The organism is Allobosea sp. OK403 (assembly GCF_900113835.1).
Lineage (GTDB): Bacteria > Pseudomonadota > Alphaproteobacteria > Rhizobiales > Beijerinckiaceae > Allobosea.
In genome coordinates, this window is sequence record NZ_FOQV01000017.1 from 1 (window position 1) to 56,279 (window position 56,279).

General features: G+C 64.3%; 56 protein-coding genes and 1 tRNA gene (1 of these 57 running past the window's edge). 29 read left to right on the top strand and 28 right to left on the bottom strand.

Annotated features, from left to right (window positions below; genetic code table 11):
* Positions 1-588: 588 nt before the first annotated feature.
* On the bottom strand, positions 589-1,962 hold the full coding sequence (locus BMZ97_RS28980) for a sensor histidine kinase (protein ID WP_244546661.1): 1,374 nt from the start codon (positions 1,960-1,962) through the stop codon (positions 589-591).
* On the bottom strand, positions 1,955-2,620 hold the full coding sequence (locus tag BMZ97_RS28985) for a response regulator transcription factor (protein WP_092178027.1): 666 nt from the start codon (positions 2,618-2,620) through the stop codon (positions 1,955-1,957). The genes BMZ97_RS28980 and BMZ97_RS28985 overlap by 8 nt, the downstream gene beginning before the upstream one ends.
* Before the next feature lie 135 nt (positions 2,621-2,755).
* Between BMZ97_RS28985 and BMZ97_RS28990 the strand changes: the two genes are divergently transcribed.
* From BMZ97_RS28990 to BMZ97_RS29005, 4 genes are all read left to right on the top strand, one after another.
* Positions 2,756-3,523, top strand: coding sequence for an ABC transporter ATP-binding protein (locus BMZ97_RS28990; RefSeq protein WP_092178029.1), 768 nt, complete (start codon positions 2,756-2,758; stop codon positions 3,521-3,523).
* Positions 3,524-3,530: 7 nt separating this feature from the next.
* Positions 3,531-4,406: an ABC transporter permease gene (locus tag BMZ97_RS28995; RefSeq protein WP_092178215.1), complete on the top strand. Its 876-nt coding sequence runs from the start codon at positions 3,531-3,533 to the stop codon at positions 4,404-4,406.
* Positions 4,407-4,474: 68 nt separating this feature from the next.
* Complete coding sequence (locus BMZ97_RS29000; RefSeq protein ID WP_092178031.1) at positions 4,475-5,509, top strand: ABC transporter substrate-binding protein; 1,035 nt, start codon at positions 4,475-4,477, stop codon at positions 5,507-5,509.
* Positions 5,510-5,926: 417 nt separating this feature from the next.
* Entirely contained in the window at positions 5,927-6,241 is a 315-nt protein-coding gene (locus tag BMZ97_RS29005) for a hypothetical protein (protein ID WP_139221383.1), read from the top strand.
* A 259-nt stretch (positions 6,242-6,500) separates the two neighbouring features.
* On the opposite strand, the gene BMZ97_RS29010 is transcribed toward BMZ97_RS29005, so the two are convergent.
* Both BMZ97_RS29010 and BMZ97_RS29015 read right to left on the bottom strand, forming a co-directional pair.
* Positions 6,501-7,283 carry an SDR family NAD(P)-dependent oxidoreductase gene (locus tag BMZ97_RS29010; RefSeq protein ID WP_092178035.1) on the bottom strand — a complete coding sequence of 261 codons (783 nt, stop codon included), beginning with the start codon at positions 7,281-7,283 and terminating at the stop codon, positions 6,501-6,503.
* Complete coding sequence (locus tag BMZ97_RS29015; RefSeq protein ID WP_092178217.1) at positions 7,283-7,981, bottom strand: hypothetical protein; 699 nt, start codon at positions 7,979-7,981, stop codon at positions 7,283-7,285. Before BMZ97_RS29015 ends, BMZ97_RS29010 begins: the two co-directional genes overlap by 1 nt.
* A 119-nt stretch (positions 7,982-8,100) precedes the next feature.
* Here BMZ97_RS29015 and BMZ97_RS29020 point away from each other — a divergent pair, with 119 nt between their 5' ends.
* The 6 genes from BMZ97_RS29020 (at position 8,101) to BMZ97_RS29045 (ending at position 14,795) form a co-directional block, all read left to right on the top strand.
* Positions 8,101-8,952: an IclR family transcriptional regulator gene (locus tag BMZ97_RS29020; protein ID WP_092178037.1), complete on the top strand. Its 852-nt coding sequence runs from the start codon at positions 8,101-8,103 to the stop codon at positions 8,950-8,952.
* Positions 8,949-9,770, top strand: coding sequence for an ABC transporter permease (locus BMZ97_RS29025; RefSeq protein WP_092178039.1), 822 nt, complete (start codon positions 8,949-8,951; stop codon positions 9,768-9,770). Before BMZ97_RS29020 ends, BMZ97_RS29025 begins: the two co-directional genes overlap by 4 nt.
* A 104-nt stretch (positions 9,771-9,874) precedes the next feature.
* A complete protein-coding gene (locus BMZ97_RS29030; protein WP_092178041.1) occupies positions 9,875-10,867 on the top strand; it encodes an ABC transporter substrate-binding protein in 993 nt (330 codons plus the stop codon).
* Between the two features lie 7 nt (positions 10,868-10,874).
* Complete coding sequence (locus BMZ97_RS29035; RefSeq protein ID WP_244546662.1) at positions 10,875-11,666, top strand: ABC transporter ATP-binding protein; 792 nt, start codon at positions 10,875-10,877, stop codon at positions 11,664-11,666.
* Between the two features lie 227 nt (positions 11,667-11,893).
* Positions 11,894-13,117, top strand: coding sequence for an ROK family transcriptional regulator (locus tag BMZ97_RS29040; RefSeq protein ID WP_092178044.1), 1,224 nt, complete (start codon positions 11,894-11,896; stop codon positions 13,115-13,117).
* 121 nt (positions 13,118-13,238) lie between these two features.
* Positions 13,239-14,795, top strand: coding sequence for an ABC transporter substrate-binding protein (locus BMZ97_RS29045; RefSeq protein WP_092178046.1), 1,557 nt, complete (start codon positions 13,239-13,241; stop codon positions 14,793-14,795).
* A 400-nt stretch (positions 14,796-15,195) separates the two neighbouring features.
* Here the strand turns inward: BMZ97_RS29045 and BMZ97_RS29050 are convergent, their stop codons facing one another.
* Both BMZ97_RS29050 and BMZ97_RS29055 read right to left on the bottom strand, forming a co-directional pair.
* Positions 15,196-15,729 carry a hypothetical protein gene (locus BMZ97_RS29050; RefSeq protein ID WP_092178048.1) on the bottom strand — a complete coding sequence of 178 codons (534 nt, stop codon included), beginning with the start codon at positions 15,727-15,729 and terminating at the stop codon, positions 15,196-15,198.
* A 99-nt stretch (positions 15,730-15,828) separates the two neighbouring features.
* The gene (locus BMZ97_RS29055; protein ID WP_244546663.1) at positions 15,829-16,809 is read right to left on the bottom strand and encodes a LysR family transcriptional regulator; all 981 of its coding nucleotides are present in this window, start codon (positions 16,807-16,809) and stop codon (positions 15,829-15,831) included.
* A gap of 235 nt (positions 16,810-17,044) precedes the next feature.
* On the opposite strand from BMZ97_RS29055, the gene BMZ97_RS29060 reads away from it, so the two are divergent.
* From BMZ97_RS29060 to BMZ97_RS29080, 5 genes are all read left to right on the top strand, one after another.
* Positions 17,045-18,355 carry an MFS transporter gene (locus tag BMZ97_RS29060; RefSeq protein WP_092178221.1) on the top strand — a complete coding sequence of 437 codons (1,311 nt, stop codon included), beginning with the start codon at positions 17,045-17,047 and terminating at the stop codon, positions 18,353-18,355.
* Between the two features lie 115 nt (positions 18,356-18,470).
* Entirely contained in the window at positions 18,471-19,385 is a 915-nt protein-coding gene (locus BMZ97_RS29065) for an amidohydrolase family protein (RefSeq protein WP_092178050.1), read from the top strand.
* Between the two features lie 207 nt (positions 19,386-19,592).
* Positions 19,593-19,997, top strand: coding sequence for a baeRF12 domain-containing protein (locus tag BMZ97_RS29070; RefSeq protein WP_092178223.1), 405 nt, complete (start codon positions 19,593-19,595; stop codon positions 19,995-19,997).
* A gap of 193 nt (positions 19,998-20,190) precedes the next feature.
* Entirely contained in the window at positions 20,191-20,640 is a 450-nt protein-coding gene (locus BMZ97_RS29075) for a c-type cytochrome (protein ID WP_139221384.1), read from the top strand.
* A gap of 75 nt (positions 20,641-20,715) precedes the next feature.
* Positions 20,716-21,045, top strand: a complete 330-nt coding sequence (locus tag BMZ97_RS29080; protein WP_244546664.1) for a c-type cytochrome — start codon at positions 20,716-20,718, stop codon at positions 21,043-21,045.
* A gap of 88 nt (positions 21,046-21,133) precedes the next feature.
* On the opposite strand, the gene BMZ97_RS29085 is transcribed toward BMZ97_RS29080, so the two are convergent.
* Positions 21,134-22,522, bottom strand: coding sequence for an RtcB family protein (locus BMZ97_RS29085; RefSeq protein ID WP_175525791.1), 1,389 nt, complete (start codon positions 22,520-22,522; stop codon positions 21,134-21,136).
* Between the two features lie 409 nt (positions 22,523-22,931).
* Between BMZ97_RS29085 and rtcR the strand changes: the two genes are divergently transcribed.
* Entirely contained in the window at positions 22,932-24,569 is a 1,638-nt protein-coding gene (gene rtcR, locus BMZ97_RS29090; protein ID WP_092178054.1) for an RNA repair transcriptional activator RtcR, read from the top strand.
* A 383-nt stretch (positions 24,570-24,952) separates the two neighbouring features.
* Complete coding sequence (locus BMZ97_RS31055; protein WP_139221385.1) at positions 24,953-25,234, top strand: hypothetical protein; 282 nt, start codon at positions 24,953-24,955, stop codon at positions 25,232-25,234.
* Between the two features lie 257 nt (positions 25,235-25,491).
* On the opposite strand, the gene BMZ97_RS29100 is transcribed toward BMZ97_RS31055, so the two are convergent.
* Positions 25,492-25,686, bottom strand: a complete 195-nt coding sequence (locus BMZ97_RS29100; RefSeq protein ID WP_092178058.1) for a YgaP family membrane protein — start codon at positions 25,684-25,686, stop codon at positions 25,492-25,494.
* A 259-nt stretch (positions 25,687-25,945) separates the two neighbouring features.
* On the opposite strand from BMZ97_RS29100, the gene BMZ97_RS29105 reads away from it, so the two are divergent.
* From BMZ97_RS29105 to BMZ97_RS29135, 7 genes are all read left to right on the top strand, one after another.
* On the top strand, positions 25,946-26,335 hold the full coding sequence (locus tag BMZ97_RS29105; RefSeq protein WP_092178060.1) for a c-type cytochrome: 390 nt from the start codon (positions 25,946-25,948) through the stop codon (positions 26,333-26,335).
* 438 nt (positions 26,336-26,773) lie between these two features.
* Positions 26,774-27,625 carry a cytochrome c oxidase subunit II gene (locus BMZ97_RS29110; protein WP_092178062.1) on the top strand — a complete coding sequence of 284 codons (852 nt, stop codon included), beginning with the start codon at positions 26,774-26,776 and terminating at the stop codon, positions 27,623-27,625.
* Between the two features lie 47 nt (positions 27,626-27,672).
* A complete protein-coding gene (locus BMZ97_RS29115) occupies positions 27,673-29,433 on the top strand; it encodes a cbb3-type cytochrome c oxidase subunit I (RefSeq protein ID WP_092178064.1) in 1,761 nt (586 codons plus the stop codon).
* A 12-nt stretch (positions 29,434-29,445) separates the two neighbouring features.
* Complete coding sequence (locus tag BMZ97_RS29120) at positions 29,446-30,168, top strand: cytochrome c oxidase subunit 3 (protein ID WP_092178066.1); 723 nt, start codon at positions 29,446-29,448, stop codon at positions 30,166-30,168.
* A 124-nt stretch (positions 30,169-30,292) separates the two neighbouring features.
* A complete protein-coding gene (locus BMZ97_RS29125; RefSeq protein WP_092178068.1) occupies positions 30,293-31,015 on the top strand; it encodes a heme-copper oxidase subunit III family protein in 723 nt (240 codons plus the stop codon).
* 11 nt (positions 31,016-31,026) lie between these two features.
* Positions 31,027-31,386, top strand: a complete 360-nt coding sequence (locus BMZ97_RS29130; protein ID WP_092178070.1) for a cytochrome C oxidase subunit IV family protein — start codon at positions 31,027-31,029, stop codon at positions 31,384-31,386.
* Between the two features lie 124 nt (positions 31,387-31,510).
* The gene (locus BMZ97_RS29135) at positions 31,511-31,915 is read left to right on the top strand and encodes a host attachment protein (RefSeq protein WP_092178072.1); all 405 of its coding nucleotides are present in this window, start codon (positions 31,511-31,513) and stop codon (positions 31,913-31,915) included.
* Positions 31,916-32,133: 218 nt separating this feature from the next.
* Here the strand turns inward: BMZ97_RS29135 and BMZ97_RS29140 are convergent, their stop codons facing one another.
* The 3 genes from BMZ97_RS29140 to BMZ97_RS29150 form a co-directional block, all read right to left on the bottom strand.
* Positions 32,134-32,355: a YgaP family membrane protein gene (locus BMZ97_RS29140; protein ID WP_092178074.1), complete on the bottom strand. Its 222-nt coding sequence runs from the start codon at positions 32,353-32,355 to the stop codon at positions 32,134-32,136.
* Positions 32,356-32,601: 246 nt separating this feature from the next.
* Positions 32,602-32,844 carry a hypothetical protein gene (locus BMZ97_RS29145; RefSeq protein WP_092178076.1) on the bottom strand — a complete coding sequence of 81 codons (243 nt, stop codon included), beginning with the start codon at positions 32,842-32,844 and terminating at the stop codon, positions 32,602-32,604.
* 642 nt (positions 32,845-33,486) lie between these two features.
* Complete coding sequence (locus BMZ97_RS29150) at positions 33,487-33,948, bottom strand: cupin domain-containing protein (RefSeq protein ID WP_092178229.1); 462 nt, start codon at positions 33,946-33,948, stop codon at positions 33,487-33,489.
* 124 nt (positions 33,949-34,072) lie between these two features.
* Between BMZ97_RS29150 and BMZ97_RS29155 the strand changes: the two genes are divergently transcribed.
* Entirely contained in the window at positions 34,073-35,626 is a 1,554-nt protein-coding gene (locus BMZ97_RS29155) for a winged helix-turn-helix domain-containing tetratricopeptide repeat protein (protein WP_092178078.1), read from the top strand.
* Between the two features lie 234 nt (positions 35,627-35,860).
* Positions 35,861-35,937 (top strand) — tRNA-Arg (locus BMZ97_RS29160).
* A gap of 265 nt (positions 35,938-36,202) precedes the next feature.
* Here the strand turns inward: BMZ97_RS29160 and BMZ97_RS29165 are convergent.
* The 16 genes from BMZ97_RS29165 to BMZ97_RS29240 form a co-directional block, all read right to left on the bottom strand.
* Positions 36,203-37,270 (bottom strand): ABC transporter ATP-binding protein, encoded by a 1,068-nt coding sequence (locus tag BMZ97_RS29165; protein WP_092178080.1) that lies wholly within the window; start codon positions 37,268-37,270, stop codon positions 36,203-36,205.
* A 17-nt stretch (positions 37,271-37,287) separates the two neighbouring features.
* Positions 37,288-38,073 (bottom strand): ABC transporter permease, encoded by a 786-nt coding sequence (locus tag BMZ97_RS29170; RefSeq protein ID WP_092178082.1) that lies wholly within the window; start codon positions 38,071-38,073, stop codon positions 37,288-37,290.
* A 1-nt stretch (position 38,074) separates the two neighbouring features.
* Positions 38,075-38,950: an ABC transporter permease gene (locus tag BMZ97_RS29175; RefSeq protein ID WP_244546665.1), complete on the bottom strand. Its 876-nt coding sequence runs from the start codon at positions 38,948-38,950 to the stop codon at positions 38,075-38,077.
* Positions 38,947-40,008 (bottom strand): ABC transporter substrate-binding protein, encoded by a 1,062-nt coding sequence (locus BMZ97_RS29180; protein WP_092178086.1) that lies wholly within the window; start codon positions 40,006-40,008, stop codon positions 38,947-38,949. Before BMZ97_RS29180 ends, BMZ97_RS29175 begins: the two co-directional genes overlap by 4 nt.
* 12 nt (positions 40,009-40,020) lie before the next feature.
* Positions 40,021-40,986, bottom strand: coding sequence for a dipeptidase (locus BMZ97_RS29185; protein ID WP_092178088.1), 966 nt, complete (start codon positions 40,984-40,986; stop codon positions 40,021-40,023).
* Between the two features lie 12 nt (positions 40,987-40,998).
* A complete protein-coding gene (locus BMZ97_RS29190) occupies positions 40,999-41,709 on the bottom strand; it encodes a hypothetical protein (protein WP_092178090.1) in 711 nt (236 codons plus the stop codon).
* Complete coding sequence (locus BMZ97_RS29195; protein WP_092178092.1) at positions 41,706-43,442, bottom strand: hypothetical protein; 1,737 nt, start codon at positions 43,440-43,442, stop codon at positions 41,706-41,708. The genes BMZ97_RS29190 and BMZ97_RS29195 overlap by 4 nt, the downstream gene beginning before the upstream one ends.
* Before the next feature lies 1 nt (position 43,443).
* Positions 43,444-44,160, bottom strand: coding sequence for an IclR family transcriptional regulator (locus BMZ97_RS29200; RefSeq protein WP_092178094.1), 717 nt, complete (start codon positions 44,158-44,160; stop codon positions 43,444-43,446).
* A 763-nt stretch (positions 44,161-44,923) separates the two neighbouring features.
* Positions 44,924-45,580: an amino acid ABC transporter permease gene (locus BMZ97_RS29205; RefSeq protein WP_092178231.1), complete on the bottom strand. Its 657-nt coding sequence runs from the start codon at positions 45,578-45,580 to the stop codon at positions 44,924-44,926.
* On the bottom strand, positions 45,577-46,245 hold the full coding sequence (locus BMZ97_RS29210) for an amino acid ABC transporter permease (RefSeq protein ID WP_092178096.1): 669 nt from the start codon (positions 46,243-46,245) through the stop codon (positions 45,577-45,579). The genes BMZ97_RS29205 and BMZ97_RS29210 overlap by 4 nt, the downstream gene beginning before the upstream one ends.
* Before the next feature lie 3 nt (positions 46,246-46,248).
* Entirely contained in the window at positions 46,249-47,046 is a 798-nt protein-coding gene (locus tag BMZ97_RS29215; protein WP_175525792.1) for a transporter substrate-binding domain-containing protein, read from the bottom strand.
* A 24-nt stretch (positions 47,047-47,070) separates the two neighbouring features.
* Positions 47,071-48,174, bottom strand: a complete 1,104-nt coding sequence (locus BMZ97_RS29220; RefSeq protein ID WP_092178100.1) for an ABC transporter ATP-binding protein — start codon at positions 48,172-48,174, stop codon at positions 47,071-47,073.
* Positions 48,175-48,185: 11 nt separating this feature from the next.
* Positions 48,186-49,019, bottom strand: a complete 834-nt coding sequence (locus BMZ97_RS29225; RefSeq protein WP_092178102.1) for an ABC transporter permease — start codon at positions 49,017-49,019, stop codon at positions 48,186-48,188.
* A complete protein-coding gene (locus tag BMZ97_RS29230; protein ID WP_092178104.1) occupies positions 49,016-49,915 on the bottom strand; it encodes an ABC transporter permease in 900 nt (299 codons plus the stop codon). The genes BMZ97_RS29225 and BMZ97_RS29230 overlap by 4 nt, the downstream gene beginning before the upstream one ends.
* Positions 49,912-50,979, bottom strand: a complete 1,068-nt coding sequence (locus BMZ97_RS29235) for an ABC transporter substrate-binding protein (RefSeq protein ID WP_092178106.1) — start codon at positions 50,977-50,979, stop codon at positions 49,912-49,914. The genes BMZ97_RS29230 and BMZ97_RS29235 overlap by 4 nt, the downstream gene beginning before the upstream one ends.
* 169 nt (positions 50,980-51,148) lie before the next feature.
* A complete protein-coding gene (locus tag BMZ97_RS29240) occupies positions 51,149-52,006 on the bottom strand; it encodes a LysR substrate-binding domain-containing protein (protein WP_092178108.1) in 858 nt (285 codons plus the stop codon).
* 316 nt (positions 52,007-52,322) lie between these two features.
* Between BMZ97_RS29240 and BMZ97_RS29245 the strand changes: the two genes are divergently transcribed.
* Positions 52,323-53,381, top strand: coding sequence for an agmatinase (locus BMZ97_RS29245; RefSeq protein WP_210188359.1), 1,059 nt, complete (start codon positions 52,323-52,325; stop codon positions 53,379-53,381).
* A 14-nt stretch (positions 53,382-53,395) separates the two neighbouring features.
* Here BMZ97_RS29245 and BMZ97_RS29250 read toward each other — a convergent pair whose 3' ends face one another.
* Entirely contained in the window at positions 53,396-54,103 is a 708-nt protein-coding gene (locus BMZ97_RS29250; RefSeq protein ID WP_092178110.1) for a GntR family transcriptional regulator, read from the bottom strand.
* Between the two features lie 257 nt (positions 54,104-54,360).
* Here BMZ97_RS29250 and BMZ97_RS29255 point away from each other — a divergent pair, with 257 nt between their 5' ends.
* Together BMZ97_RS29255 and BMZ97_RS29260 are read left to right on the top strand one after the other, a co-directional pair.
* A complete protein-coding gene (locus BMZ97_RS29255) occupies positions 54,361-55,407 on the top strand; it encodes an ABC transporter substrate-binding protein (protein WP_092178112.1) in 1,047 nt (348 codons plus the stop codon).
* 16 nt (positions 55,408-55,423) lie between these two features.
* On the top strand, positions 55,424-56,279 hold the 5' portion of the coding sequence (locus BMZ97_RS29260) for an ABC transporter ATP-binding protein (RefSeq protein WP_210188360.1). Its footprint extends 221 nt past the window's final position; the window shows 856 of its 1,077 coding nt (coding positions 1-856); the start codon lies at positions 55,424-55,426; the stop codon falls past the right edge of the window.

The following is a 56,279-nucleotide window of genomic DNA, read 5'->3' on the forward strand; positions in this document are numbered from 1 at the left end:
GATCAAACTCTCAGATTGTATACTGAGTTTGTTCCGGCAATCGCTGCGTATTGACGGAGTCATTGCTTGACGACCCAGGCTTTCACCCAAATCATCAGCGATGGCTCTTGTAAAACGCAGCACACCGAAGTCTCGTTCGACTTAGCCTAAGCTAAGTCCGCAAGAACTCCGCCGTCCACGTTTCTCTTTCTGTCTTCAGTTTTCAAACAGCGGCACTACTCAAAAGACAGGGCTGCGTACCGATTGCTCGGCTACAAAGCCCAAAGGTCTCAATGAAGCGCGGGAGGCGGCGGCGCCAGCGGCGTTGCCGTCTCGATGGCCGCTGTATAGGCCCCACCTCCCAACCCTGTCAACACAGATCGTGAAACTTTTTAGACAGCGCATGAGTTTTTCGAAAACGGGGCCGTTGGGCCGCCATTTTGGGGCTGAATCGGCCCCTTGCTGCCTCCCCTCACCGGGAGCTTCGCTTCATTTTTCGGAAGCGGCGCGATTTTTTTCTGAAAATGCCGATCGAGCCTCGTCCCTGCGATCAGAAGGAGACCCTGGGCCTGGTCCGAAGCTCTTCCGCTCGGCGCCACCGCGGACATCTCACGGCGAAGCGAGCGGAAGCACCAGCATGACGGCAAAGCCATCGGCCCTCATAGCGAAGCGGATCGCGCCGCCATGGCTGCGGATCACGTCGGAGGCGATGGCGAGGCCGAGCCCCGATCCGCCCTTCCCAGTGGAGCCGGATGTGAACGGCGCAATGATCGAAGCCCATTCGGAGGGCGAGATGCCGGGACCATCGTCGAAGACCTCGACCATCGCCTGCGGCCCATCTTGCGAAACCGTCACCGTCAGGGCCGTCACGGCGCCATGGGTCAGGGCGTTGTGAATGACGTTGGACAGGGCCTCCCTCAGGCTGACAGCATCGGCAGCGATCATGATCGCGTGCTCGGGAGCCTGGAAGGCGATGCGCACCTCGCGATGAAACGACAGCGGAACCGCATCAGCCAGCACCGCCCGCGCGAGAGCGATCAGATCGAGCTGCGCCATCGCGACCGCATCCGAGCGATGGATCACCATGGCGTGGCTGAGGAGCTGGTTCGTCAGGCGCCGGAGTTCGGTGCTGCGATGTTGGATGCGCTCGATCTGCGCCTGGCGCTGAGCGGAGTTCCGCGTCGTCGACAACAGCTCGACCTGGGCGTCGAGCGCTGCCAGCGGCGTCCTGATCTGGTGGGCGGCATCGCCGATGAAGCGTTGCATGATCCGGATGCGGCCGCTCAGGCGTTCCATGAACATGCTGATCGCGCTGACCAGCGTGTGGATCTCGGTCGGCGTCTCGATGCTCAGCGGGCGCAGATCATTGGGATCGCGCGCGGCGAGCTCCTGCTCGATGCGGGCGAGCGGCGCCAGGGCGTAGCGGATGGCCAACCCGCCGGCGAGCAATGTCAGGAGGCTCATCGCCGCGATGATCAGCACGGCTCTCAGCGTCAGATCGCGCGCGAGCGCGAGGCGCGCCTCGCGCGTCTGCGCCAGAACGACATAGGCCCAGCCGGTGACGGACGGCGTCGACAGATATCGGCCGATGGCGGCGATCCGGACGGGCGATCCCTGATAGGTGCCATCCGACAGGATCGCCCCCTTCTGCGCGGCGGTAACGCTCCCGGGGAAAGCCAGGTCCGGATAGCCCGCGACCACGATGCTGCGCGTATCGGTGACGCTATAAAAGACCAGGTCATAGGCGGAGAGCGAGGCAAGGGCCGCAGCCGGCGGGTCCAACGCGATGACGCCGCCCTGGACGAAGATGTTCTCCGCGAGCTGGATCACCCCGCCGACGAGGAGCCGGTCATAGGCTTCATCGGCCGCGACACGGGCATAGGAATAGGCGGCGACGCTCAACGCGACCGCGCCCACTGAGACGCCCGCGACGATGAAGAGCAGGCTGCGCGCGTAGAGCGAGGAGCGAAGGCGCTCACGCAACGACAATTTGATACCCCAGCCCGCGCATCGTCCTGATCTCGACGCCGGAGCCGGCAAGCTTCCGGCGCAAGCGGGTCACATATTGCTCGACGGCATTGGGGCTGGGCTCCTGCTCGAAGCCGAAGAGCTGGTCGATCAGCTCTTCCTTGGAGAAGATGCGCTGCGGCCGCCCGGCCAGGATTTCGAGCACGGTGAGCTCCCGGCGCGTGAGATCGAGCGAACGGCCGTCGACGGAGGCGATCCGCGCGCTGCGGTCGACCGTGACCCGGCCGCATTGGATGATGTTCGTCGCCTCTCCACCGCCCCGTCTCAGCAGCGCGCGGGCACGCGCCTCCAGCTCGCGATAGTCGAATGGCTTGATCAAATAGTCGTCGGCGCCGAGATCCAGCGCGCTGACCCTGTCGTCGACCGCCGAACGTGCGGTGAGGATGAGCACGGGGGTCGCGTTCCGCTTCATGCGCAGATCCTTGAGGATCGCAAAGCCGTCCCGCCCTGGCAGCATCACATCGAGGACGATGAGGTCATAGGCCTGGACCTCGGCCAGATCGCCGGCCACGGCGCCGTTCTGTTCCCAGTCCACGGCGTGGCCCATCCGCTCGAAGCGCGCGACGATGGCCTCCCCGATATCGACCATGTCCTCGACGACGAGAATGCGCATTCACCGTTTTCCTGCACCGTTCCCTTGCGCCGCCAGGTGAGGCAGGCGCCAGTCAGTTTCGTGTCAGTTCGGCCCTGTAGGGTCCAGCCAAGCATCCCGAAACGTGGATGCAAGGCAACGACTTTCGGAGGAAACATGACGCTTCCCGCGCAATCTGCGCCGCTGCTCGATGTCGACGGCGTCACGCTGCAATACAAGACGCGCGATGCACTGGTCACGGCGACCTATCGGGTCAGCTTCGAAGTGCATCAATCCGACCGCTTCATCCTGCTCGGGCCGTCGGGCTGCGGAAAATCGACCCTGCTCAAGGCGATCGGCGGCTATCTGACCCCGGTCGAAGGCGCGATCCGCCTTAAGGGCCGCGAGGTCAAGGCTCCCGGGCCTGACCGGATGATGGTGTTCCAGGAGTTCGACCAGCTCCTGCCCTGGAAGAGCGTGATCGAGAACGTCGTCTTCGCCCTTGAAGCCAGCGGTCGCTCCAGCGGCCGCGAGGCGATGGACAAGGCGCGCCACTATGTCGACATGGTCGGCCTGTCGAAATTCGCCGACAGCTATCCCCATACCTTGTCGGGCGGCATGAAGCAGCGCGTCGCGATCGCCCGCGGCATGGCGATGGAGCCCGACGTGCTTTTGATGGACGAGCCCTTCGCCGCGCTCGACGCCCTGACGCGGCGCAAGATGCAGGACGAGTTGCTGCAGCTCTGGGAGGACACGAAGTTCACCGTGCTGTTCGTGACGCACTCCATCGAGGAGGCGATCCGCTGCGGCACGCGCATCCTGCTGCTGTCGCCGCATCCCGGCCAGGTCCGCGCCGAGCTGAACAGCCTGACCGCGGAAGAGGTCGGCACGGCCTCGCAGGTCGCGCTCGAGGCCCGCATCAACGACATGCTCTTTGCGCATTGAGGTCGACATGAACGCATCCACCTCTCCGCTTCATATCCGCCCCGAGATCATCCGCGACCAGCAAGCGACGGATGTGCCCGCCGTCGAGAAGGCGCTGACGCCGTTCGAGCGGATCTACCGCATCGGATTTGTCCGCAAGGCCGCCCTGCTGATCGCGCTGGCCGTGATCTGGGAGATCTATGGTCGTTGGCTCGGCAACCCGCTGCTGTTCCCGACCTTCACCGCGACAATCGAGGCGTTCTGGGAGAACCTCGCCAATGGTGTCATCCCGGCGCGCGCCTTGTCGTCGATCCAGACGCTCTTGATCGGCTACGGCATCGGCATCGCGCTTGCCTCGATCCTGACGACGGTCGCCATCGGCTCGCAGATCGGCACCGACCTGCTGGAAACCCTGACATCGATGTTCAACCCGCTGCCGGCGATCGCCCTGCTGCCGCTGGCGCTGATCTGGTTCGGCCTGGGGGAAGGCAGCGTCATCTTCGTGTTGGTGCATTCCGTGCTGTGGGCAATCGCGCTCAACACGCATTCCGGCTTCCGCTCGGTGTCGAACACGCTGCGCATGGTCGGCATGAACTATAATCTGCGCGGCCTGCGCCTGGTCGGGAAGATCCTGATTCCGGCCGCCTTCCCGAGCATCCTGACCGGGCTGAAGGTCGGCTGGGCTTTTGCCTGGCGCACGCTGATCGCAGCCGAACTCGTCTTCGGCGTCTCGTCGGGGTCGGGTGGTCTCGGCTGGTTCATCTTCGAGAACCGCAACCAGCTCGAAACCGCCAATGTCTTCGCCGGGCTGTTCACGGTCATCATGATCGGCCTGTTCGTCGAGAACGTCATCTTCGCCGCGATCGAGCGCAACACGGTCCAGCGCTGGGGCATGCAAAGCTGAGGCGGCGACATCTCCACAAGACCATAAGGCCGGGCCAATCCGGCATCATCATCCGGGAGGACAACACGATGAACATCACCAGACGGTACATCACAAAGCGCCTGGCCGCCCTTCTGACAGGCTCGGCCCTCACGCTCGCGATCAGCGCCCCCGGCGCCATGGCCGAGGTGAAGGAGGTCCGGATCTCCAAGGGCTACGGTATTCTCTATTTGCCCCTGATCGTGATGCAGGACCAGAAGCTGCTGGAGAAGCAGGCCGCCAAGGCCGGTCTCGGCGATATCGCGACCAAATGGCTGGTTCTCGACGGCGGCAACGTCATCAACGACGCGATGATGGCCGGCACGCTGGATTTCGCCGGGACCGGCGCGCCCGGCTTCGTCACGCTCTGGTCGAAGGCCAAGGGCATTCCCAATGTCGAGGTCATCGGCATCGGCGGCATGAGCGCGACCTCGCTTTCGCTCAACTCGATCAACCCGAATGTGAAGTCGCTGAAGGATTTCACCGCGAAGGACAAGATCGCGCTTCCCGGGATCAAGACCTCGCTCTCGGCCGTCGTGCTCCAGATGATGGTGGCCAAGGAATTCGGCCGCGAGAACTTCGCCAAGCTCGATCCGATGACCGTCAGCCTGCCCCATCCCGAGGCGCTAGCAGCCTTGACCTCCGGCAAGACCGAGATCACCGCGCATTTCACCTCGCCGCCCTTCTCCTTCATTGAGCTCAACGACCCCAAGGTGCATCTCGTCGCCGATTCCATCAACGTGATCGGCAACATCACGCTCGACGTCGTCTTCGCGCCGAAGAAGTTCGTCGACGCCAATCCGAAGATGACCGACGCCTTCCTCGCCGCCCTCGACGAGGCCTGCGACTTCATCGCCCAGAACAAGGACGCCGCGGCCGAGATCTTCGTGCGGGGTTCGCCGGTCAAGGTCTCGAAGGACGAGGTCCTGACCATGCTCAACGACAAGGGCGCCAAATTCTCGGCCACCCCCGACAAGGTGATGGATTTCGCCGAGTTCATGGGCCTTGCCGGCACGATCAAGGTGAAGCCGGCCAAATGGACCGACATGTTCATTCCGCAGATTCACGGCCGCAAGGGCAGCTGACGCAATCCAAAATACCGGCCCCGGCGGGCCCAGACATGGCGGCCTCACCGGGAGCTATGAGGCCGCCCTCGCCTCCTTGCCTGTTGATCCAGAAGGCCTCGCCTTCCGGATCCGGGTCATCGCGCCGTCATCTGCGGCTCGCATGAGGCGACGATACTCGCTAGATTTCCGCAATGCGCCCGACACAGATTCGCAGCTGTGACCTTTCACCCCTACGGAACTCGCCGCGTCGCGAGCCCCGCCATGCCGAGCGCTCCGGCAATGGGGCCGTTACGCTCGCGGCGGCCAATAGGGTGGAAACCGAAACCGTGGTTGCGCGTTCCGGTCGCATCACGGAGACGAAACGATGATCTTTGAGCTTATGTCAGCCATGGCGGGATATGACGCCAACCATAATCACTCTGAGGGGCTTCAGTCATGAGAGGTATTATTGCGGCCGCCGGCATGCTGAGCCTGGCCCTTCTGGCAACCGGCTGCGTCCAGCAGAGCCGCGAACGCGTGATCGTGGCAAGCCCCGAGCCCGGTCGCGGTGCCGCAATCACGAAGCGGATTACGCCCGATGGCGTCGGCGGCCTGTTTCTTCCAGACGGATCGCGTGTCGAGGTGGATCGCGCCGGGGGCTTCACGCTGCCCAATGGCGACTATGTCCGCCGAGACGCATCCGGTGCACTGAACTTGCCCAATGGTTCGCGCTGCCTGCCCGACGGGCAAGGCGGGTATGGCTGCCCGTAGCGCATCGGCCCGAAAAGTGGGGACCGGTTTTCGGGAGAAGCCGATGCGAGACAAAAGCCTGCAGCATTCGACGGGCCATGGCTTCGCAGGTGATCCGAGTTTGCTTCACTAGAGCCGTTTCCGCTCCAATTGGATCGTTCAACGGCTCTAGCTCTTCGTTTCAACGCGTTTTCTTCACGCGAACCGGTCTCCACTTCGCTCGAAAACGCTCTAGCTCGGGCCACCTGCATGCCGGACGACGATCAATAGGTCGGATATCTCAATAGGTCGCCCGGCCGCCTGACAGGTCGAAAATGCCTCCGGTCGAGAAGGAGCATTCGTCGCTGGAGAGCCAGAGCACCATGCGGGCGACCTCCTCGATCTCAACGAAACGCCCCATCGGGATGCGGCCGAGGATGTCGGCGCGGCGCTCAGCCGAGATCTCCCTGGCCATGGCCGTCTCGGCAGCGGCCGGCGTGACCGCGGTGACGATGATGCCATCCAGCGCCGTCTCCTTGGCGACGCTCTTGGTCAAGGCGAGCAGCCCGGCTTTTGAGGCCGAATAGGCCGCGGCCTTGGCCATGCCCTCCTTGCCCTGGATCGAGGCGATGTTGACGACATGGCCGCGCAGGGGATGCGGCGTGATCGCGGAGGTGCGCGCCGGCTGTCCGCGCATCAGCCCGACAACGGCGCGGGTGACGAGATAGGAGCCGAACAGATTGACCTGCAGCACGCGCTGGAAATTCTCCGGCGTCGTCTCCCAGACCGGCTTCACCTCGCCGAGCACGCCCGCATTGTTGACCAGGATATCGATGCGACCATGGCCTTTGAAGACGGCCTGCGCTGCGGCCTCGACCGCGGCAGCGTCGGTGATGTCGAGCTGGCGCGCGCTGGCGCCTTCGCCCAGCTCTGCCTCGGCCTCGGCAAGGGCTGCGCTATTGGCGTCCCAGAGCTCGACGATCGCCCCGGCCTCGGTCAGGGCACGTGCGATGCCGCGCCCGAGCCCGCCGGCGCCGCCGGTGACGATGGCGATGCGGCCACCAAGATCATAGCGCGCATTCATCAGCCGGCGCTCCAGGCCGTCTTGGTGCGGGTGATCTGATGGCGGTACAGGCCCAGTGAATAGGGTCCGCTCCCGCCGATCGCATCGAGCTTCTCGCCGGCCAGCTCCGCCTTGGCGAGCCCGACGAAGGCCGCCTCGTCGCCCCAGCCTTCGAGCAGCAGCACCCAGCGCGGCACGGCATTGGCGACGCCGCGCGCCTTCTGCTCGGCGGTCGCGACGCCACTCGCCTCGGCGTCAGCCGTCAGCAGGTGCACGCCGGCGACCCCGGGCCTTGCGAGCAAGTCGGGAATGGTCTGGCGCAGCAGCGCAGCCTTGTGTGCAGCGGCCTCCGCATCCGCCACGTCGTAGCGCAGCGTCGCGATCAGGCCGCCCTGGGCCGGGCCGGTGCTATGGGCGACGCGGCAGATCGAGCGCGCGACGGAGCGGAAATGCTTCACCGCCGCGAGCGTCCAGGGCGTCGGTGCGTTGACGCGGGCGGTGTAGTCCTGGCTCTTGAGGGTTTCGACGCTCAACGCCTCATAAAGATTGAAGAATTCAAGGTCGGCATCGATCGCGGCATAGCGCCGCCCGCGCGTGAAACCGGGGATGCCGAGTCGTTCCGGCATATGCTCCTGGCCATGCCAGGCATAGAAGATCTCGCGGCCTTCCGGCGCGATGTCATGCCAGATCGCGACCGCGCCTTCTCCAGATAAGCTCACTGACATCCTCCCGGTCGGGTCTCGTTAGGGCGCGTTGACTCCGCCTCTTGCCGTTCGTATATGAAATTCAATTCTGAATTGGAAATCAATTCCAAAATAAAAATCGCAAGGGATGAAACGTGACGATCGCAGCGGTGGAGCGGGCGTTGAAGGTGCTGGAGGCGTTGTCGGGCGAGCCCGATGGCGTCGATCTCAGCCTGCTCGCGGAACGCCTCGATCTGCCGGCCAGCGCGACGCACCGGCTTCTGGCGACGCTCACCGAGCGCGGTTTCGTCGCACAGGACCCATCCAGCGGCGCCTATGGGCTGACGCTGAAGCTCTCCCAGCTTGCCTTCCGCAATCTCGATCTGCGCGGCCTGCCCGATGCGGGACAGATCGTGCTCGACGGGCTTGCCATCGCGACCCGCGAATATTGCCGCCTCGCCGTGGTCGAGGGCGAGAGCCTGGTCTGGGTCGCGCGGGCTCAAGGAGCGACAGCTGGGCTGCGCTACGAGCCGCCGATGGGCACCGAGATTGTGCTGCACGCCACCGCGACGGGAAAGGCCTGGCTCGCCTCCTTGCCGGAGGCCGAGGCGCTGCGCATCGTCTGCGCGCGCGGTTTCCGGGCTGACGGCCGCACCGGACCCAATGCCTTGCAGGATGTCGATGCGCTGCGTGCCCATCTCGACGAAACCCGCCATCGCGGCGTCGCGCTCGCTGTTGAGGAAGGCGAGATCGGCACCGTCGCGATGGCGACGACCTTCCGCGCCGGCCCAGACAGCGATGCTCCCGTCGCAGGCACGCTGAGCGTCGCGGGCCCGGCGGCGCGCATGAGCGAGAGCCGGCATGGCGAGATCAGCGACGCCTTGCGCCAGGCCGCGCGGGCCATGGCGGAGATCTGGCCACTGCGGCGCCGGCAGATCCAGAGCCTCGTCCCCGCCGTCGCAGGCGGCGAGCCGCGCCACAGTCTTTCCGCGGGGATAAACGCATGACCGACGAGGTCGCAACCCGGCCGACGCAGCAGCCCACTGAAGCCTCCCAGGCGCAGAGCCGGGCCGGCGCATGGATGTCTGCGATTGCCTGGCCGCTGGCGAGCTTTGCCGTGCTGCTGCTGGCCTGGCAGTGGCTGGTGCCGCTGGCGGGCATCCCCGAATACATCCTGCCCGTGCCGAGCGCCTTCTTCGAGCGGCTCTGGACCGACCGGGCCCTGATCTTCCAGCACACGCTGGTGACGGGCAACGAGATCGTGCTCGGCTTCCTGATGGCGGCGGTGATCTCGATCCCGCTCGGCTACATCATCGTTTCCGTCAAAATCCTGGAGAAGGCGATCTATCCGGTGATCGTCTTCTTCCAGCTCGTGCCGAAGATCGCGATCGCCCCGCTCTTCGTCGTCTGGTTCGGCTTCGGCCTGTTCCCAAAAGTGCTGCTCACCTTCCTGCTCTGCTTCTTTCCGACGCTGGTCGCCAGCATGACGGGGTTCCGGGCGCTGGACGAGCGCGTGCTCTATCTGACCCGCTCGATGGGCGCCTCCGCCTGGCAGACTTTCCGTTATGTCCGGGTTCCAGCCGCGCTGACCTACATCTTCTCCGGCCTCAAGGTCTCGGCGGTGTTTGCCGCGACGGGCGCGATCGTCGGCGAGTTCGTCGGCGCCAATGCGGGGCTCGGCTATCTCCTGCTGCGCGGCACGAGCTTCCTCGACATGCCGCTGATCTTCGCCTGCCTCGTCGCGCTCAGCCTGGTCGGGATCCTGTTCAGCTATCTCGTCGACGGGCTCGAGGTCCTGCTGATGCCCTGGCAGCGCAAAGGCTGACGAGCGCAAGAGCTGACGAGCACAAGGGCTGACGCACCGACCCACTCTGTTCACGAACTAACCATCAACCCGGACCAACCGGGGCATACGGGAGGACCAAGACCATGAACCGACGCATGTTGATCACGACTGTCGCCATGCTCGCACTCAGCGCAGGCACTGCCTTCGCGCAGGGCGCCGGCAAGCCGATGAAGATCACGCTGAACTTCCTCGCGGCCGCGCCCAATGCCGGCTTCATGATGGCCAAGCAACTCGGCCTCTACGAGAAGGCCGGCATCAACCTGACGATCGAGGAGGGCAAGGGCTCGGGCACCACGGCGCAGATGGTCGCTACCGGCCAGACCGATATCGGTTTCGCCGACGCACCGGCCGCCATGCAACTGCGCACCAAGGGCGCGCCGGTCAAGATCATCGCCCCCGTGCTCCAGACCAACGGCTTCGCGATCATCGCGCTGGAAGACAGCCAGATCGAAGCGCCGAAGGATCTCGTCGGCAAGAAGCTCGCGGTCCAGCCGGGAACGGCGCAGACGACGCTGCTGGAGGCCATCCTCGCCAGCAACGGGATCGACAAGAGCAAGGTCGATGTCATCGCGATCGATCCCGGCGCCTTCGTCGGTGCGCTGCTCGAGAAGAAGGTCGATGCCATCCTGGGTGGCGCCGATTTCCACTCGATCCAGATCCGCGAGCGCGGCTTCAAGGTCCGCGACATCTTCTACCGCGATGTCGGCGTGCCGACGGTGGGCTTGTCGATCATCGCCCGCGACGACCGGATCAAGGCCGATGCGGAGCTGTTCAAGAAATTCGTCGAGGCGAGCCTCCTGGGCTGGGACGCGGCGCGCAAGAATCCCGAAGCGGCGGCGGACGCCGTCGTGGCGCAGTTCCCGGCGGTGAAGAAGGCGCAAGTGCTGGCGCAGTTCGACGTCGTCAACAAGCTGCTCTGCGCGCCGGGAGCAACCGCGCTCGGCAAGGTGCCGGAGACAAACTGGACCGTCAGCTACGACCTGCTGACGCAGTATCTCGGCCTGCCCAAGGACAAGCCGATCACGGACTACTACACGACCGAGCTGCTGCCAGCCTCGGCGCCGGCCTGCCCGTGAGGCGATGATGCATCCCAGCTCCGCGCAGCCCGGCACCGGCGCCGCCTCCATTTCCGGACGCGGCGTGATCAAGAGCTTCGGCGGCTTCACCGCCGTCGATGGTCTCACCCTCGATATCAGGAGCGGCGAGTTCGTCAGCCTGATCGGCCCTTCCGGCTGCGGCAAGAGCACCTTCATGCTGATGGCCGCAGGGTTGATTCCGATCAGCTCAGGCGAGCTCCTGGTCAATGGCAAGCCGCTGACCTCGCCTTTGACCGATATCGGCATCGTCTTCCAGGACCATCTCCTGCTGGAGTTCCGGACAGCGCTGGAGAACGTCATGCTCCAGGCCGAAATCCGCGGCCTGCCGCTCGCGCCTGCGAAAGAACGCGCGCTGGAGCTCTTCGCCAAGCTCGGCATCAGCCACGCCGTCGACCGCTACCCCAAGCAGCTTTCTGGCGGCATGCGCCAGCGCGTCTCGATCGCGCGCGCGCTGATCCACGATCCGTCCGTCCTGATGATGGACGAGCCTTTTGGGGCGCTCGACGCGATCACGCGCACGCAGATCCGCCACGATCTCGAAATGCTCTGGCTGGAGACGGGCAAGACCGTCGTCTTCATCACACACTCGATCGACGAGGCGATCGGCCTGTCGGACCGCGTGCTGGTAATGTCGCCGACGCCCGGCCGCGTGGTCGATGAGATCGCGATCGAATTGCCCCGCCCGCGCCCCGCCCATCTCGGTGACTATCCGAGCTTCAACGCCTATGCCGACCGCATCCACGACGCGTTCCGGCGCTTTGGCGTGATCAAGTACTAGGCGAAGCGCGACGTCAGTGGGACGGGGCACGCGCCCTTGCCGTCATTGCGAGCGCAGCGAAGCAATCCAGGGGACGTGGAGCGAGCCCTCCTGGATTGCTTCGCTGCGCTCGCAATGACGATGGAGCGGTGCTGAGATCGCAGCCTCCCGATGCGGAGCATTTGACAACGCTCGGATCATCTCTCACTTTCATTCTTACATAAAACAAAAATGAACAGGGTGGAGATGTGAAGGGGGCATGGAGCCGGCAGGAGACGCGCGCCGCGGTTCTCCGCTATCTCTGGCGCTCCGGCGGGTCGTTCCGGCCGGATGTGATCGCTCATATCGGCCTGACCGATGCGAGCATCTCCCGCATCGTGGCCGATCTCAAAGCGGAAGGGCTCGTTGACGAGACCCGCAAACGCGCACCTTATCGCGGCGGCCCCAGCACTTTTCTGACGCTGAGCGAGAGCCAGTTCGTCGCAACGATCGAACTCTCCAACAACCGCGCGCATGTCGGCGTCGGAAACCTCAGGGGCGAGGCGTTGTTCTCGGAGCAACACGAGCTGCCCGACGGCACGGCTGCCATGGCCGCGGAAAACACCACGGCCGCAGCGATCACGAGCATGGCCGATTGGTGCCTGCGCCACGACATCGTCCTGCGCCAGATCGCCGTCTCGATACCTGGCTACCATCCTGGCGGGGCGAGCAACCCGATCGTTGCGCTGCGACCGGATTTCATCACCCGGACACTGGAAGCCGCGCTTCCGGACGTGCCCACGACTTTCGCCAACTCGATCGTGACGCGGGCGCTCGCCCATCGGCTCCAGATCGGCGTCACGCGGGATGAAAGACCCTATTTCTATGTGTTCCTCGGGCATGGGGTCGGCGGCGCATTCGTCGATGAAAGCGCCGGGAGCGACGATGTGCTCCCCTGCGAAATCGGGCACATGATCATGGACCCGCAGGGCGCTCGGTGCCGCTGCGGCCATTCCGGCTGTCTCGAAGCCAATGTCTCGACAGGGGCCATGGCGCCGCTCTTCGGCAAAGCCGAGCAGCAGATGCTCGCACCCCGCGATAGCTGGCGCGAGGGCGTTCGGCTGTCTGGTCACGCCGAGGCCGAAATCGGGAACCGCCTCGCCCAGCTCGGCACGGCGATCGGCAATGCTCTGAACCTCAATCGCGTCAGGCGGGTCGTCATCGCAGGCTGGCCAAGCGCGCTGCAAGACAAGGCTCGCCCGGCCTTATTGGCCGGTATCGACCAGAGCCTGTTCGGCGGCGCGGCCGGCGTCGAGCTGTCCTTCTCCGCAATCGAGCTTGGCCGAGAGCCCGCATCAGGCATCGCGCTCGCCACCTTCGCCCTCATCAATCGGGGCGGGCACGTGATCCCGGCACCCGACCCCAAGCGAGCACAACGCCTAGAGCCGGATGATTTCAGACGGAGTTACAAAGTGTCTCCGTCTGAAATCTGAATCCGTCTCTACATCAAGGGGTTAGAGCAGGATCAATGCGAAAAACCGGTTCCCACTTTTTCGCATCCCGCTCTAGCGCCGGAAGCGTCATGACAAACGACACAAAAATCGGGAGGACATCGTGAAAACGCATTGGGTCATCGGCGCCGTTCTGCTCGCCTTATCAGCCGGCTCGGCCGCAGCACAGAGCGTCCTGAAAGTCAGGCCATCCGGTGACGTCAAGATCCTCGACCCGATGCTGGGCTCGGATTCGATGGCCCGCAACTTCGGCTACATGGTCTACGACACGCTGTTCGCGGTCGACGACACTCTGGCGGTGAAACCCCAGATGGTGGCGGCATGGAGCACTTCGGCCGACGGCAAGACCTGGGATTTCACGCTGCGCGACGGCCTGGCTTTCAGCGATGGCCAGCCCGTCACCGCCGACGATGTCATCGCCTCACTGAAGCGCTGGAGCGGCAATGACAGCATGGGCCAGCAGCTCAATGCGCGCGGCGCGGCCTGGAGCGCGACCGACGCCAAGAGCTTCAGGCTGACTTTGTCCCAGCCCTGGGGCTTCGTGCTGGATGCGCTCGGCAAGCCCGGAGCCCCTGTGCCCTTCATCATGCCGGCGCGGATCGCCACGGCGACGCCGGCCAATCAGGGCGTGACCGACCAGACCGGCTCGGGCCCCTTCATCTTCAAGAAGGAGGAATGGCTCTCGGGCTCGAAACTGGTCTTCGTCAGGAACCCGACTTATGCGCCGCGCTCGGAGGCGCCGAGCGGCTTTGCCGGTGGCAAGATCGCGCGGGTGGACCGCGTCGAATGGCAGATCATCCCCGATCAGCAGACCGCCATGAACGCTGTGCTGAAGGGCGAGATCGACATCAGCGAAGACCTCTCCGCCGACCTGATCGGGCTCGCCAAGCCGGCAAAGGACGTCGTCATCGCCCGTCAGGATGATCTCGGCGTGGCGCAGCAGATCCGCATCAACTCGCTACAGCCGCCATTCGACAATCCCAGGATCAGGCAGGCTCTGCTCCATGCCGTCAACGGCTCCGAGTTCCTCGACGCCGTGATCGAGGATCCGAGCCTCGGCAAGACCTGCCGCTCCTTCTATATCTGTTCCTCGCCCTATTTCACGGAGGAAGGCTTTCCCAAGCCCGATCTCGACAAGGCCAAGGCGCTGGTCAAGGAGAGCGGCTATGACGGCACGCCGGTCGTGCTGCTCGACGCCACCGAGAACACCAATATCCACGCCTTCACCATGGTCGCGGATCAATTGCTGCGCAGCATCGGCCTCAAGACGGACGTCCAGGCGATGGATTGGGCCACGGTCGTGAGCCGCCGCGCGAGCAAGGAGCCGGTCGGCAAGGGCGGCTGGTCCATCTTCATTTCGGGACCTGGAGGGCTCGACATGATGGAGCCCCTCAGCCATCTCGGCCTGCGCTCGAACTGCGACAAGGCCTGGTTCGGCTGGCCCTGTGACGCCGAAATCGAGGCTATGCGGTCTGCCTTCGCCGACCTCTCCGACCTTGGCGCACGCAAGGCGCTCGCCACGAAGATCCAGGCCCGCGCTATCGAAACGGTTCCCTATATTCCAATCGGCCTGCAATATCAGATCCGGGCCCACCGGGCGAACCTGACCGGGATCCTGACGCCGCCGGCACCGGTCTACTGGAATATCGCGCGCAAGTAAGCGGTCGCCGAACCATCTGGAGGCAGCGGCCCGTCGGCGGGTCGCGTGCGACCTGCCGTCGAGGGCGCGGTCGTCTCCCTTCCACGGTTTGCAAATGAGGCGCGGGGAACCCTTCTCCCGTGTCGAAGTCGGCAAGCCCGAGTTCAGTGAGAGGGCAAGAGTGAGGTGCAAGCCCCTGGACCAGCTACGTGACGACCTTGCCGTCATTGCGAGCACCCGGGTCTTGCCTTCGGCAAGCCCGAGTACAGGCTCCGCGAAGCAATCCAGGAGGGCTTGCTTGAGGCGCGCGGCGAACGCGCCCCGACAACCGCGCTGCGCCACAAGCGCAGGGCGCTCGATGCGCTTCGAACGGCGAACTTTGGCGCGTCTGAAACTCCGGGATTGACGCAGAGCTGGCCGTTCAGCGTGCGGTCGGACGCCTGATGATCGCGTCGACCTCGTCCGCATCGATCCGCCGTCGTTCGAACAGCACCCCGGCAATGGCCTTCTGGGCTGCGAGCATAGGGGGGTTATACAGGATCGCGGCGGCAGACCTGGCACAGCGCGCTAGCAGGGCGGCCTCGTCGGCTGGCTGCAGAAAGGCGGTATAGGGCCGCATCTGTTCCAGATCATCGTCATGGGAATGGATCGCGCCCGGATACCATCTGAGCCCCTCCCCCTCATTCCAGTAGATCATCTCGCCGCAATGACCGGCGGCCAGGATCGTGACCTCGACCTCGGCGCGCCGGAGATCCGCCAGCCGTTCGGTCCGGAAGCCTTTCCGATAGGGCTCGAAACAGGTCTCGCCGCTGAAGCCGAAAGGCGGCCGCAGCCAGGCATGGGTGACGTAGCGCTCGTGATGCCAGCCGACGATGATGTGGCCGGCCTCATGAAACGCGCAGGCCGCGCGCCGGATCTCGGCAGGGATGGCGCTGAGCTCGGGATGGCGTCTCACGTCTGGCGGTTCTCTGAATTCTTCAGTCTTTACAGCAGCTCGTACACATTGGGTGCTATCCATACACCCATGGCACGACCACGCCACGCTTCATCCCGGTCACAGCCGGGAAGGCCCCGACAAAGCTGGCGACGCGTCACTCCCGATAAGGCAGTCCTTCAGACAGCCGATGAACGCCGTCGTGCCCGGCGAGAGCGGCCGGTCGCGGCGGGTGACGACGCCGTAGGAGCCCATGATCGGCGGGACCGCGACGTTCAGGCGGCACAGCAAGCCGTGCCTGATGTTGAATTCAGCGACATCGGCCGGCATCACCGCCAGCATGTCGCTTTCCTGCAGCAAGGCGACCATCGTCATCATCGACGAGGTTTCGACGACATCGAGCGGCTGGTGGGTCATCATCTCCGCGAAGAGCGGTGCGAGCACCTTGCGCATCGGCGAAGCGGCGGGCAGCAACGTCCAGGGCCAGGAGGCCAGGTCGGCAAGGCCGAGCGAGCTGGCGCTCATCAGGGGATGACCGAGCCGGGCCACGATATGCAGCGGCTCGTCGATCAGATCCTCATAGTCGAACTCGGTGCGCCCCTCGAGCGCCAGCGGGCGTGCGAGCAGCACGTCGAGCTCCCCCTTCGCCAGCATCGGCACCAGCGCATCGCTGGTCCCGACATCGATCGAGACATCGAGGCGAGGCCTGTCGCGCTTGAGCGCCGCGACCGCCCTGGCGAGCAGGAACGGGATGGCGCTGATGACCGCGCCGATCTTCAAACGCCCTGTCGCACCGGAGGCCAGCGCCGCGAGCTCGAGCCGCGTCCGGTCGAGGTCGTTCAGGATCAAGCGCGCATGACGGGTCATCACCTCGCCATAGACCGTCGCCTTCAGGCCGCGCCGGCCGCGCTCGAACAGCGGCAGGCCGAGCGTCGCCTCCAGATCCTGCAGCAGCTTGGTCGCGCTCGGCTGCGTCATGTTCAACCGGGCGGCCGCCCGCCGCAGGCTTTGGGCTTCGTCGATCGCAATGAGCAGGAGGAGCTGCCGGTTCTTCAATCGCCGCAACAGCGAGGCGCCCGGCTCGGCCATGGTCTGTGTCATGCGGGGCCTCCCCAGTGATATCGTTTTACCGATCACATCATCGCTAATCTTCATTATCAAGGCATATCAGACCGCATTAGCCTCTGACCCAATAACGCTGGCGGCACGCATCGCCGGCGATTGGGAGAAGCGCCGCTTACGGACGGACCCTGCGCGATGCCGCGCATCCGCTTCCCTTCGGAAACGCCATCCCTTGGAAACGCATGAGCCGGCGAAGCCGGCCGGAGGGGACGCCATGTCGGGATTGGACCATACTCACGCGCCGCAGAGCGGCATCGGCCAGGCGGCCACCGCGTCGGCCGGCACCACGGTGCGCTGGCGCATCTTTGGCATCGTCTTCGTGCTGGTGGTCATCAACCTGATCGACCGCACGGCACTCTCGATCGCCATGCCGACCATTGCCAAGGAGTTCAATCTCGAACCTGCGATGCAGGGACTGATCCTCAGCGCCTTCTTCTGGAGCTATGCCGCGCTGCAGATCCCCGGCGGCTGGCTGATCGACAGGTTCGGCCCGCGCGCCTTGATCACCGGCGCGACCATCGGCTGGGGCATCTTCCAGTCGATCGCCGGCCTGTGCACCGGCGGCGTCACCTTGCTCCTGAGCCGCATCGGGCTTGGCGCGGCGGAGGCGCCGCTGTTTCCAGCCGGCGCCAAGCTCAACTCGATCTGGCTGTCGCCGAAGGAGCGCGGCCGCGGGGCCGTGCTGATGGATAGCGGCGCGCCGCTGGGAGCGGCTTTTGGTGGCGTCATCATCGCCTGGCTCATCCTGGCCTTCGGCTCATGGCGCACGGCCTTCGTCGTCGCGGGTGTCGCAACCATTCTGCTCGGCTATCTCGCCTGGGGGTATCTGCGCGACAATCCAGCCGAGCATCCCGGCGTCGATGCCCGGGAGCTCGCCCTGATCGAGGCGTCCGCTGCGAACGCCACTTCTGCGGAAGCGGCAGCCCCGAAACAGATCTCGCCGCGCTCGCTTTCGGCCATCCTCCTCGGCCGCATGAGCTGGGCCATGATCAATTTCGGATTGCTGACCTGGGGGCCGAGCTATCTCGCCCAGGCCCGCGGGTTCGATCTCAAGCAGATGGGCGGCGCGACCTTCGTGATCTTCCTGTCCGGCATGTTCGGCTCGCTGCTCAGCGGCTTCCTCGTCGACAAGCTGCAGGAGAAAGGCCTGCGCCGCAGCGTGACCTACAAGATCGCCCTGGGCTTCAGCGGTCTCGGCGTCATGGCGTCCTTCCTCGCCTTGCCTGAGGTCGCAGACCCGGTGATGGCGGTGGCGCTGCTCTCCGTCACGCTGTTCCTGCTCTATTTCGGCAGCCTCTATTGGAGCCTGCCGGCGATCCTCGCGCCCCGCGAGAAGGTCGGCATTATCGGCGGCGCGATGAACTTCGCCGGCAGCGCCAGCGGCATCGCCATCCCGATCATCACCGGCCTGATCCTGCAGGCAACGGGCACCTATCTGATGGTGCTCTACTTCTTCGCCGCCTGCGCCGCCCTCTATGTCATCGGCTCCATGCTGATCGACTTCCAGGACGCGGAAGCCCGCTAAAGCGCTTTCGAGCGAAGTGGCGACCGGTTCGCGTGAAGACAACGCGTCAAAACAAGGAGCTGGAGCAGTTTTCGATCCAATTTGATCGGAAATTGCTCCAAAGGAGCCGAAAAGCGTGACCGAGTTGAAACTCTGGCAGGGGCCGATCGTCGATGCGCACCAGCATTTCTGGGACCCGCTCAGCAATCCCCATCCCTGGCTGAAGCCGGAGGCCAGGATCCCATTCCGCTACGGCGATTATTCGGCGCTCAAGCGCCGCTACCTGCCCGACGATTATTTCGCGGATGCCGCCGGGCATGATGTCCGCCAGACGGTCTATGTCGAGACGGAGTGGGACGAGAACGACCCGATCGGCGAGACGCGTTATGCGACAAGCCTGACCAAGCGCTTCGGCGTGCCCAATGCCATCGTGGCGCAAGCCCGGCTCGACCGTACTGAGGCCGCAGCGGTCATCGCCGGACAGGCCGCCTTCGCCCTCGTGCGCAGCGTGCGTCACAAGCCGGGCGGGCCGCAGCGGCCCGAGGATGTCGGCTCCCAGCGCACGCTGATGTCGAGCGAGCGCTGGCGCCAGGGCTACGAACTGCTCGGGCGGCATGGCCTCAACTTCGATCTGCAGACGCCCTGGTGGAACCTGCATGAGGCAGAGGACCTCGCCCGCAGCTTCCCCGCCACGACCATCGTGCTCAACCATGCCGGCCTGCCGGCGGATCGCAGCGAGCGCGGGCTTGCAGGCTGGCATGCCGCCATGGCGCGCCTGGCCGATTCTCCCAATCTGCGCGTCAAGATCTCTGGCATCGGCCTGCCCGACCGCCCCTGGACAATGACGGACAACCGCTGGATCGTCGAAGAGATCATCGCGATGTTCGGCACTGAGCGATCCATGTTCGCGAGCAATTTCCCGGTCGACAGCCTCTGCGGCTCGTTCGACCAGATCTTTACCGGCTTCAAGACGATCGCGGCGCGCTATACGCAAGACGAGCAATTGCGCCTGTTCGCTGAAACGGCGCGCGAAACCTACCGGCTGGGCTAGCGCGGCGCGCCCTCCAGCAAACGCGGTCTTTGATCGCGATCAATGCGGCCTTGCACGGATTTGCCGATCAAGGCTGCGCAGGTCTCCGGGTTTTCGGCTTGCCGTCGGATCGGTGATAGCGGCCATCGCGCCCGCTTGCGGCCTCCGCCGGCCAAATTTTCCCGGGCCCGGCCTGCCAAGCTGATCGACCACCCCGAGGACATTGACATGCAACTCCCCCATGCTGCCGTGATCGCCCTGGTCGACGGCAAGCGGTTCGAACTCTTTCGCAACAGCGGCAATGAAGCCGGCCCCGTCCTCGCGCCGATGATGTCGCCCGATCTCGACGAGCACGGCAAGGGTGGCGGTGCCGGGCGGGATTCGAGCTCGGCAAATCCGACAGGACATCAGATCGATGAGGATGCCCATGCCGCAGCGGCGGTAGGGTGGCTCAACAAGCAGGTCACCGCCCGCAAGATCGAGCGGCTTGTGATCGTCGCCGCGCCCCGGACCCTCGGAGAAATGCGGCTGCACTACCACAAGCAATTGCAGGCGGCCCTTGTCGCCGAACTCTCGAAGGATCTGGTCGGCAAGAGCGGGCCGGAGATCCTCGTCGCGCTTCGAGGCAAGTAAGCCCTTGCGGCAATGGGTGCGGGGCGGAACACCTAGAGCACGTCCGCGTTTCTCCGAAGCGCGGGCGTGCTCTACCTCCTTGTTTCATCGCATTGTCCTCGCGAACCGGCGTCCCCTTCGCTCGAAAATGCTCTCGCGCCCATCACCGCCGAGGCTCCGGCAGCGCATGGCGCATCGCGGCCGGCGATTGACCTTGATCAAGGCCATGGCGCAGCCGCGGGGGCACACAGGCAGATCGCTGGGAGTGCAGATGATGTTTCGGATCGCGACAAGACGGCTCCTGATGATCGCGTTCGGTGCGCTCAGTGGCGCTCTGATCACGATGCAACCTGGTTGGGCCATGCCGGCCGATGCGCAGCGGCCGGACAACGCTGAAAGCGCCGGGATCGGCAAGCACGTCGCGCAGCGGCACTGTGGCGGCTGCCATGCGATCGAGGCGACCGGCCTCAGCCCCAATCCGAAATCGCCGCCCTTTCCGCTAATCGCCGAGCGCTATCCCGGCAACAATCCGGCGCCCGTCCTGATCGACGGCACCGTCATTCGCCATCCCGGCATGCCCGAGTTCCACCTGCTCGAGAATGAGACCGATGGTCTCGTGGCTTATATCAGGCGCATTTCGCGCAGGTGGAAGCCAACGCCCTGACGGAAAAGGGCTTCTGCGACAAAAGGGAGCACGGGTACGATGACAGCGATCAGGACCAGGCGGCATGAGCCCGTGATGATGTTCCACGGCCGATGGGGATTATTTGCGCTCTGCGCCGCCCTGTTCGGCGCAGCACCCTCCCTGGCACAAGGCATCGGCGACGCGCGGGCCGGCCGGGAGGTCGCGACATCACTGTGCAGCGGGTGCCATCAGATCGACGGCGCCGGCCGCGATCCCAGTCGGGTTCCGCCCGGCTTCGGTGCCGTCGCCGACATGGCGTCGCAGACCGAGCTGTCGCTGCGCGTTTTCCTGCAGACGCCGCATGGCAACATGCCGCGCTATCAGCTCACGCGGGACGAAACCGACGACGTCATCGCCTATATCCTGAGCCTCAGAGCGCGCTGAGGCCCAGGGGTAGCGGAGCCTTATCCGAACAGGCATTCGGCACCGCATTGGCGTCCACGCCACGACCGGCGTTCGACAGCGGCAGGGCTCACTGCCGATGCTTCTTGCGACGCCAGGGCGCGTTGACCTGCCAGTCGCCAGCCATGATGCAGCCATGCGGCAACACCTCGTCGACCACTTCGGCCAAGCCGTAATGCTCGATCTGGCGCCGCATCGATGCCGCGCTTTTGTAGGCGCTCGGCAGTTCGGAGATATCCGTCACGCCGGAGAAGAAGCGCGCGTCGATGCCCTTCGTCTCCGCCGCAAAGATCTCCGCGTCGGTGCGCCCCTCCTGCATCCGCTTGTGCCGGGTGCGGGAGACGTTGCGGCCCGCGCCATGCGGCGAGAACCCCAGCCCGTTTGCCGCATCCTTGCCGCGCACGATCAGCACGGGCTCGGCCATGTTGAGTGGGATCAGCGTCAGATCGGTCGCATCGTCGGCCCAGCCCTGGAATGCGGGCGTCGCTCCCTTGCCATGGTAGAATAGCCCGTCCGAGCGCCGGAAGACGAAGTTGTGTTCGTTCCAGAACCGGTCCGACACATGTGCGGACAGCCTTTCGGCCGCCATGTCGTGGATAACGAGGTGGTTCTGCTTGGTCCATTCGCGGATGGCTTGCAGAGCCGCCCAGTAGTCCTCGGCCTCGCGCGTATCATTGGGTATCCAGGCGTTCTGCGGCGCGGTTTCCGGCGAGAGCAGCCTGCGGAAATCCTCCGCGACCCGCATGCCCTTGCTGTAGAGCCGCGCGCCGGGGCCGCGCGAGCCGTGATGCGTCACCAGCGCGGTCTGCCCGCTCGACTTGAGCGTGCCGACATAAGCGAAGTGATTGCCGTCGCCCTGCGTGCCGAAATGCTCGATAGCCGCGCTGGTGCCGTCACGCAGAAAGGCGTTCGCCGCAAAGCGCTCCATCACCGCGGCGGGCGGCCTGAACTGCTGCCCACGCGGGCGTCCGCCCGGACCGAAATGCGTCACCTGATGGACGGCGTCCAGCAGGGCCGCAGGCGCGACGCCGGGAAAGACCGAGATCGCCATCGAGCAGCAGATATCGGCCGAATGCATGCCGGGGTGGATGCCTTCCGAAACGGCAACCCCGCCAACCGGAATAGTGCCGACAGGACCAGCCGGGCAGGCATCGGGCATCACCGCTCCGGCGCGGATCACAGGGGTTCGCATCAGCTCGGTCATGCTCAGCACGACCGAGCTGATGTTGGCCTGTTCATCGGGGGTTTCTGCCTGGATGTTCAGATGGAACGGCACCGAACCCGCCATGAGCAGCGGTGCGGAAGGCGGCGGCTCGAAGCCGCGCGCGGTCGCGATCGCCTCCTCGAAGGTAGCGCCCTTTTCCAGCAGTGCATTGCCGGCGGCGAGCGCGCGACCGAACCATTTGCCCTGCCTCACTCCCGCATCGATCAGATCCTGCCCACTCAAAATTTCGGTCATCTTCGTGTCTCTTTCCGCCGCTCCGCCATGCGAGGCAGGCTCTACCGCTCTTCCCGGATCGGCCATGACGGCGAGATCTCGCGGGATGGCTCCAGCCGCTGGGCAGGCATCGCCCTGTTGTTTCGGAAGCCATTTCCGAAACCCCGGCGGCCGAATTGCCGCCGGGGGCCTACCGCGTGATCGTTCGATGCACTGGAACCAGAGATCGGCGTCACCAACCCATCATTACAGGCTTCGTGCCAACGGGCCTGAAGTGGCTACGACGCAGCCGACTAGACCTTGTCAAGCTATTGAAATTAAACGCGTAAAAAATCTTTTCCGGAACGGCTAGAAGCTGCATTTGGCCACACTTTTCAGCGGAATTATTATCCTATAGGATCGACATCTAGAAAATTGGATAAGCCGTTTCATGCGCCGCCGCGTTGCCATCAGCATTTTGGGGACGACCCTCGACGCCGGCCGTGGCGAGCGCTGGAAGCGCTGGCGGCCGACGGTGGCGCTGTGCCAGCAGCAGGGCCTTTTCATCGACCGGCTGGAACTGCTCCACGACGTCAAGTCCGCCAGCCTTGCGCGCGAGATCATCGCCGATATCGAGACGGTCTCGCCAGCGACCGAGGTCCGGCAGCATACGGTCTCGATGAAGGATGCCTGGGACTTCAGCGAGGTCTATACGAGCCTGCGCGAGTTCGCCCGCTCCTATGCCTTCGATCCGGAGCGCGAGGACTACCTGGTCAACATCACTACCGGCACCCATGTCGCGCAGATCTGCTGGTTCCTGCTGGTCGAGGCGCGCTATCTTCCCGGACGCCTGCTTCAGCTCTCGCCGCCACGCGGCCGCCCGGCCGACGACGACATGTCGGGTGGGCACTCGATCATCGATCTTGACCTCTCGCGCTACGACGCCATAGCGACACGCTTCGCGGCCGAGCACGAGGAGGCGACATCCTTTTTGAAATCGGGCATCGCCACCCGCAGCCCCGCCTTCAACGCGATGATCGACCAGATCGAGAAGGTCGCGATCCGCTCGCGCGCACCCGTCCTGCTGACGGGGCCGACCGGCGCCGGCAAATCGCAGCTCGCCAAGCGGGTCTACGAGCTGAAGAAGGCCCAGCATCAGGTTTCGGGCGCTTTCGTCGAGGTCAACTGCGCGACCTTGCGGGGCGATCAGGCGATGTCGACCCTGTTTGGCCATGTGAAGGGCGCGTTCACCGGCGCACAAAGCGACCGTCCGGGACTGATGAAGTCCGCCGACAAGGGCGTGCTCTTTCTCGACGAGATCGGCGAGCTTGGGCTCGATGAGCAGGCGATGTGCCTGCGCGCGATCGAGGAGAAGCGCTTTTTGCCGATGGGCTCGGACCGCGACCGGGGTTCGGATTTTCAACTCATCGCCGGCACCAATCGGGACCTGTCGACCAGTGTGCGCGAAGGCGCCTTTCGCGAGGATCTGTTTGCTCGGCTCAATCTCTGGACCTTCCGGCTGCCGGCGCTGCGCGACCGCAAGGAGGATATCGAGCCCAATCTCGAATTCGAGCTGCGTCGCTTCGGCGAGCGCGAGGGCCAAAACATCACGTTCAACAAGGAAGCGCGCTCGCTTTACCTCTCCTTCGCGATCGGGCCGGAGGCGCGGTGGAGTGCCAATTTCCGTGACCTGTCGGCCTCGGTCACCCGCATGGCGACACTGGCTCCGCATGGGCGCATCAACGAGGCCACGGCGCGCGACGAGATCGACCGGTTGTCTATGCTCTGGCGGGCCGGCAAGGCGGAGGCGTCAGGGCAGGATGAGCAGCTTGCCGATATCCTCGGCCGGGAGCGCCTCGATGACATCGACCTGTTCGACCGCGCCCAACTGGCAACGGTCATCGCCATCTGCCAGGAAAGCCCGTCGCTGAGCGCCGCGGGGCGCAAGCTGTTTGCCGTCTCCCGAACGAGCAAGACCAGCGGCAACGATGCCGACAGGCTGCGCAAATACCTGGCTCGCTTCGGGTTGAAGTTCGACGATGTGTCCGAGACGGTCGCAGATCGGGCAATGAGCAGCAGCGCGCGATAGGGCGCATTCCCTGTCAGGCCCTTGCTTCGTCGCAAAATCCCTCGTTGCCGAGCGCCCGGCTATCCACCTTCCACGGATTGCGCCCGTAGCTCAGCTGGATAAAGCGTTGCCCTCCGAAGCTGGGGTTGCGCCCAGGGCGGTGCCAAAATACCCCTACCTTTTCAATCTCTTGCGCCGGTAATACGCGCGACGAACGCGATCATGACCCGGTTGGGCATGGCCGCACCCCTTCCATGAGCCAGTGGAACGATACGCTCCCAGTCTGGTTAGGCCCTGACCCAGGTGAAGCGCGCGCTGGTCCCTGGACTTGTCCCTCCGATCGACAGGTCAGGCCTGCGCTACCGCTTCACGTCTGGCCGGATCGTCTGAGTGAGGAGATACTGATGCAGCTACCACATGGCGCCGTTGTCGCGCTGGTTGATGGGAAACATTTCGAGCTTCACCGCAACACGGGCGACGAATCGAGCCCCGAACTCGCGGCCTTGATCTCTCCTGATTTGGACGAGAGCAACAAGGCCGGCGGAGCTGGTCGCGACTCCAGTTCCGCAAATCCAACAGGCCATCAAATCGACGAGGATGCTCACGCAGCCGCTGCAACGCAGTGGCTTAACCATCAGGTCCTCGGGCACAAGATCGATAAGCAAAAAACGTCGGCATTATCATAAGCAGCTTGAGGTCGCGCTTGTGGCGGATGTCTCGAAGGACCTGATCGGGAAAAGTGGGCCAGACCTAATCGCAGCACTCCAAGCGGCATAAGCCAGCTAGAGCATTGTCTTCACGCGAACCGGTGTCCACTTCGCTCGAAAATGCTCTAGCGGCGTCGGCGCGACCTCGCGGTCATGCCGACGCTACCCCGACGAGACATATCGCGCTGAGCCCGCCCGATCGGCGAAACGGCGGCGTGAAGGCTGTGGCTGCAATGTCAGCGCCGCTCGGCCGGGCAGGTGCTGATACCAAGCAGCGTATAAGCTGGGCAGACGCGGAATAGCGCCGTGCCGAGCATGATCAACCCAGCCGCCGTCAACGCATATTTCCAGTTGCCCCAGCCTGCGAGCAAACCAGCAGCTTGCGGAATGAAAGCAGCCGCAACCAGAACGACGCCCAGGCCAAAACGCAGAACTGCTCTGAGACAGGTAGCCGGGTTTGGTGGTAGCCTCCGGAGTGCCCATCATCTCGGCCGAGTTCATGTCGCACAGCGCTCCGGCCAGCTTGGTCAAGCCAATCGCGCCTCAGGGGTGCAGTCGGCGTGATCCAGGTAACGCACGGTGTCTCTGGATTGAAGAGAGCTGATGATAGTATAAGTTATGCTGAGGACTGTGCAGCGCGGTCGCCAGTCCTTGCGAAAAGATCCCCTCTGACCTTGGAGGAGGATGCCCATGGCACCCTGGACTGTAATCGCCTCGTTGATTCTGGCGGCATGCCCCCTGTCAGCCGAAGCGGCTGGCGACCCTGCCGCAGGCGAAAAGATTTTCCTGAAATGCCGCGCCTGCCACCAGATCGGCGAAACCGCCAAGAACGCCGTCGGGCCGAAGCTGAACGGCCTATTCGGCCGGCCGGCCGGCTCGATCGAAGGCTACAGCTATTCGCCCGCCAACAAGAATTCCGGCATCACCTGGGACGAAGCGACGTTCCGCGACTACATCAGGGCGCCACAGGCGAAAGTCCCCGGCACCAAGATGGTGTTTCCGGGCCTCAAATCCGATCAGGAAATCGACGACGCCGTCGCCTTCCTCAAGCAATTTGACGCCGACGGAAAGAAAAAATAGCCGGATCGCCGCGAGACTGCAGCATGGGAGCCGTCAGCATCCGCCTGACATCAATTGACAACCATCGTAAGCAGGACGACAACATTGGATGACTATGGGATGAAGGCTTGAATGCCTTCTAGCCCTTTATCAGGGGTTTGCGCCAGATTCGGCGCATGGTCGTCAAGGCGAACCTGAGGTTCGGCGATGGCGGGAAGACAGAAACGCCTGAAACCTGCGAGCGCGCTCAGCCGAGCCTGCGCCCCACGGCTTTCATGTGCAGCCGCGCCTCAGCCCATCGATCGCTGCGTTTCCCATAGCAGGCCCGGACGCTTTCCGGGCCGTTTGCCCGTTTTCATACTGAACGAGACTTCGTCTTCGTAACGTCGCGGCGCAAGCTCCGGGCCGCGGCGCTCCTTGGTTCCTGTTCATCGCCACCCTGGGCAAGGATGACAGAGCATGGCTATCGCAGTCGCACTGGCTTTGGTGGTGATCGGCTCGGTGGTGTTTCACTTCCTGAGTCCGTGGTGGTGGACGCCTATCGCTTCGAACTGGCGCTATATCGACGACACCATCATCGTCACCTTCTGGATCACCGGCGCCGTCTTCGCGGCCGTCGTGCTGTTCATGGCCTATTGCGTCCTCCGGTTCCGCCATCGCGAGGGTAGCCGGGCCGCCTATGAGCCCGAGAACAAGCGGCTCGAATGGTGGCTCGCGATCGGCACCGGCGTTGGGGTCGCGGCCATGCTCGCGCCCGGTCTCGTGGTCTGGAGCCAGTTCGTGACGGTGCCGAAGGACGCCACCACCGTCGAGATCGTGGGCCAGCAATGGCAATGGAGCTACCGGCTTCCCGGCGCGGATGGCCGGCTCGGCGCGACCGACGTCGCCCATGTCAGCCCGGAGAATCCGCTGGGTCTCGACCCGAAGGACCCGCGCGGGCAGGACGACATCATCATCCAGGGCGATCAGCTCCATCTCCAGCTCGACAAGCCGGTCAGGATGCTGCTCCGCTCGCTCGACGTCGTGCATGATTTCTACGTGCCGGAATTCCGCGCCAAGATGGACATGATCCCCGGCACCGTCACCTATTACTGGCTCACGCCGACACGGGCCGGGGTTTTTGAGGCGCTGTGCGCCGAACTCTGCAGCACCGGCCACAGCTTCATGCGCGGCGGCGTCGTGGTCGAGCCGGCGGGCGACTATCAGGCCTGGCTACAGCAACAAAAGACCTTCGCCCAGCTCCAGGCTCCGGCCAAGACGCAGGCGAGGAACCAAGACGCAGGCGAGGAACTCGGCGAGGCAACGCGGTGAGCCCGGCACCGGGCCGCCGCGTCTGAAATTGGGAGGGAGGGTGTCCTATGGCGGATGTGACACACGGCACTCTGGAACCGCTGTCGGCCGGCGGCATCGACGATGTCGAGCTCTATCACCCGAAGAGCTGGATCACGAAATACGTCTTCTCCCAGGACGCCAAGGTGATCGCCATTCAGTATTCCATGGTGGCGCTGGCGATCGGACTCGTCGCGCTGGTGCTGTCCTGGCTGATGCGCATGCAGCTCGCCTTTCCCGGCCTGCTCTCCTTTATCGACGCGGACCACTATTATCAGCTCATCACCATGCATGGGATGATCATGGTGATCTATCTGCTGACCGCCTTGTTTCTCGGCGGTTTCGGCAACTACCTGATCCCGCTGATGCTCGGCGCGCGCGACATGGTGTTCCCTTATGTGAACATGCTGAGCTTCTGGATCTATTTCCTGGCCGTGCTGGTCCTCGTCGGCGGTTTCTTCGTGCCGGGCGGGCCGACGGGCGCGGGCTGGACGCTCTATCCGCCGCAGGCGATCCTCGCCAACACGCCGGGCCAGCAATGGGGCATCATCGTGCTGCTGGTCTCGCTGATGCTCTTCATCATCGGCTTCACCATGGGCGGGCTGAACTATGTCGTGACCGTGCTGCAGGGGCGCTGCAGGGGGATGACGCTGATGCGGATGCCGCTGACGATCTGGGGCATCTTCACCGCCACGATCATGGCGCTTCTGGCCTTCCCGGCGCTCTTCGTCGGCGCCGTGATGATGCTGCTCGACCGGCTGATCGGCACGAGCTTCTTCATGCCGGCCATCGCCGCGATGGGCGAGCAGCTGCCCTATAAAGGCGGCAGCCCGATCCTGTTCCAGCACCTGTTCTGGTTCTTCGGCCACCCGGAGGTCTACATCGTCGCGCTGCCGGCCTTCGGCATCGTCTCCGACCTGATCAGCACCCATGCGCGGAAGAACATCTTCGGCTATCGCATGATGGTCTGGGCGCTGGTCGCGATCGGGGCGCTGAGCTTCGTCGTCTGGGCGCACCACATGTATGTCAGCGGCATGCACCCCTCCTTCGGGTTCTTCTTCGCCACCACGACGCTGATCATCGCCATTCCGACCGCGATCAAGGTCTATAACTGGGTGCTGACGCTCTGGCGCGGCGACATCCATTTCACGCCGCCGATGCTGTTCGCGCTCGGCTTCATCGTGACCTTCGTGAATGGCGGTCTGACCGGCCTGTTCCTCGGCAATGTCGTCGTCGATGTGCCGCTATCCGACACGATGTTCGTCGTCGCGCATTTCCACATGGTGATGGGTGTCGCGCCGATCCTCGTGGTCTTCGGCGCGATCTACCACTGGTATCCGAAAGTCACCGGGCGGATGCTTGATGACGCACTCGCGAAGCTGCATTTCTCGGTCACCTTCCTCGGCGCCTATCTGATCTTCTTCCCGATGCATTATATCGGGCTGATGGGCGTGCCGCGCCGCTATCATGAGATGGGCGAGATGGCGTTCGTCCCGCCATCGACCGCAACCCTGAATGCCTTCATCACGATCGTCGCCCTGATCGTCGGCGCGGCCCAGCTCGTCTTCCTGTTCAACCTCGTCTGGAGCGTCAGGCACGGCCGACCGGCCGGTGGCAACCCCTGGCGCGCGACCACGCTCGAATGGCAGACGCCGCAGACGCCGCCGGCCCATGGCAACTGGGGCCAGACCCTGCCCGTGGTTTATCGCTGGGCCTATGACTACAGCGTGCCTGGCGCCGCGCAAGATTTTCTGCCGCAGAACCAGCCTCCCGATCCACGGACCGCGTGAGGAGGGGCCGACATGATCGTGATCGTCATCTTCATGGTCATCATGGCAGCGCTCGCCGGCTGGTGGCTGTCGGGCCAGGGTCTGGCCACCAAACCCTGGCTTGTGGTCGGCGTGATCGGCGATAGCGGGAGTGCGCGATCGTCACCGCGACGGATCGCGAAGGTCGGCCTCGGCGCCTTCCTGGTCGTCGCCGGCTCGCTGTTTTCACTTCTCGTCAGCGCCTATGCGATGCGCATGGGCATGCCGGACTGGGGTTCGCTGCCGATGCCGACCGTGTTGTGGTTCAGCACCGGGCTGCTGCTGCTGAGCAGCATCGTGCTGCACACGACGGTGATCGCGGCGCGCCGTGACGAGCTTGACGCCGTCCGTTCGGGCCTTCTCGCGACCGTGGCGACCTCGCTTGCCTTTCTTGCCTGCCAGGTGCTGGCATGGCGGGAACTTGCCGCCTCCGGCTATTTCAGCGCGGCCAACCCGGCCAGCGCCTTCTTCTATCTGGTCACGGCGCTTCACGGACTGCACATGCTGGGTGGGCTGGTGGTGCTGAACCGCACGGCCGTCACGGCATTCGCCCTGGCTGGGACGAGCCCGCCGCAAGCACTCGCTCGCTTGCGCCTCAGCGTCGAGCTCTGCACCAGCTATTGGCACTTCCTGCTCCTGGTCTGGCTCGTCCTGTTCAGCCTCCTGATGCGCTGGACCGACGATCTCATCGAGATCTGCAGGGGATTGCTGAGTTAGAGCGCTTTCGAGCGAAGTGGACACCGGTTTGCGGCAAGACAACGCGTTAAAACAATAAGTTTGAGCAATTGAACGATCCGACCTGATCGGACATTGCTCTGGAGGCCCAAGCGAGGTTGCACCGATGAATGAGGTCGCGCCAACCACCCTGAATGCCGAGATCGCCCCCTCCACCGGCCGGCACGGCTTCGTCGCGGACTGGTCGTCGGACCAGCGCGCGTTCAGGACCGTGTCCTGGGGCAAGGCCATGATGTGGGTGTTCCTGCTCAGCGACACCTTCGTCTTCAGCTGCTTCCTGATCGCCTATATGACGGCCAGAATGTCGACGACCGTGCCCTGGCCTATGCCCAGCGAGGTCTTCTCGCTGGAGGTTTCCGGCCACCATTTTCCGCTCCTCCTGATTGCGATCATGACCTTCGTCCTGATCAGCAGCAGCGGCACGATGGCGATGGCGGTCAATTTCGGCTACCGCCGCGACCGCCGCAAGACAGCTGTCCTGATGCTGGCGACCGCCCTGCTCGGCGCGGCCTTTGTCGGCATGCAGGCCTTCGAATGGACCAAGCTGATCTCGGAAGGGGTCCGTCCCTGGGGGAATCCCTGGGGCGCGGAGCAGTTCGGCGCAAGCTTCTTCATGATCACCGGCTTCCACGGCACGCATGTCACGATCGGCGTGATCTTCCTCCTCATCATGGCCCGCAAGGTCTGGCGCGGCGATTTCGACGACGGGCGGCGCGGCTTTTTCACGAGCCGGAAGGGCAATTACGAAATCGTCGAGATCACCGGGCTCTACTGGCACTTCGTCGATCTCGTCTGGGTCTTCATCTTCGCGCTGTTCTATCTCTGGTGAGAGAGGCCGCCATGTCGCAACCGACAAGCCACGCCGACATTCAGCCTGCGACCGAGGGCAAGGGGCAGCACCACCCGATCCGGCTCTATCTCGTGGTCTGGGCCTGGCTGTTCATCCTCAGCACCTGCTCCTATCTGGTCGATTATTTCCAGCTCGCCGGCTATCTGCGCTGGTCGCTCATCCTGAGCTTCATGGCGCTGAAGGCCGGCCTGATCGTCGCCGTCTTCATGCACATGGCCTGGGAGCGATTGGCCTTCGTCTATGCGATCCTGCTGCCGCCGACGCTGCTGCTGGTCTTCGTCGGGATCATGATTTTCGAGTCGGACTACACCTTGCTGTCCCGGGTGACCTTCTTCTCGGCCGGTTCATGAGGTGATGATTCCGGAATCCGGCTCGGGATCTTGCCCTGGTCCCTGGACTTGTCCCTCCGGTCGACAGTTCAGGCCTGCGCGACCGCTTCACGTCTGGCCGGATCGTCTGAGTGAGGAGATACTGATGCAGCTACCACATGGCGCCGTTGTCGCGCTGGTTGATGGGAAGCATTTCGAGCTTCACCGCAACACGGGTGACGAATCGAGCCCCGAACTCGCGGCCCTGGTCTCTCCTGATCTGGACGAGAGCAACAAGCCCGGCGGAGCTGGTCGCGACTCCAGTTCCGCTAACCCGACAGGCCATCAGATCGACGAGGATGCTCACGCAGCCGCCGCAACGCAGTGGCTCAACCATCAGGTCCTCGGGCACAAGATCGAGAAGCTCGTGATCGTCGCTTCGCCTCGGACATTGGGCGAAATGCGTCGGCATTATCATAAGCAGCTTGAGGTCGCGCTTGTGGCGGATGTCTCGAAGGACCTGATCGGGAAAACTGGGCCGGAGCTGATCGCAGCACTCCAAGCGGCATAAGCCAGCTAGAGCATTTCCGCGTTTCTTCGAATCGCGGAAATGCTCTAGCTCCTTGTTTTATCGCATTGTCTTCACGCGAACCGGTGTCCACTTCGCTCGAAAACGCTCTAGCGGCGTCGGCGCGACCTCGCGGTCATGCCGACGCTACCCCGACGAGAGATATCGCGCTGAGCCCGCCCGATCGGCGAAACGGCGGCGTGAAGGCTGTGGCTGCAATGTCAGCGCCGCTCGGCCGGGCAGGTGCTGATACCAAGCAGCGTATAAGCTGGGCAGACGCGGAATAGCGCCGTGCCGAGCATGATCAACCCAGCCGCCGTCAACGCATATTTCCAGTTGCCCCAGCCTGCGAGCAAACCAGCAGCTTGCGGAATGAAAGCAGCCGCAACCAGAACGACGCCCAGGCCAAAACGCAAAGCGCGATCATAGGCACCGACATTCATGATGTGATCTCCCGGCAAGGTGCATAATGCGCCAGCTCGAATGCACCTTAGTCCGATGTTCCGCCCGGAGGATTGACCCAGCTCAACCTCGCTGACGACATCGAAGGGCTAGCCGCGTCTGACGTCTTCTGCATGTCGTTCAATCCCCAGTTGAACATCGAGGCGGCAAGGAAACCGGCGAAATGGCGTTGCGCGCGTGCGTGGTGAGAATGGCGCTCCGTCCCTCGCCTGGATTCGGAATCGCCATCAGCTTTGCGTCGCCAGGAAGTAGAACGCGGTGAGGCCCGAGCCGACCGCACCATTGCTGGCAAAGACGCCGAGCATGACGAGGAAGAGTTGTGTCTGCTCGGCCTCGCCCGCCAGCATGCCACCCATGAAACCAATATCGAATGCGATCATGATAAGATAGGTCGCAGCGCCCAGCAGCGCACCCAGCGCCACGTGAAGAGGCACGGTCCGGAAACGGTCGGCGTTGCGGCGATCTGGCACTGGCCCGCTCCCTCACCCGAGTCATCTCCCTAATCCATCCGGGCAGCGAGTTGTTCCCGAGCGCTTCCTGGTTGGGACGCGCCGGGGCCAAGCCAGCAGGCTCCGCCAGCGGCATGGCGGCAAGAGAAGCGAGGGCGCCCTCATCCAGCAGCAGGCGTGGTGCATCCATCGTCGGCCCTGTCTGGGTTGCGCAAACTGACCTGCTCCATCGCCGTGCGTTTTGATGATCCGACCGAACCGTGCCCGTCGCCAGGATATCGGAAACGACAGACGAACTGCTTGGCGAGACGCGGGTATCAGCTCGAGGCTGGACGCGTTCGCGGCGTCTACGGTGACGGCTCCCGGGGCTTGCTCGTCAAGATCCTCTTGGCTGCCGGCAGCCACAGCAGGCCGCGGGCTGCGCCAGCCTTGTCGCCCTGTGGCCGCGGGGGGTTGTCGGCGATTGCCCGCATCAATATACGCCACGGCCGCGGCTGACACGCTTGGAACGCGTACCCCTCGCCTCGGGCGATGCTCCCTCACAACTCACCGGGCCACTGAGCAGGTGAACCGTGAGCCCGCCCATCAGCTGACGATGGTCGCCTCGATCTCAGCGGACCACCTCTTGACCCTTCGCGAGGGACTGTCGCGGCCCGTATTGCGCTATGAGCGCGTTGTCAGGGTCGAGAACTGATCGGTGTCATAGCGGCCTCGCAGCTCCGCAAGTGCCTCCGGCTTTGGGGCGCCTTGCGCCGCGAGTTTCGCAAGCTCTTCGAAATAATGCTCGTGACCGGGTGGGGAGACGGTCATGAGCACGCGGGCCGGCTTCTCGCTGACATTGGTGATGTTGTGAGCCACGCCCGGCGGGATGAACAGGTAGGTCCCGGGTATCGCGCGGACCGGCTTTTCGCCCACCCACCACTCGCATTCCCCCTCCAGCATATAGAAGGTTTCCTCCTGCACGCGGTGGACATGGAGGCCGGTGGCAAATCCCGCCGGGATCGTCCAGTCGAACATACTCGTGTGTTTCGTGTCCTTGCCGGTGACGAGGAAGACCATCGGAAAGCCACGCAGCATGACCCCCTCGTTCTGGCCGGGCATGCGAATAACGGGAGCAGGGCCCATGTGATCCTCCATCGTTGGTGCTGCTTTCGCACGCACCCGAGCAAAATGCCTTTGCCGTTACGGCAAGTCGTGAAACCGCTCCGAAATTGTTGCGAAATGATTGCGAAAGGTGTCACCGTCGGGAATGGCAAGAACCCTCGTGTTTGGCCCGTTCAAGCTCGATGCCGTTTCAGGAATTCTGTTCCAGGGCACTGAGCCGACCTCGCTCGGCCAACGGGCGGTCGCATTGCTCGCCCAGCTGGTGGAGCGGGCAGGCGCCCCGGTTTCGAAGGAGGACCTAGTCGCGGCAGCGTGGCCCGGGCAAGCGATCGATGACAGCAATTTGACGGTTCAGATCGCTGCGGTGAGGCGGATTCTCGATGAGCGCGCAGGCGGGGCAGGCTGGATCGAGACGCTGCCGCGACGCGGCTATCGTTATGTCGGACCGGAGGCTGTCGCGGATGGTTCCGACTTGGCGATCGTCGCTCCTGCGCCGGCCGGGCTGACATTGCCGGACAAGCCGTCGGTTGCGGTCCTGCCCTTCTCGAACCTGAGCGGCGATTCCGAGCAGGACTACTTCGCCGACGGCATGGTCGACGACATCGTCACAGGCTTGGCACGCATAAACTGGCTGTTTGTCATCGCGCGAAACTCGACCCTGATCTACAGGGGCCGCGCCGTGGATGTGAAGCAGGTCGGCCGCGAGCTCGGCGTGCGTTATGTGCTCGAAGGCAGCGTGCGGAAAGCCGGCAGCAGCATGCGCGTGACCGCCCAGATGATCGATGCCTCGACCGGCGTCCATGTTTGGGCCGAGCGTTATGATCGCAGCTCGGACAATATCTTCACGCTTCAGGATGAGATCGCCCTGTCCGTAGTCGGAGCGATCGCACCAAGCGTAAGGCGTGCCGAAATCGACCGGGTAAAGCGCAAGCGTCCAGAGAGCCTCGACGCCTACGACCTCGTGCTAAGGGCCCAGCGCGACGTCGATTCAGGTATGCCGGAGCAGGTGACCCGGGCACTCGCGCTGCTGGAACATGCCATCGGGCTCGATCCAACCTATGCGTTGGCACATGGCAATGCCGCCATGTGCCATCACTGCCTTTTCCTGCGCGCCGGCTTGCAGGAAGCCAACCGCGCGGCCTCGATCCGCCACGCTCGTTTGGCCATCCTGCATGGACAGGACGACGCCGCCGCGTTGACCCTCGCCGGGTTTTCCATTGGCATGGACGGGCACGACCGCGACGCCGCCTTCACGGCCTTGGAAGCCGCGCTCGCCATCAGCCCGTCATCGGCGCTGACCTACATTCTGGGCAGCGTCATTCTCGGATGGGGCGGAGAGGCGGAGCAGGCGATCGACTGGAGCGAGCGCGGCATGCGGCTCAGCCCTTTCGATCCTTGGGCCTTCGCCGCCTATGACGCGCAGGCGATGAGCCATCTGCTGCGCAACCGGTATCACGAAGCCTGTCGCGCCGCCTACAGATCGGTTCAGGCCAATCCCGCGCACAGCATCACCTATGTGCAATTGGCCGCTGCACTTGCCAAACTCGGTCGAATGGACGAGGCAAAAGCCGCCGCCGCGCGCGTGCTCGAGCTGCACCCGACGTTCCGCTACAGCCGCCAATTCGCAGGGGTGAACTGTGCGCCCGCACTCGCGGAAGCCCTTGGTGACGCATTGCGGGCGGCCGGGCTGGCAGAGTGAGCTTCACGTTGCCATGCGTCGAAACGCATTTCCTGCCTCCAACCCTTATTCGGCATTGCTTCGGCGGGCCGCGCTATGTCCACCGCTCTCGATAGGCCTTTGCCAAGACCCACCACATCCGCGCCACGCCCGACGCGATCCGAACGCGAGACCTTTGCCTGTCGGCCCCTCGCTCGATCGCAAAATCCCTCGTTGCCGAGCGCCCGGCAATCAGCTATCCACCATCCACGGATTGCGCCCGTAGCTCAGCTGGATAGAGCGTTGCCCTCCGAAGGCAAAGGTCACACGTTCGAATCGTGTCGGGCGCGCCAATAACTCCGCTATCAGGTACAAAACTGCGAACCCTCGGGCTTCGCTTCGCTTGGCGGATCAAACGCCGAACGGGGCGGCTTCATAGCCCGATCTGCCACCCGCAAGAGATCTTCCGCAACCGGCAATGCTGGAGGGGCCGTGCCATCTCGACAGGCATGGACACCGCGGCATCCTCGTTTCGTACTGAGAAATTTCAGATCGTGAGATCCTGAGCTGCGTTTCTGCGATCCTCCATGCGAGCGCAGCTGCAGGACCGTCGGAGCGTCAGTGCTCGATTACATGGATGCGGGTGGGGGCCCATTCGATGCCGCATTCATCGCCCCGACGCAGGTCCGGCATTTCCATGCTGGGGACCCGGACCCGCAGTTCCTGGCCGGCCTTGCGCCCGAGGACAAGGACGCTATCGCCATAATTCACTATCTCCTCGACGGTGATCGAATTTCGCCATGGCGATAGTTCCGCGCGTTCGGAGCTGATCCGGATTGTTTCTGGGCGGACGAGTATGCTGACGTCCTTGCCCGGGGGGACGTGCCCGGCGCTGGTCGCGATCGGGCCAACGCCGGCGACATCGACGAGGCCACCTTCGCGAGTCTTACCCGAGAGCAGATTGCTGTCACCGACGAAGGAGGCGACGAAGCGCGTCTTGGGCGTGAAGTAAACCTCGCTCGGCGTACCGATCTGCTCAATGCGCCCCCGATTGAACACAGCGATACGGTCCGACATCGCCATTGCCTCGGTCTGATCGTGGGTCACGTAGACCATCGTGACGCCAAGCTCGCGGTGGATGCGCTTCAACTCCATCTGCATTTGCTCCCGCAAGGTCTTGTCGAGCGCTCCCAGGGGCTCGTCGAGCAGAACGAGGTCAGGCTGGAAGACGAGCGCGCGCGCTAGTGCAACGCGCTGCTGCTGGCCACCGGAGAGCTCGGCCGGGGCGCGGCCAGCATATTCGGCGAGGCCGACCATGGCGAGCGCAGCCTTTACCTTGGCCTGCGCCGGCACCTTGGCGACGCCACGCATGCGCAAGGGAAAGCCGACATTCTGCGCAGCGTTCATATGGGGAAACAGAGCGTAATTCTGGAAGACCATACCGATATTGCGGTCGTAGGGCTCGACTGCATCGATCTGGCGCCCGGCAATGCTGATCTCGCCTCGCGTCGGGCGCGCAAAACCCGCGATCATCATCAGCGTGGTCGTCTTGCCGGAACCGGAGGGGCCGAGGAAGGAGATGAATTCTCCAGGTGCGACATCGAGGTCGATGGCCTCGACCGCATTTTGCCCTGGCAGATAGCTTTTCGTCACCGATTTCAACGACAGCGAACGGGCGGTTTCCATGGGAAGGCTCCAGCGTCTCAGGAGTGCGCAGGCCGTTGCTTACGCACGAGCCGGGCGGCGAACTGCGCACCGAGTGCGGCCAACACGGCAGCCAGCAGCAGCGAGGATGCGGCGGAAATGGCAGGGTCGGCTTCCATCTGGAAGCTGTTGAACATCTGGCGAGGCAAGGTTGCGCTGTCGCGGCCGGAGATGAAGATCGCGATCACCGCCTCGTCGAAGGAATGGATGAAGGCAAACAGCGCCGCCACGAAGAAGGCCGGTCGCAAGATCGGAAAAGTCACCAGCCGAAAGGTCGTCAGCGGCCGGGCGCCGAGATTCGCTGCAGCGTTCTCGAGCCTGCGATCGAAATTGACTAGCGCCGAGGTCAAGGTCAGCACCACGACCGGTATAGACAGGCAGGCATGGGCGAGGATCACGCCGGTCATGCTCTGGACCAGCCCGAGCGAACCGAAATAGCTGTAATAGCCCAACGCCATCACGATATGCGGGACAATCAGCGGCATCATCACGATGAGCCGGAACAGCGCCCGGAGGCGAAAGCGATAGCGCACCAGCGCGAAGGAGGCGGGAGCGCCAAGCAGCATCGCCAAGACCATGGTGCCGAGCCCGATCAGGAAGCTGTTCAGGACCGGGCCGGTCCAGTTGGGATCGGAAAAGAAGCGCCGATAGTAGCCGAGCCAGTAGCCCGGAGGCGGAAACTCGAGCGACGGCGCCGTGCTGAAGGACATCGGCACGACGATGAACATCGGTCCAGCCAGCAGGATGGCGACGATCACCGCGATGATCACTGTGGAGCGCGACATCTCACCTCCACATCTTTTCGATGCCGAACAGACGATCATAGATCACGAAGAGTGCGACCGCCGCAGCCAGCAGGACCATCGAGGTTGCCGAGGCCGCGCCGAATTCGAGCAGTTGCTCGATCTGCTGGCCAATGCGCCCGGCGATCATCTTGTCTTGCGGGCTGCCAATCAGCGTCGGCGTCACATAGAAGCCGAGGCAGGTGATGAAGACCAGAGTCGCGCCGTTGAGAACACCCGGCAGGCTTTGCGGCAGATAGACAGTCAGGAAAGCTTTGAGCGGCCGGGCGCCCAGGCTGGCTGCCGCGCGCATATAGACCTCGTCGATGCGCTTCATCACGGCGTAGAGCGCCAGCACCATGAAGGGCACCAGCATATGGGCCATGGCGAAGGTCGCGGCGAAGGTGGTGAAGAGCAGGCGCGGCGGCGGGTTGACGCCGAGCGCAACCAGAAGGCCGACGACGGGCCCGCGCGCCCCCAGGATCACCATCCAAGCATAGGTGCGCACGAGAAAACTCGTCCAGAAGCTCAGCGCGACGATGCCAAGCAGGAAGGAGCCGACTGCGCCACCTTTGCGAGCCGCGACATAAGCCACGGGATAAGCGAAGACGAGGCTGGTGATCGTGACGATCAGTGCCGTTTGGAAGGTGCGCGCGAGGACGTTGAGATCGTATTTCGAGGCGAAGAACTCAGCATAGTTGTCGAAGCCGACGGTCGGTTCGCTGACGCTCATCCAGATGACGAGGCCCAGCGGCGCGAGGAAGAACACGGCGAGGAACAAGCTGGCCGGCGCATAGAGCAGGAAGGGCGGCCGGATCAGGGCGCTAGCCCATCCGGCCGCGCTCCAGGCGCGGCCTTGCGCAGAGCGCGATAGGGTCAAGTCGAGAGCCATTGTTCGAAGCGCTTGGCCATGACGTCGAGCTGCGGCAGCAGCTTCTCGGCATCCAGGATGACGGATTTCGGCAGGTTCTGAGGGGAGGTCGGCATATGGCTGATGATCTCGGGCGACAGGTATTTGAACGAAGCCGGGTTCATCGGGCCGTAATTGTTCTTCTGCGCGAACTGCGCCAGCCGCTCTGGCCCCACGGCGAACTCGATGAAACGCCAAGCGTTCTTCGTCCTCGGGGAGCCGCGCGCTACCACCCAGGTCGCGACGTCGATCACGGCCTGGTCGAAGACGAGTTCGATCGGCTGCTTCTGGTCGACCATTGCCTGCGCGCTGGTGTTCCACATCCCGATCAATTCGACCTCGCCATCGCGCAGCAATTGTTGGGATTGCGGGCTCTGGCTCCACCAGACGCGGACATCCTTCTTGATCCTGTCGAGCGACTTGAAGGCGCGGTCGAGATCATAGGGGAACAGTTTCGCAGGCTCGACGCCATCGGCCATCAATGCGAAGGCAAGCACGCGTGCGGGATAATTCTGCAGGCTGCGCGAACCTGGAAATTTGGTCGTGTCCCAGAAATCGGCCCAGTTCCTTGGGCCGCCATTGGGAATCTTATCGCGGCGGTAGGCGATGATGTTGGCGAAGGCATGCGAGTTGACACCGTTCAGCGTCACCGCCCCAGGCCAGAGCGACGAGGCCGGAATCTTGCTCTCGTCATAGGTGTCGATCAGCTTGGCGTGGTTGGCGCGGCCGAGTTCAGCCACGCCGAGCGTCGTCACGTCGAATTCATAGATACCAGTCCGCGTTTGCGCCGCGAGCTTGGCGAAGGAGACCGGTGCGATTGTGCGGATCTCGATGCCGGTCTCCGCCGTGAACGGATTGAACAGTATCGCGCGCGCTGCTTCTTCCCAGGGTCCGCCCCAAGTGTTGATATAGAGGGTCTCCGCGGCGCGAGCCTCACGGATGAAGGGCATCGCGACCATAGCGCCCCCAAGCATCGATAGCAGGCCGCGGCGTGTGGTCCGCGGTAGCGCCATTACGGTCTTAGCCATGGTGCTGTCCTCTCAACCGATCGTTGCGCGATAGAGACGTAGCCAGTTGCCGGAGGTGATCTTCTCGACTTCGGCTGCGTGGAAGCCGACACGCGCCAGCGCCGGTCCGACATCGGACAGGCCGCTGATCCTTTTGAGCCAGGCCGGCTTCTCGCTGGGGCCAGGCTTGGCCGCCGAGGCGGCGCCGTACTGCACAGAGCGGGTCCAGCGGCCTGAGCGCATCCAGTCGAGGTAGACCTGATTGGAATGGTGGCTAAAGTCGGTACCGAGGCCGACATGCTCGATACCGGCAATGTCGACGGTCTGCGCCACCATCTGGGCCCAGGCATCGACGCTGTCGCAGGCCGGCTCCGGCGTAATGTTGCGATACGCCGCGCAGCCGATGACGCCGCCTTTCTCAGCCAGCGCCTTGATGATCGCATCCGTCTTGTTGCGCTTATGCGGGAAGACCGAGGCCGGGTTGGCATGAGTGATCGAGACCGGCTTCTGCGACCATTCGATCGCGTCCAGCGTGGTCCGGTCGCCGACATGCGAGAGATCAATCAGCATGCCGCACTGGTTCATCTCCCGGACGACCTCGCGGCCAAAGCGTGCGAGGCCCGGATCGACCGTCTCGTAGCAGCTTGAGCCGAGCTCATTCTGGTTGTTGTAGGTGAGCTGCAAGACCTTGACGCCGAGATCGGCGAAAAGCTCGACATAACGGATCCGGCCATCGAGCAGATTGGTGTTCTGGTAACCCAGCAACATCGCGACCTTGCCATCGCGTTCGGCTGCGAGAATGTCATCCGTCTTCCGCACGATCGTCATCAGGTCGGCATTGGCGCGCTCGAGATCGCGCCATTTCGCGACAGAATCAAAGGACTCGATCGCGCCCTCCCAGAAGCCGAGTGTCGGAGTGACGCAACTGAATCCGCCGGCCTTGAGATCCTCAAAGACGCCGCGGTCGAAGAAACCACATTGCAAACCGTCTATCAGCATCGGGGAGCGCCTTTACGAAGCAGAGGAAACAGGATTGGGCTGAAGCCGGGACGGATCGGCAGTCAGCATCGAGAGATCGGTCTCATCCTCGTCATTGCGGCCAACGACGCGTCCGTCCGCCTCGACCCGCACGGTGCCGGCATGTCGGCGGCTTTCGAAGGAATCGGGCATCAGGGCATCATGCGAGGCCTGATAGAGCGGCCACCAACTCGACGCCGCGGCGGAGAGGCCGTCATGGCGAACCATGTCGATGGCACTGCGCTTCGCCGCGGCCCGGGTTGTCAACGACAGCTGGACGCCATTGCCCTTCGGCTCGACGAGAGCCGTGAGACCAAAACGCTCGGCCAGCCCGGAGACGACCCGTAATTCGGAGGCCTCCGAGAGGTTGAGCGCCAAGAGCTCTCCCCGGCCAGTCAACCGAAAGCGCTCGACAGCCAGATCAAGCAGTGTCTCGGCCACCATCCAGGCATGCTGGCCGGCGCAGTCTATCGTCAACTCTCCGTCAGTGCTGACATCGGCGAGCGGAGCGACGCCGCTCGCACGCAGTTGCTCGATCTGCTGTGCGATGCCGGACAGACCCGGCCCCGGCAGCACGGCGGAATAGAACGCGCAATCGCGCACCGAGGGTAGCAGCCCGCCGGGCGTGCCTGCGGCCTGAACCAGCCGCTCAAGAATGAGCCGGAGTTCGCGCACGGATAAGATCAGCGTGTCGGACGGCATCATGCCTGGGGCTCCTGCGGGTAGAACCAATGGCGATCGGCGCGGCCCGAGGCGAGATCCTCCGGCATCGGGGCTCCGTGGAAGATCACGCCGCGCAGGTTGCGGTTCAGAAAGTCACGGGCCTTGTCAATGCCGTGGATGCCGACGTTCAGGAGCCGGGTGATATGTGCCGGAACGAAGTCCTCACCCATGATGTCAGCATGCGGCGAGTGATAAGGCAGGCCGGCAAGCGCCTGGATGCGGATCACGATCTGGCGGTGGAGCGGATACGCCATCAGGAAGCGCGCCACGCTCAGGCGCGGATCCGCCGTGGCGAGATCGCTGTCGAGCGCCACGACGAGGCGCGGTAGATCAAGGCCAAGATTATAGGCTGCGCCGATTTCCTCGCGCGGTCCGCGTCGCGGCTCCTCGGCCGTACGCGACTTGTACCAGACATAGCGCTGCGAGCGCTCGGAGACGAGATCGAGATCGAAGGCCCAGCCATAGTCGGCGCGGAGGATGTCGCGCAGCCGCCCGGTCGACATTTCCGGCCGGCCGGTGAGATCCTCGTCGATCACGAGGGTCTGTGCCAGGCCGTCGGCGATATCGGGCACGAGTTCGATGACGAGAGACAGCAGCGTCTCATGGGCCTCGCGGTGGACGCGGCCGTCGAGCGATGCAGTAAAGTCGACCAGCGGCGTCGCGTCCGCACAGCCAGCACGGACGCGATCGATCAAGAAGCCGAGTTCGCGGCGAATGATCGAGAGATCGTCGGCCACCATGCTGCTCGGCGCGAACGCTTCGTATTCGGCGCGATCCTGGCGCCGCGCCAGGATCGCCTTGTCGAGCAGGGCCGCCAACTGGACGAGCGGGGCCGCATCGGGGCCGACATGCACCAGTCGACCATGGGCGACGGCCTCCTCGTGAATCGTCAGCCAGCGGTCGATCAGGCGGGGATGATTGTTGACGAAGAACATCAGCCCCAGCGCCGAACCGTTGCCGACGCCAAGGAAGCGGCGCAGCTCCGGCTGCATCGCGACTGCCACTGAGCCGCCCTTCAGCCGTGCGAAGTGCTGGACGAGATCGCCAGCAAAGACGCGCATCATATAGGCGGTGAGCATCTGTGCTTGCAGCGAAGCCCGCAGCGGATGGTCCGGAGCGAAGGCCAGGAAGGACTTGGTCCCGAAGGTGCCGTTGCCGTCGATGCCGGTGTTGCGCATGAAATAGCAGGTGCGACCGAGCTCCGAGATAGGCGGCTGTTGCCCGGATGCGAGGCGATCGACGGCGAGGTCGAACAGCCGCCCCGAGCGGTTCGAGCGCGCCCAGGTCAAGGTCTGCGGGGTTGCGCGGCCCTCATAGAGCTTCGGCAGTTCCTGGCGAAGCTGCTCGATCCCAGCCGGCGAGAGTTTGCCCTCGATCAGCCCGCCCATCATGTCCCAGGACCGGCCGATGATGCGGCCGGTGCGCTCGCGGCCCGAGGGCTCAAACGAGAAGATCGGGAAGGTGAAACGCCAGCCTCCCGCCTCGATGCCGTAGCGCGCGGTGCCGCGACCGCGTTCATCGATGTCGAAATCCTCGCAAGTGATCTGCCAGCGCTGATCTGAGGCGCGAGCCATCAAGGTCCGTGAGGCGCTGATCCGTGACGGCTGGATCGCAGCCAGCATCTCCGGTCGCATCAGCGTGGCGGGCGACCGCATCAGGGCCTGCGGCTGCCAGGGGCCGGGCTTGGAGGCGAGAGAGAACGACAGGGCATTCATGTCATGCGTTCCCGAATTGAGCGCTGAAGCGTCGGGCGGCGCTGACAGCAATCGGCGCGCAGGTTGCGTGGTCGAAGCGCGTGGTCGGACCGGAGATCGCGATGACGGCAATGCATTGGCCGGCGGCATCGAAGACCGGCGCGGCAACTGCTGCGACGAATTGCGGGTCCGTCGGCGCGAAGACGGCAAAGCCGCGTTCGCGGACCTCTGCCAGTGCGACATCGTCGGGGAGGGCGATGCCCTGTTCGCGCAGGCGCTCCCGCATCTCCTGCGAGCCGAAGGCGACGAGCACGGAGCCCGAGGCGCTTGCGCCCAGCGCCATGCGCGCGCCGACCCGCAGGTCAGCGCGCAGCACCTGGCGCGATTCCACCCGGTTGATGATGACCGCATGATAGCCGTCGAGCACGGAGATGGTCGCCGTCTCGCCGCTCTCCGCGACGATTTCCTGGAGCAGTTCCGTCGTCCGCTCTCCGAGATTGGCCTGCTCGAGAGCACGCACTGCATAGAACTGGAAGCGCAGCGCCAGGCGGAACGCGCCTTCGGCCGTCTGCTCGAGAAAGCCCGCGTCCACCAGTGTTCGCAGCCGCTGATAGACCGCGGCGCGCTGATCACCCGTCGCCTTGACGACGTCGGGCAGCCGCATCGGCTTCGGCGACGCGGCGATGACGTCGCAGACCGCGAGCGTCTTGAGCGTGGTGGAGAGAGAGCGAACAGCCATTTTGTCTTCTATATGAATACAACGTATGATATTAGCATCACATGATTTTGATCTATGTCAAGCGGCGATCGCAGCGTTGCTTCGCAATCCGTTGCGGCGCCTGACCCGGTCAGGTCGCATTGCTCAACCGAAGGTAAGCCGAGGCGATATGGACGATGCGGAGACGGTCTAACCAACCCCGAAGGGCTGACACAGGCGCCAGTTACCTTGCCGCGCGCCCTGGAGAACCCGTGTCTAAAGCGGGCCTTGCGAAGCCCGTGCATGGGTTAGCTTCGGTCACAGCGGCCTTCTCAACGGGCGCTTCAGTCGCATCTGCAAGGCAACGGCACCATTGATGGCCGGCCGGCCAGTAAATCTGTTGTAAAATCAGGCATCTCGCCCGACCGTTGCAGAAATTATACTTGTACTTCAATTACACAACCGTTCGCAGCCTTGTCCGAATGGCGCGCCATTTCCTTAAATTTCTGCGATCATTCGGCTTTCGCCACTTCATCCAGACATGGCTCGGAGCCGACCGGCATGGAGCTGTTGCACATGGAGCGCGCTGAACGAGGAACCGACGCGCATCCGTGCACGCCCAGCCCTAAGCAGGCTGCTTCCCGACGCCCTGCCAGGGCATTTTCAAGCGAAGCGGACGCCGGTTCGCGTGAAGAAAACGCGTCAAAACAAGAGCTTAAGGCAATTGAACGATCCAATCGGAGCGGACATCGCCCTCGTCAGGCATTCGGGTCGGAAGAGCCTGGCGAGGCTGCTCGTTACAAGCTTATCTGGCTTGGCCAACGCCCCCGACAAGCTGCAGGTGGCGGGCGTAAAGCGTCAGGGGCCGGCAGATGACGAAGTAGATCAGCCCCACCAGACCGTAGACCGTGAGAGGCTCAAAGGTCGCATTCGCGATGGCGTTGGAGGTTCGCATCAATTCGTCGAAACCGATGATCGAGGTCAGCGCCGTGCTTTTGACCAGCTGAACGAGGTAGCCGACCACCGGGGCCCGTGTGATCGCAAAGGCCTGCGGCAGGATGATGAGCCGCATCTGGTTGGGATAGTGCAGGCCGAGGCTCTTGGCGGCATCCCATTGCCCCTTCGGCAGGGCCTCGACCCCGCCGCGCCATATCTCCGCCAGATAGGCGCTGGCGCAAAGCGTCAAGGCGAGGGCGGCTGCGGACCAGGGTTCGATACGGAAGCCGATCAGCGGCAGGCCGAAGAAGACCAGGAAGAGCTGCATCAGCAGCGGCGTGCCCTGGAACAGCCCGATATAGAGTTCGGCGAAGCGGCGCAGCCAGCGGCGATCCGAGACGCGTGCCAGGAGGATCGCCATGCCGACGATACCGCCGCCGATGAAGGCCACGATCGAGAGCAGGATCGTCCAGCGCGTCGCGAGCAGCAGATTGCGCAAGATATCCCAGAAGGTGAAGTCCATCAGGGCGCCGCCCCGATCAGATATTTCCGCCCGGTGAAGCCGAGCAGCCGGCGCAGACAAAAGCTCAGCACCAGATAGACCATGGTGATGATGAAATAGGTCTCGAAGGCACGGAAGCTGCGTGCCTGCAGCATGTCGGCCTCATAGGTCAGTTCGCGCACGGAGATTTGCGAGACCGCAGCCGATTCCAGCATCATGATGATGATCTGGCTTTGCAGGGCCGGGAAGATCACCTTCAGCGCCTGCGGCAGGACGATCTTGATGAAGACCAGCGAGGAGCGCAGGCCAAGCGCGCGGCCAGCTTCCTTCTGCCCGTTGGGGACGGCATCGAGACCGGCCGCGACGATCTCGGTGCCATAGGCCGAGAGGTTGATCGTCATCGCCAGGGTCGCGGCGATGGCCGGGTCGAGCCGCAGACCGAGGCTGGGCAGGCCGAAGAAGATGAAGAAGAGCTGGAGCAGGAAGGGCGTGTTCCTGATCAGCTCGACATAGCTGCCGACCGCGCGGCGCAGCAAGGGGGAGCGGCCGCGCACGGCCGCCGCACCCAGAATGCTGCAGAGCGTGCCGAGCACCGCCGTGACGGCGATCAAACCCACCGTCGCCACCGCGCCACGCGCGATGGGTTCGGCGGCCTGGCTCAGCCAATCGAAGTCGAGATTATAGGCCAAGCCTCAGAGATCCTTGGGATCGAGCGGCTTGCCGAGCCACTTGACCGAGACCTTGTTGAGCGTGCCGTCGGCGAGCAGCTTCGCGACGATCTCGTCGAGAGCCTGCTTGAGGCGCGGTTCGTTCTTGTTCAGCGCGATATGGTCCGGCGAGGTCATCAGCTGGAATTTCTGCTCGGGCTTCAGCGCGGTCTGGCGCGACAGCACCTGGGCGCCGACATCGTTGCCGACGACCATCAGCTGGGCCTGGCCGGAGATGAAGGCCTGGATGACCGAATTGTAGCTGTCGAAGCGCTTGATGTCGGCGGAAGGCGGCGCGGCCTCCGTCAGAGAGGTGTCCTCCAGCGTGCCGCGGCTCACCGCGATCGACTTGCCGGCGAGATCCGCCTTGCCTTCGACCTTCACGGCCTGCGGGCCGATGACGGCGATGTAATAGGGTGCGTAGGCGGCGGTGAAATCGAGCACCTTTTCACGCTCGGCGCTGTGGCCGACGCTGAGCAGGATGTCGACGCGGCGCTCGGTCAGGAAGGGGATGCGGTTCTGGCCGGTGACGCTGACGAGGTTGAGCTTCACCTTCAGCGTGCTGGCGATGATCTCGGCGATGTCGATGTCGTAGCCCTTCAGGCTCATATCGGCGCTGGCCGACGAGAAGGGCGGGAAGTCGGAGAAGACGCCGACCTTGAGGGTGCCGGATTTGGTGATGTCGTCGAGCGCGTCGGCACGGGCCGGCGCACTCGCGAGTCCAAAGCCGGTCAGCAGGCTCAGCGCCAGCAGCGATGTCTTGATCATGGTGTGCGTGGTCACGTGGTTCATCCTTCCCTGGGAACGTTAGATCGAGGCGTTGGGTGCGGCGCGATTACTGGCCGGCATGGTGATGCAGGCAGCGACGGGAAAGCCGATCCGCACAGCTTTGCCGGGATCGAGGCCGTCGCCGACGCGGTTGGCCTGCATGACGAGCAGCTGTTGCCCGCCGGGCATCTCGACCAGGATCTGGCGTGTCGCGCCGAGCAGGGCGACGTTGAGGATCCGGCCCTTGGCGCTGTTGGCCATGCCATCGGGATCGGCCGCATCGGCTGCGGAGAGCACGATGTTCTCGGGCCGGACGCAGATATCGATCGCGTCCGAGGAGCAGTCGGGCACCATCAGGGACAGGCCCGAGCGGCTCGTGGCCCGGGCGAAGCCTGTCTCGCGGCGCGTGACCTGGGCTTCGATCCAGTTGGTGCGTCCCATGAAGTCCGCAGCGAAACGCGTGTCCGGGCGACCATAGACATCCGACGGCGTGCCGACCTGGACGATACGGCCCGATTGCATCAGGAAGACGCGCTCTCCGAGGCTCATGGCCTCTTCCTGGTCGTGCGTGACCACCATCGCGGTCGAATTCACCGCGGCCAGAACCTGCTTGAGTTCGGCGCGCAGCTCCTGACGCAGCTTGGCGTCGAGCGCCGAGAGCGGCTCGTCCAACAAGATCAGGCTGGGGCGTGTCGCCAAAGCGCGGGCCAGCGCGACGCGCTGCTGCTGACCACCGCTGAGCTGATGCGGGCGGCGGGCACCGAAGCCCTGCAACCGCACCAGCGCCAGCATCGCCTCGACGCGATCGGGAATCTCGCGCTTGTCGGCCCCGCGATGCCGCAGCCCATAGGCGATGTTCTCCGCCACGGTCATATGCGGGAACAGGGCGTAATGCTGGAACAACAGCCCGACATTGCGTTCATAGGGCTTGAGCGCGGTGACGTTGCGGCCGCCGATGCTGACCGTGCCGGCATCGGGTCGCTCAAAACCGGCGATCACACGCAGAATGGTTGTCTTGCCGCAGCCGCTGGGCCCCAGCAGCGCGACGGTCTCGCCGGCGGCGATCGAGAAGGAGACGTCATCGACGGCTGTGACCCCGCCGAAGCGGCGGCTGATTCCGTGAAACTCGACCGCGTTGTTCAACGTCTTGCCCCCTATGAACGAAACAGCCCCTGGCCCAACAGACGGTCGAAACCGACGAAGCGCTCGAGAACCAGGATGAGAAGGGCGCTGACCGCCATCAGCAGCACGGCGGCGGCGGCGATGGTGAGATCGAAGGAGGCGCGCATGTTGCTGACGAGCGCGACCGGCAAGGTGTAGGTCGTGGGGTCGGTCAGGAACATGCTGACCGCGACATCATCCAGCGACACGGCGAAGGCGAAGACGGCGCCCGTGACCATGCCGCTGCGGATCAGCGGCAGGGTGATGGTCCAGAAGGCCTGGCTTTCGGTCGCGCCCAGCACCAGGGCCGCCTCGGTCAGGCGCCGGTCACGCCCAGTGAGGCTGGCGAGCACGGTGCGCACGACATAGGGCAAGGTGATCACGACATGGCCGCAGAGCAGCCGGGTGAAGCCATCGACGATGCCGATCCGCGACAGGAACAGCAGGAGCGCAAAGCCGATCACCACGGCCGGCACGATGAGCGGCGAGAGGAAGGCGGCCATCAGCAGGCCGCGACCGCGGAAACTGCCGCGATCGAGCGCGACCGCGGCAGCCGTTCCGACCAGCACATCGATCACGGTCGTCAGGACGGCGATCTTCAGGCTGGTCGCCAGGCCGGTCGCGACATAGTCCAGCGAGACCAGCTTCTCGAACCAGCGCAGGGACAGGGCCGGCGGCGGCAGCGGCCCGAGAAAGCTGCGCGCATCGAAGGCAAGCAGGCAGGTGACCAGAAGCGGCGTCACAAGGAAGGCGAGCACCAGCGCCAGCATCGCGATCATCGCGCCGCCGAGGACCTGGTCGCTGCGACGTTTTGCGGTGCCGTTCATGAGCCTGCGCCCTTGCGTGGCCGCACCAGCGAAACCAGCGACAGCGCGAGCAGCGAGATGACCAGCATCACGATCGAGACGGCGGCTCCGCTGGGGTAGTTCGCGACGTCGCTGAAGCGCGTGTAGATCGTGTTCGACAGGAACAGCACCCGCCCCTTGCCGAGCACCATCGGAATGACGAAGGCGCTGATCGCGAAGGTCATGGCGATCAGAAAGGCCGAAACCAGTCCCGGCAGGGCGAGCGGCACGGTGATGCCGAGATGCGCCTTCCAGGCCGGAGCCCCGAGCGATTGCGCGGCGTCGCAAAGCCGGGGATCGATGTTCTGGATCGTTCCCAGCAGGGTCAGGGTGCAGATCGGCACGATCGCATGCAGCAGGCCCGCGCCCACCAGCGTCTCGATATACCAGCGGCTCGTCGGCGAGATCCCCAGCGCCAAAAGCAGCGGGCGGGCGATCCCGACCGAACCGAAGGCGAGTTCCAGCGCATAGGTGCGCACCAGCATGCTGAGCAGCACCAGCATCACCAGAAGGCCGATGCAGGCGGCACGCTGGCGCGGCGAGAACCGCCGCACGATGCAATAGGCCAGCGGAAAGGCCGCCAGCAGCCCGGTCAGCGCCGCCGCCGCGCTCAGCTTGAAGGTCTCATACAGTACGCCGGCGAAGGAGGGCGTCGCGAGTTCGCGATAATTCTCCAGCGTCAACGGCGCATCAGTGGCCGAGCCGACCCGGCCCGGCACATACTGCTTGAGGCTTTCCAGCGCGAGCCCGAGCAATGGCAGGGCGAAGATGACGAAGAGGAGCAGCAGGCCCGGCGCGAGCAACAGCAGCGTCGTGCGCCCCAGTGCCGGGACCGCGCTCGCCGGCTTCCGCAGCGGGATGGCGGTCACGGCGCTCATAGCAGCGGCGCGATGTCGGTTTCCCAGCGCTTGGCCCAGGCGTCCTGCTGACCCAGCACCACCTTGTAGTCCGGCACGTGCACGAAGCTCTCGAACTCCTTCGGCGTGAAGGCGAGATGGGCCAGTTCCGGCGGGGTCGCGGCCTTGCCGTTCAGGGGCGCCTCGCCGGCGACCTTCGCATAGAGCGCGCTCATCTCGGGGCTGATGGCGAAGTTGATGAAATCGCAGGTCGCCTTGCGGTTTGGCCGGTTCTTCATGACGGCGAAGCCGCTCTGGTAGAGGAATGTCGCCATCCCGGCCTGCTTGGTCAGGCGGGTGATCTTGAAGTTCTTGGCGACGGCGGCCCAACTCGGCTCGGCGAAGAAGCCGACGGAGGTCTCACCCGAGGTGAAGGAGTTGGTGAAATCGACATCGGTCACGGCGATGCGGCCGATATTGCCGGATTTCGCCAGGTCTTTCATCAGCTTCCAGCCCGGCTCCATATTCGATTCATTGCCGCCACCTTGCAGGGCGAGCGCGACGATCTGCAGCATCATGCTCTGGGTCGGGCCGGGCCAGCAGATCGCGCCCTTGAGGCGTTTGTCGAAGAGATCGTCGACCTTGGTGATGGCGAAGGGGGCGGTGTCGGTCCGATAGCCGAAATACATGCCGCCGACGGCGCGCGGCACCGCTTTCACATTGCCCTTGGCATCCCGCATCATGATCTTCTCGGGGATGTCGGCGAGATTGGGGACATCGGCTGCCGTGATGGTCTCGACCCAATCCTCCGCGATCATGCTGTTGAAGGAGCCCTCCCAGCCGGCGATATAGTCGTAATCGACCTTGGGCCAGGCCGCCTTGATCTTGGGCAGGATGGCGCCGGCGCCGCCCTGATGCAGCACCCAGTTGAACTGAGCCGCATTCTGCTTGGCGGCGATCTGCTTCATCGCCTCGACGACATCACCGCCCCATTCGGCGGCAGTGAGGCCTGTCGCTGCCCGAGCGCCGCCCAGGAACGGCCCGGCGAGCCCGACCGCGCCGGTCGCGCCGATCAGGGAGAGAAGGTTTCGGCGTGTCATCGTCATGGTGTCAGGTCCTTCGCGCCACAGGTCGATGGGCCACAGGCTGCGCCTGTCGCCAGCCGCGACCAGGCTCCCGAGCCGTCCAGAGCCATGATTGCACCTGCTAGGAGGGCGCGGCGGTAGGGTGAAAATGCTTGCCCGGCTATAAGCGGGCGTGAATGCCGCTGCCGGCTCATGGCCGGCTCAGATCGCTCTGTCGGGAAATGAAGTCGACGAGAAAGCTCGCCTCGGTCGGTGCGCCGGTCCGCGAATAGAGCCCGATGCTGATCTCGACCGGCTCGGGCAGCCCGGCGACATGGTCGAGGATCCGGCAATCCTCAGGGATAGTCGCCGCGATCATCGGGCCGATGCCGATGCCGACGCGCACCGCGGTCGCCATGGCGACCAGCGTCGAGGCCTCGCAGACGATGTTCCACTGCATGTCGTGCCCCGCCAGCGCCTTCAGCGCGGGCGTGCGCCAGGGGCAGGATTCCTCGAACATGATGATCGGCAGCGGGACTTGCGTCGAAATCACCATGTCCGAGCGCACTACCCAGAGCAGCCGCTCGGACCAGACCAGGGTCGGCTTCCGGTTGAGCCGGGTCGTGTCGCAGACGGCGATGTCGAGCTTGTCGTTCTCGAGCATCGCGGCCAAGCGCTTGTTGGGCTCGACGATGATGTCGATATCGACCTTCGGATTCTGGTCGCGGAAGGCTTTCAGGATATCGATCAATCGGGTCGCGGCGAAATCCTCGACGACGCCGAGGCGGACCCGGCCCTCGACCGTCTTGCCGTTGAGGCGCTTGCCGATCTCGCTGTTGAGCCGCAGGATTTCGCGGGCATAGGGGACGAGCAGCACGCCATTGGTCGTGAGCTCCAGTCCTTTGGAGGAGCGCTCGAACAGCTCGCCACCGAGCAGATCCTCGAGCTTGCGGATCTGCATGCTGACGGCGGCCTGGGTGCGATTGAGCGACAATGCGGCGCCATTGACCGTTCCGACCTCGGCGACGGTCAGGAAGGCGCGCAGCAGATAGGGGTCGAGCTCAAGCATTCAGCTCTCGTTATAGCGCTAGAGCGTTTTCGAGCGAAGTGGACACCGGTTCGCGCCAGGAAAACGCGTTAAAATAAAGAGCTGGAGCTGTTGAACCATCCAAATGGATCGGAAACGGCTCCAGAGGCGACTTGACGCAGCCATAGCTGCAAATCTGCTGCCAACCGGTCCAACCGCCCCGTGTTCTGGCTTCGCCGCGGCCGGAACCGGAGCCCTATTCAGTTTCGTTTATAGGGCACCTCGCTTTTTCGCCCTACCGAGCGCCCCGGCCCGGTGCCAGCTTGCAGCGCTCCGCACCATTTGCTTGCAGGTTGCCATGCCCTTCGACGACGCCGCCCTCGACCGTCTGCGCCAGCGCTACGCCTCCGCCGGAGGCGGCGAGATGCATGATCCGCATTTCAAGGCGGTCGCCGACATGATCTTCCAGGGCTCGGACCGGCGCAAATGGCCGTTCGCCGACCCGGCGACCTTCCTCGACGCGCCCTTCGTGCCGGACGGGCTCTCAGCGGACAAGCTCGCCGGGCTCGATGTCGCCCTGATCGGCGTGCCGATGGATCTGGGCGTCACCAACCGCGCCGGTGCGCGATTGGGACCGCGCGCCGTGCGCGCCGTCGAACGGATCGGACCTTACGAGCATGTCCTGCGCGTCGCGCCGCTGGGCAGACTGCGTGTCGCCGATGTCGGCGATGTCGCGCTGAGCAGCCGCTACAGCCTGGCCGATTGCCATGCCGATATCGAGGCCTGCTACCGTATGATCGCCGGGACGACGACGATACCGCTCTCGGTCGGCGGCGACCATTCGATCACCGGCTCGATCCTGAAGGGGCTGGGTGCCAAGCGTCCGGTCGGCATGATCCATATCGACGCGCATTGCGACACGGCCGGCCCTTATGAAGGTTCGAAATTCCATCACGGCGGCCCGTTCCGGGAGGCGGTCCTGGCCGGGGTGCTCGACCCCACCCGGACGATCCAGATCGGGATTCGCGGCGGCGGCGAATATCTCTGGGAGTTCTCGTTCGATTCCGGAATGACCGTGATCCACGCCGAGGAGGTCGGCGCCCTGGGGCTTCCCGCCGTGATCGAGAAGGCGAAGGCCGTCGTCGGCTCCGGACCTGTCTATGTCTCCTTCGACGTCGACAGCCTCGACCCAGGCTTCGCACCGGGCACCGGCACACCCGAGGTCGGAGGCCTGTTGCCGCGCGAAGTGCTGGAGATCCTGCGTGGCGTTGCAGGCATCGACATCATCGGCGGCGACGTCGTCGAGGTCGCTCCGCAATACGACCCGACCACGAATACGGCGCAAGTGGCGGCGCAGGTCCTGTTCGAGTTGCTCTGCCTCGTGGCCTGCAAGCGTGTTTCTTCAAAAGCCGGATAGCCGCCGGATCGACGTCACGACGCGGCGGCAAACTCCTGCGAGGTCGCAAAGACCGCGATCTCGTCTGCGAGCACCTCTTCGAGCGAGGGGCCGATCTCCTCGCAGATTGTCGGCCGCAGGCGCGTCTCGACCAGCGAGAGATGCGTCGTCATCGCCTTCACCGCCTTGCCCCGCTCCTGCGCCGCCAGAGCCCGGAAAATCGCGCGGTGCTCCTCGCAACCGCAGGCCGAGCCCGCTGTCGTCTCGTAGCGCTTGACCAGCATCAGCGTGCGGCTGATCAGCTCATGCGCCTGGCGCTGAACAAGCGGGTTGCCCGTCATCTCCGCCAGCAGGAAGTGGAATTCGGCCGAGAGCCGCTGCCAAGTCGCCTGGTCGCCCAGCCGTAGCGCCTTCGCTTCGGCGTCGACATGCTCGCGCAGGCGCGCGATCTGCGCATCGGTGAGGTTGTCGGCGAGATGGGCGGCCATACCGCTCTCCAGGATTCGGCGCGCCTCGTAGACCATGTGGCTCTCGCGCAGGTCCGGCTCGACGGTGAACGCGCCCCGGTTCCTGACGATGTCGAGCAGCCGCTCATGCCCAAGCCGATGCAGCACCTTGCGGATGCGCTCCCGGCTCACGCCGAAGATTTCCGCCAGCCGATGCTCGCCGAGCTTGACCCCGCCCGGCAGCCGCCCGCCGCGCAGGACGGAGGTCAAAATCGTATGGATCGCCTGCTCGTTCATGCTCCGACTATCGCCGCTGCACGCATGAGCGGCAACTCCGACGCTGCCATGCGCTTCGGCAAGTCAGCCCTTATAATGGGCACAATTATATCACGATTGTGCACAAAAATGCCGGCCCTCTGGCGAAAGGAGATATGAGATATTCGTCTAAGCCTTTGACTAAATTGAACCGGAATAGATCCCGAACGAAGCTGTGCGGCTTGGCATGGGGGTTGCTGAGGACGGTCGCGTTTTTCCGAACGAAAAGGAACCCGACCATGGACGTCCTCTCCGCCCGGCCGACCCGTCGCTCCCTGCTCTCTGGCGCCGTAGGCGCCGTGACCCTCATCGCCGCCCCGTCGATCCTGCGCGCCCAGACGAAGGAATTGGTCGTCGGCGGAGCGGCCGGCCACAAGCCATGGGTCGAGCAGGTCGTGGTTCCGGCCTTCGAGAAGAAGTACAATTGCAAGGTGCTGTTCGAAGGCACCCGCTCTCTCGTCAACCTCGAGAAGATGCAGAAGAACAAGGGCAAGCAGTACATGTCCGTCGTCCAGATGGACGATCCCGTCATGATACTGGCGGTGAAGGAAGACCTCCTCGATCCGCTGACACCCGGCAAGGCGCCGAACCTGTCGCAGCTCGTGCCCGGCTCCACCCATATGGAGGGCATGTGGGCCAATTATCTCCAGCCCTGGCTCGGTGTGGCCTACAGCAAGGGCGCTATGAAGACCCCGCCCTCATCCTGGGCCGATCTGTTCGACGCGAAGTATAAGGGGCGGATCATCATCCCCTCGCTGCAGAACACGGAAGGGCTGCCGGTGCTGTTCGCCGCGGGCATGCTGACGGGCGGGACGCTCGAGGCGATCCAGAAGGACACCGACGCCGGCTTCAAGAAGCTGGCCTCGCTGAAGCCGAACCTGCTGACGATCTACACCCAGCAGCCGCAGGCCTATAACCTGCTGGAGCAGGGCGAGGCCTATATGATCGGGCCGGCGATGTCGTCCTATGCGCTCGAGCGCAAGGCGGCGGGCGCGCCGATCGACCTCGTCGCGCCCAAGGAAGGCGTGTTCGCCATGCCCTCGGGGATCGCCGTGATCAAGGGCGCGCCGCAAGCCGAACTCGCCTTCGCCTATGTCAACGAGTTGCTCGGCGCCGAGCTGCAGGAAAAACTCGCCGGCCCCACCTTCTCGCTCGCGACCAACAAGGCGGTGCCGAGGCCGGCTGGCCTTGGCGCCGATGTGACGATCCACCAGATCGACTGGGCCAATGTCGCGGCGCAGCGCAATGACTGGATCAAGCGCTGGGACCGCGAGATGGCGATCTGAGCCCGGGACCTGCTCGGTGAACCCGGCCTTTCTCGACATTACCGGCGCCAGCAGGAGCTTCGGCGCCGCCACCGTCCTCGACGGTGTCGATCTCGCCGTCGGCAAGGGCGAGTTCATCTCGCTGCTCGGCCCGTCCGGCTGCGGCAAGACCACCTTGCTGCGCATCGTGGCCGGGCTGATGACGCCCGACACCGGCCGGGTCGTCCTGGACACCCACGAGATCACACGCAAGCCGCCGCATCGGCGCGACATCGGCGTGGTCTTCCAGAACTACGCGCTGTTCCCGCATCTCAGTGTGGCGGAGAACGTCGCATTCGGCCTCAAGGCCCGCGGCGCGGCACGGGAGACGATCGCGCTGACGGTCGCGCGCTATCTTGGCCTCGTCCAGATGACGGCCTTTGCCGACCGCTCGATCAAGGCGCTCTCGGGCGGCCAGCAGCAGCGTGTCGCGGTGGCGCGCGCGCTCGCCGTCGGGCCCAAGCTCATGCTTCTGGACGAGCCCTTCTCGGCGCTCGACCGCAAGCTGCGCGAGGCGATGCAGATCGATCTCAAGCGGATCCTGCGCGAGGTCGGCACCACCGCGATCTTCGTCACGCATGACCAGGACGAAGCGCTGACCATGTCCGACCGCATCGCCGTGATGTATCGCGGCCGGATCGAACAGCTGGATACGCCGACGACGATCTACCATCGCCCGGCGACGCCCTTCGCGCTCGATTTCGTCGGCCTGTCGAGCCGGCTCGCCGGCACGGTCGTCGCAAGTCACGACAGGATGCTGACGATCGAGACCGCAGCGGGAAAGCTGTGCGCGCCGGGACAATTCATCCCCCGCAGCCCGGTCGTCATCGGCATTCGCCCCGAGCGCATGACGG

What these genes read in the sequence shown, in the direction of transcription:
- BMZ97_RS28985 (WP_092178027.1), bottom strand. Translation starts at nt 2,620, where the DNA reads ATGCGCATTCTCGTCGTCGAGGACATGGTCGATATCGGGGAGGCCATC.
- BMZ97_RS28990 (WP_092178029.1), top strand. Translation starts at nt 2,756, where the DNA reads ATGACGCTTCCCGCGCAATCTGCGCCGCTGCTCGATGTCGACGGCGTC.
- BMZ97_RS28995 (WP_092178215.1), top strand. Translation starts at nt 3,531, where the DNA reads ATGAACGCATCCACCTCTCCGCTTCATATCCGCCCCGAGATCATCCGC.
- BMZ97_RS29000 (WP_092178031.1), top strand. Translation starts at nt 4,475, where the DNA reads ATGAACATCACCAGACGGTACATCACAAAGCGCCTGGCCGCCCTTCTG.
- BMZ97_RS29005 (WP_139221383.1), top strand. Translation starts at nt 5,927, where the DNA reads ATGAGAGGTATTATTGCGGCCGCCGGCATGCTGAGCCTGGCCCTTCTG.
- BMZ97_RS29010 (WP_092178035.1), bottom strand. Translation starts at nt 7,283, where the DNA reads ATGAATGCGCGCTATGATCTTGGTGGCCGCATCGCCATCGTCACCGGC.
- BMZ97_RS29025 (WP_092178039.1), top strand. Translation starts at nt 8,949, where the DNA reads ATGACCGACGAGGTCGCAACCCGGCCGACGCAGCAGCCCACTGAAGCC.
- BMZ97_RS29030 (WP_092178041.1), top strand. Translation starts at nt 9,875, where the DNA reads ATGAACCGACGCATGTTGATCACGACTGTCGCCATGCTCGCACTCAGC.
- BMZ97_RS29035 (WP_244546662.1), top strand. Translation starts at nt 10,875, where the DNA reads ATGCATCCCAGCTCCGCGCAGCCCGGCACCGGCGCCGCCTCCATTTCC.
- BMZ97_RS29055 (WP_244546663.1), bottom strand. Translation starts at nt 16,809, where the DNA reads ATGACACAGACCATGGCCGAGCCGGGCGCCTCGCTGTTGCGGCGATTG.
- BMZ97_RS29060 (WP_092178221.1), top strand. Translation starts at nt 17,045, where the DNA reads ATGTCGGGATTGGACCATACTCACGCGCCGCAGAGCGGCATCGGCCAG.
- BMZ97_RS29070 (WP_092178223.1), top strand. Translation starts at nt 19,593, where the DNA reads ATGCAACTCCCCCATGCTGCCGTGATCGCCCTGGTCGACGGCAAGCGG.
- BMZ97_RS29080 (WP_244546664.1), top strand. Translation starts at nt 20,716, where the DNA reads ATGATGTTCCACGGCCGATGGGGATTATTTGCGCTCTGCGCCGCCCTG.
- BMZ97_RS29085 (WP_175525791.1), bottom strand. Translation starts at nt 22,522, where the DNA reads ATGACCGAAATTTTGAGTGGGCAGGATCTGATCGATGCGGGAGTGAGG.
- rtcR (WP_092178054.1), top strand. Translation starts at nt 22,932, where the DNA reads ATGCGCCGCCGCGTTGCCATCAGCATTTTGGGGACGACCCTCGACGCC.
- BMZ97_RS31055 (WP_139221385.1), top strand. Translation starts at nt 24,953, where the DNA reads ATGCAGCTACCACATGGCGCCGTTGTCGCGCTGGTTGATGGGAAACAT.
- BMZ97_RS29105 (WP_092178060.1), top strand. Translation starts at nt 25,946, where the DNA reads ATGGCACCCTGGACTGTAATCGCCTCGTTGATTCTGGCGGCATGCCCC.
- BMZ97_RS29110 (WP_092178062.1), top strand. Translation starts at nt 26,774, where the DNA reads ATGGCTATCGCAGTCGCACTGGCTTTGGTGGTGATCGGCTCGGTGGTG.
- BMZ97_RS29115 (WP_092178064.1), top strand. Translation starts at nt 27,673, where the DNA reads ATGGCGGATGTGACACACGGCACTCTGGAACCGCTGTCGGCCGGCGGC.
- BMZ97_RS29120 (WP_092178066.1), top strand. Translation starts at nt 29,446, where the DNA reads ATGATCGTGATCGTCATCTTCATGGTCATCATGGCAGCGCTCGCCGGC.
- BMZ97_RS29125 (WP_092178068.1), top strand. Translation starts at nt 30,293, where the DNA reads ATGAATGAGGTCGCGCCAACCACCCTGAATGCCGAGATCGCCCCCTCC.
- BMZ97_RS29130 (WP_092178070.1), top strand. Translation starts at nt 31,027, where the DNA reads ATGTCGCAACCGACAAGCCACGCCGACATTCAGCCTGCGACCGAGGGC.
- BMZ97_RS29135 (WP_092178072.1), top strand. Translation starts at nt 31,511, where the DNA reads ATGCAGCTACCACATGGCGCCGTTGTCGCGCTGGTTGATGGGAAGCAT.
- BMZ97_RS29140 (WP_092178074.1), bottom strand. Translation starts at nt 32,355, where the DNA reads ATGAATGTCGGTGCCTATGATCGCGCTTTGCGTTTTGGCCTGGGCGTC.
- BMZ97_RS29150 (WP_092178229.1), bottom strand. Translation starts at nt 33,948, where the DNA reads ATGGGCCCTGCTCCCGTTATTCGCATGCCCGGCCAGAACGAGGGGGTC.
- BMZ97_RS29155 (WP_092178078.1), top strand. Translation starts at nt 34,073, where the DNA reads ATGGCAAGAACCCTCGTGTTTGGCCCGTTCAAGCTCGATGCCGTTTCA.
- BMZ97_RS29165 (WP_092178080.1), bottom strand. Translation starts at nt 37,270, where the DNA reads ATGGAAACCGCCCGTTCGCTGTCGTTGAAATCGGTGACGAAAAGCTAT.
- BMZ97_RS29170 (WP_092178082.1), bottom strand. Translation starts at nt 38,073, where the DNA reads ATGTCGCGCTCCACAGTGATCATCGCGGTGATCGTCGCCATCCTGCTG.
- BMZ97_RS29180 (WP_092178086.1), bottom strand. Translation starts at nt 40,008, where the DNA reads ATGGCTAAGACCGTAATGGCGCTACCGCGGACCACACGCCGCGGCCTG.
- BMZ97_RS29185 (WP_092178088.1), bottom strand. Translation starts at nt 40,986, where the DNA reads ATGCTGATAGACGGTTTGCAATGTGGTTTCTTCGACCGCGGCGTCTTT.
- BMZ97_RS29190 (WP_092178090.1), bottom strand. Translation starts at nt 41,709, where the DNA reads ATGATGCCGTCCGACACGCTGATCTTATCCGTGCGCGAACTCCGGCTC.
- BMZ97_RS29195 (WP_092178092.1), bottom strand. Translation starts at nt 43,442, where the DNA reads ATGAATGCCCTGTCGTTCTCTCTCGCCTCCAAGCCCGGCCCCTGGCAG.
- BMZ97_RS29200 (WP_092178094.1), bottom strand. Translation starts at nt 44,160, where the DNA reads ATGGCTGTTCGCTCTCTCTCCACCACGCTCAAGACGCTCGCGGTCTGC.
- BMZ97_RS29225 (WP_092178102.1), bottom strand. Translation starts at nt 49,019, where the DNA reads ATGAACGGCACCGCAAAACGTCGCAGCGACCAGGTCCTCGGCGGCGCG.
- BMZ97_RS29230 (WP_092178104.1), bottom strand. Translation starts at nt 49,915, where the DNA reads ATGAGCGCCGTGACCGCCATCCCGCTGCGGAAGCCGGCGAGCGCGGTC.
- BMZ97_RS29235 (WP_092178106.1), bottom strand. Translation starts at nt 50,979, where the DNA reads ATGACGATGACACGCCGAAACCTTCTCTCCCTGATCGGCGCGACCGGC.
- BMZ97_RS29240 (WP_092178108.1), bottom strand. Translation starts at nt 52,006, where the DNA reads ATGCTTGAGCTCGACCCCTATCTGCTGCGCGCCTTCCTGACCGTCGCC.
- BMZ97_RS29245 (WP_210188359.1), top strand. Translation starts at nt 52,323, where the DNA reads ATGCCCTTCGACGACGCCGCCCTCGACCGTCTGCGCCAGCGCTACGCC.
- BMZ97_RS29250 (WP_092178110.1), bottom strand. Translation starts at nt 54,103, where the DNA reads ATGAACGAGCAGGCGATCCATACGATTTTGACCTCCGTCCTGCGCGGC.
- BMZ97_RS29255 (WP_092178112.1), top strand. Translation starts at nt 54,361, where the DNA reads ATGGACGTCCTCTCCGCCCGGCCGACCCGTCGCTCCCTGCTCTCTGGC.